63 protein-coding genes and 1 riboswitch (2 of these 64 cut by a window edge) are annotated in these 56869 nt (G+C 47.0%); of the genes, 7 read left to right on the top strand and 56 right to left on the bottom strand.

The genetic code is table 11. The features are described from left to right. The 15 genes from PIL01S_RS13775 to PIL01S_RS13705 form a co-directional block, all read right to left on the bottom strand. A protein-coding gene (locus PIL01S_RS13775) for a D-alanyl-D-alanine carboxypeptidase family protein (protein ID WP_127537966.1) crosses the window boundary here: on the bottom strand, positions 1 to 720 show its 5' portion. The gene continues 465 nt to the left of window position 1, outside the view; only the first 720 of its 1185 coding nucleotides appear in the window; its start codon is at positions 718 to 720; its stop codon lies off the left edge, out of view. A gap of 131 nt (positions 721 to 851) precedes the next feature. Continuing rightward, positions 852 to 1343, bottom strand: coding sequence for a GerW family sporulation protein (gene ytfJ / locus PIL01S_RS13770; protein WP_127537965.1), 492 nt, complete (start codon positions 1341 to 1343; stop codon positions 852 to 854). A gap of 185 nt (positions 1344 to 1528) precedes the next feature. Beyond that, the gene (locus PIL01S_RS13765; RefSeq protein WP_127537964.1) at positions 1529 to 2248 is read right to left on the bottom strand and encodes a DUF2953 domain-containing protein; all 720 of its coding nucleotides are present in this window, start codon (positions 2246 to 2248) and stop codon (positions 1529 to 1531) included. A 193-nt stretch (positions 2249 to 2441) separates the two neighbouring features. Then, positions 2442 to 3107 carry an SMC-Scp complex subunit ScpB gene (scpB, locus tag PIL01S_RS13760; protein WP_246058240.1) on the bottom strand — a complete coding sequence of 222 codons (666 nt, stop codon included), beginning with the start codon at positions 3105 to 3107 and terminating at the stop codon, positions 2442 to 2444. Then, positions 3076 to 3876 (bottom strand): segregation and condensation protein A, encoded by an 801-nt coding sequence (locus PIL01S_RS13755; protein ID WP_095290518.1) that lies wholly within the window; start codon positions 3874 to 3876, stop codon positions 3076 to 3078. Before PIL01S_RS13755 ends, scpB begins: the two co-directional genes overlap by 32 nt. 102 nt (positions 3877 to 3978) lie before the next feature. Next, on the bottom strand, positions 3979 to 4446 hold the full coding sequence (ribH, locus tag PIL01S_RS13750) for a 6,7-dimethyl-8-ribityllumazine synthase (protein ID WP_095290516.1): 468 nt from the start codon (positions 4444 to 4446) through the stop codon (positions 3979 to 3981). Between the two features lie 86 nt (positions 4447 to 4532). Then, positions 4533 to 5771: a bifunctional 3,4-dihydroxy-2-butanone-4-phosphate synthase/GTP cyclohydrolase II gene (locus PIL01S_RS13745; RefSeq protein WP_127537963.1), complete on the bottom strand. Its 1239-nt coding sequence runs from the start codon at positions 5769 to 5771 to the stop codon at positions 4533 to 4535. A 39-nt stretch (positions 5772 to 5810) separates the two neighbouring features. Next, positions 5811 to 6479, bottom strand: a complete 669-nt coding sequence (ribE, locus tag PIL01S_RS13740; RefSeq protein WP_095290513.1) for a riboflavin synthase — start codon at positions 6477 to 6479, stop codon at positions 5811 to 5813. A gap of 46 nt (positions 6480 to 6525) precedes the next feature. Next, complete coding sequence (gene ribD, locus PIL01S_RS13735; RefSeq protein WP_164764229.1) at positions 6526 to 7629, bottom strand: bifunctional diaminohydroxyphosphoribosylaminopyrimidine deaminase/5-amino-6-(5-phosphoribosylamino)uracil reductase RibD; 1104 nt, start codon at positions 7627 to 7629, stop codon at positions 6526 to 6528. A 361-nt stretch (positions 7630 to 7990) separates the two neighbouring features. Continuing rightward, a riboswitch (FMN riboswitch) is annotated at positions 7991 to 8155 on the bottom strand. 155 nt (positions 8156 to 8310) lie between these two features. Next, positions 8311 to 8742 (bottom strand): peptidylprolyl isomerase, encoded by a 432-nt coding sequence (locus PIL01S_RS13730; RefSeq protein ID WP_095290511.1) that lies wholly within the window; start codon positions 8740 to 8742, stop codon positions 8311 to 8313. Positions 8743 to 8956: 214 nt separating this feature from the next. Then, the gene (gene lysA, locus PIL01S_RS13725) at positions 8957 to 10288 is read right to left on the bottom strand and encodes a diaminopimelate decarboxylase (RefSeq protein WP_127537962.1); all 1332 of its coding nucleotides are present in this window, start codon (positions 10286 to 10288) and stop codon (positions 8957 to 8959) included. 107 nt (positions 10289 to 10395) lie between these two features. After that, positions 10396 to 12003 (bottom strand): spore germination protein, encoded by a 1608-nt coding sequence (locus tag PIL01S_RS13720; protein ID WP_127537994.1) that lies wholly within the window; start codon positions 12001 to 12003, stop codon positions 10396 to 10398. Between the two features lie 86 nt (positions 12004 to 12089). Further along, entirely contained in the window at positions 12090 to 12518 is a 429-nt protein-coding gene (locus PIL01S_RS13715) for a stage V sporulation protein AB (RefSeq protein WP_164764228.1), read from the bottom strand. Continuing rightward, positions 12499 to 13155 carry a stage V sporulation protein AA gene (locus PIL01S_RS13710; RefSeq protein ID WP_127537960.1) on the bottom strand — a complete coding sequence of 219 codons (657 nt, stop codon included), beginning with the start codon at positions 13153 to 13155 and terminating at the stop codon, positions 12499 to 12501. The genes PIL01S_RS13715 and PIL01S_RS13710 overlap by 20 nt, the downstream gene beginning before the upstream one ends. A gap of 355 nt (positions 13156 to 13510) precedes the next feature. Then, positions 13511 to 14422, bottom strand: coding sequence for a helix-turn-helix transcriptional regulator (locus PIL01S_RS13705; protein ID WP_127537959.1), 912 nt, complete (start codon positions 14420 to 14422; stop codon positions 13511 to 13513). Positions 14423 to 14530: 108 nt separating this feature from the next. Here PIL01S_RS13705 and PIL01S_RS13700 point away from each other — a divergent pair, with 108 nt between their 5' ends. Continuing rightward, the gene (locus PIL01S_RS13700; RefSeq protein WP_127537958.1) at positions 14531 to 15478 is read left to right on the top strand and encodes an EamA family transporter; all 948 of its coding nucleotides are present in this window, start codon (positions 14531 to 14533) and stop codon (positions 15476 to 15478) included. 73 nt (positions 15479 to 15551) lie between these two features. On the opposite strand, the gene sigF is transcribed toward PIL01S_RS13700, so the two are convergent. The 12 genes from sigF to PIL01S_RS13640 form a co-directional block, all read right to left on the bottom strand. Then, entirely contained in the window at positions 15552 to 16307 is a 756-nt protein-coding gene (gene sigF, locus PIL01S_RS13695; RefSeq protein WP_127537957.1) for an RNA polymerase sporulation sigma factor SigF, read from the bottom strand. Between the two features lie 11 nt (positions 16308 to 16318). Beyond that, positions 16319 to 16774 (bottom strand): anti-sigma F factor, encoded by a 456-nt coding sequence (spoIIAB, locus tag PIL01S_RS13690; RefSeq protein WP_095290499.1) that lies wholly within the window; start codon positions 16772 to 16774, stop codon positions 16319 to 16321. Further along, complete coding sequence (spoIIAA, locus tag PIL01S_RS13685; RefSeq protein WP_036663380.1) at positions 16771 to 17124, bottom strand: anti-sigma F factor antagonist; 354 nt, start codon at positions 17122 to 17124, stop codon at positions 16771 to 16773. The genes spoIIAB and spoIIAA overlap by 4 nt, the downstream gene beginning before the upstream one ends. A 142-nt stretch (positions 17125 to 17266) precedes the next feature. Beyond that, positions 17267 to 18388, bottom strand: coding sequence for a D-alanyl-D-alanine carboxypeptidase family protein (locus PIL01S_RS13680; protein WP_246058254.1), 1122 nt, complete (start codon positions 18386 to 18388; stop codon positions 17267 to 17269). A gap of 253 nt (positions 18389 to 18641) precedes the next feature. Beyond that, positions 18642 to 18863 carry a hypothetical protein gene (locus tag PIL01S_RS13675; protein ID WP_127537955.1) on the bottom strand — a complete coding sequence of 74 codons (222 nt, stop codon included), beginning with the start codon at positions 18861 to 18863 and terminating at the stop codon, positions 18642 to 18644. Positions 18864 to 19050: 187 nt separating this feature from the next. After that, positions 19051 to 19875 carry a purine-nucleoside phosphorylase gene (locus PIL01S_RS13670; protein ID WP_127537954.1) on the bottom strand — a complete coding sequence of 275 codons (825 nt, stop codon included), beginning with the start codon at positions 19873 to 19875 and terminating at the stop codon, positions 19051 to 19053. 182 nt (positions 19876 to 20057) lie between these two features. Next, positions 20058 to 20948, bottom strand: a complete 891-nt coding sequence (locus PIL01S_RS13665) for a tyrosine recombinase (protein ID WP_127537953.1) — start codon at positions 20946 to 20948, stop codon at positions 20058 to 20060. Positions 20949 to 21022: 74 nt separating this feature from the next. Next, entirely contained in the window at positions 21023 to 21265 is a 243-nt protein-coding gene (locus PIL01S_RS13660) for a DUF4227 family protein (protein ID WP_127537952.1), read from the bottom strand. A 167-nt stretch (positions 21266 to 21432) separates the two neighbouring features. Further along, on the bottom strand, positions 21433 to 21900 hold the full coding sequence (gene fur, locus PIL01S_RS13655; protein ID WP_024630961.1) for a ferric iron uptake transcriptional regulator: 468 nt from the start codon (positions 21898 to 21900) through the stop codon (positions 21433 to 21435). Positions 21901 to 22008: 108 nt separating this feature from the next. Further along, positions 22009 to 22638, bottom strand: a complete 630-nt coding sequence (gene spoIIM / locus PIL01S_RS13650; RefSeq protein WP_127537951.1) for a stage II sporulation protein M — start codon at positions 22636 to 22638, stop codon at positions 22009 to 22011. A 133-nt stretch (positions 22639 to 22771) separates the two neighbouring features. Continuing rightward, entirely contained in the window at positions 22772 to 23989 is a 1218-nt protein-coding gene (locus PIL01S_RS13645) for an endonuclease Q family protein (protein ID WP_371859955.1), read from the bottom strand. Further along, positions 23989 to 24573, bottom strand: a complete 585-nt coding sequence (locus PIL01S_RS13640) for an NUDIX hydrolase (protein WP_127537949.1) — start codon at positions 24571 to 24573, stop codon at positions 23989 to 23991. The genes PIL01S_RS13645 and PIL01S_RS13640 overlap by 1 nt, the downstream gene beginning before the upstream one ends. A 119-nt stretch (positions 24574 to 24692) precedes the next feature. On the opposite strand from PIL01S_RS13640, the gene mciZ reads away from it, so the two are divergent. Next, on the top strand, positions 24693 to 24827 hold the full coding sequence (gene mciZ / locus PIL01S_RS13635; protein ID WP_127537948.1) for a Z-ring formation inhibitor MciZ: 135 nt from the start codon (positions 24693 to 24695) through the stop codon (positions 24825 to 24827). 129 nt (positions 24828 to 24956) lie between these two features. On the opposite strand, the gene PIL01S_RS13630 is transcribed toward mciZ, so the two are convergent. Next, entirely contained in the window at positions 24957 to 26090 is a 1134-nt protein-coding gene (locus PIL01S_RS13630; RefSeq protein WP_127537947.1) for a M20/M25/M40 family metallo-hydrolase, read from the bottom strand. An 85-nt stretch (positions 26091 to 26175) separates the two neighbouring features. On the opposite strand from PIL01S_RS13630, the gene prli42 reads away from it, so the two are divergent. Then, positions 26176 to 26277: a stressosome-associated protein Prli42 gene (prli42, locus tag PIL01S_RS13625; protein ID WP_095290480.1), complete on the top strand. Its 102-nt coding sequence runs from the start codon at positions 26176 to 26178 to the stop codon at positions 26275 to 26277. A gap of 25 nt (positions 26278 to 26302) precedes the next feature. Here prli42 and lipB read toward each other — a convergent pair whose 3' ends face one another. The 5 genes from lipB to lpdA form a co-directional block, all read right to left on the bottom strand. After that, a complete protein-coding gene (lipB, locus tag PIL01S_RS13620) occupies positions 26303 to 27010 on the bottom strand; it encodes a lipoyl(octanoyl) transferase LipB (protein WP_127537946.1) in 708 nt (235 codons plus the stop codon). Positions 27011 to 27127: 117 nt separating this feature from the next. Further along, positions 27128 to 28531, bottom strand: coding sequence for a dihydrolipoamide acetyltransferase family protein (locus tag PIL01S_RS13615; RefSeq protein ID WP_127537945.1), 1404 nt, complete (start codon positions 28529 to 28531; stop codon positions 27128 to 27130). Positions 28532 to 28603: 72 nt separating this feature from the next. After that, entirely contained in the window at positions 28604 to 29590 is a 987-nt protein-coding gene (locus PIL01S_RS13610; protein WP_095290475.1) for an alpha-ketoacid dehydrogenase subunit beta, read from the bottom strand. A gap of 2 nt (positions 29591 to 29592) precedes the next feature. Next, entirely contained in the window at positions 29593 to 30621 is a 1029-nt protein-coding gene (locus tag PIL01S_RS13605; protein ID WP_095290473.1) for a thiamine pyrophosphate-dependent dehydrogenase E1 component subunit alpha, read from the bottom strand. A gap of 140 nt (positions 30622 to 30761) precedes the next feature. Then, a complete protein-coding gene (gene lpdA / locus PIL01S_RS13600) occupies positions 30762 to 32186 on the bottom strand; it encodes a dihydrolipoyl dehydrogenase (RefSeq protein ID WP_127537944.1) in 1425 nt (474 codons plus the stop codon). Positions 32187 to 32416: 230 nt separating this feature from the next. Between lpdA and PIL01S_RS13595 the strand changes: the two genes are divergently transcribed. Continuing rightward, positions 32417 to 32734, top strand: a complete 318-nt coding sequence (locus PIL01S_RS13595) for a DUF2627 domain-containing protein (protein WP_095290469.1) — start codon at positions 32417 to 32419, stop codon at positions 32732 to 32734. A 155-nt stretch (positions 32735 to 32889) separates the two neighbouring features. Continuing rightward, positions 32890 to 33237 (top strand): potassium channel family protein, encoded by a 348-nt coding sequence (locus PIL01S_RS13590; protein WP_095359262.1) that lies wholly within the window; start codon positions 32890 to 32892, stop codon positions 33235 to 33237. A gap of 8 nt (positions 33238 to 33245) precedes the next feature. On the opposite strand, the gene PIL01S_RS13585 is transcribed toward PIL01S_RS13590, so the two are convergent. Then, positions 33246 to 33458 carry a hypothetical protein gene (locus tag PIL01S_RS13585; protein WP_127537943.1) on the bottom strand — a complete coding sequence of 71 codons (213 nt, stop codon included), beginning with the start codon at positions 33456 to 33458 and terminating at the stop codon, positions 33246 to 33248. A 178-nt stretch (positions 33459 to 33636) separates the two neighbouring features. On the opposite strand from PIL01S_RS13585, the gene PIL01S_RS13580 reads away from it, so the two are divergent. Beyond that, positions 33637 to 34230: a thymidine kinase gene (locus PIL01S_RS13580; RefSeq protein ID WP_095290464.1), complete on the top strand. Its 594-nt coding sequence runs from the start codon at positions 33637 to 33639 to the stop codon at positions 34228 to 34230. Positions 34231 to 34409: 179 nt separating this feature from the next. On the opposite strand, the gene PIL01S_RS13575 is transcribed toward PIL01S_RS13580, so the two are convergent. After that, positions 34410 to 34886 carry a hypothetical protein gene (locus PIL01S_RS13575; RefSeq protein WP_095290460.1) on the bottom strand — a complete coding sequence of 159 codons (477 nt, stop codon included), beginning with the start codon at positions 34884 to 34886 and terminating at the stop codon, positions 34410 to 34412. Positions 34887 to 35422: 536 nt separating this feature from the next. After that, complete coding sequence (locus PIL01S_RS13570) at positions 35423 to 36061, bottom strand: hypothetical protein (RefSeq protein WP_246058238.1); 639 nt, start codon at positions 36059 to 36061, stop codon at positions 35423 to 35425. A gap of 200 nt (positions 36062 to 36261) precedes the next feature. Between PIL01S_RS13570 and PIL01S_RS13565 the strand changes: the two genes are divergently transcribed. Continuing rightward, positions 36262 to 37035, top strand: a complete 774-nt coding sequence (locus PIL01S_RS13565) for a FlxA-like family protein (protein ID WP_164764227.1) — start codon at positions 36262 to 36264, stop codon at positions 37033 to 37035. 88 nt (positions 37036 to 37123) lie between these two features. Here the strand turns inward: PIL01S_RS13565 and PIL01S_RS13560 are convergent, their stop codons facing one another. The 20 genes from PIL01S_RS13560 to PIL01S_RS13465 all read right to left on the bottom strand — a co-directional run. After that, positions 37124 to 38161, bottom strand: a complete 1038-nt coding sequence (locus tag PIL01S_RS13560; RefSeq protein ID WP_127537941.1) for an NAD(P)/FAD-dependent oxidoreductase — start codon at positions 38159 to 38161, stop codon at positions 37124 to 37126. 152 nt (positions 38162 to 38313) lie between these two features. Then, on the bottom strand, positions 38314 to 40290 hold the full coding sequence (locus PIL01S_RS13555; protein ID WP_127537940.1) for a helix-turn-helix domain-containing protein: 1977 nt from the start codon (positions 40288 to 40290) through the stop codon (positions 38314 to 38316). A 194-nt stretch (positions 40291 to 40484) separates the two neighbouring features. Next, positions 40485 to 41303 (bottom strand): sporulation transcription factor Spo0A, encoded by an 819-nt coding sequence (gene spo0A, locus PIL01S_RS13550; RefSeq protein WP_095290453.1) that lies wholly within the window; start codon positions 41301 to 41303, stop codon positions 40485 to 40487. Positions 41304 to 41495: 192 nt separating this feature from the next. Then, a complete protein-coding gene (gene spoIVB / locus PIL01S_RS13545; RefSeq protein ID WP_127537939.1) occupies positions 41496 to 42827 on the bottom strand; it encodes a SpoIVB peptidase in 1332 nt (443 codons plus the stop codon). 102 nt (positions 42828 to 42929) lie between these two features. Beyond that, positions 42930 to 44666 (bottom strand): DNA repair protein RecN, encoded by a 1737-nt coding sequence (gene recN, locus PIL01S_RS13540; RefSeq protein WP_127537938.1) that lies wholly within the window; start codon positions 44664 to 44666, stop codon positions 42930 to 42932. Between the two features lie 53 nt (positions 44667 to 44719). Continuing rightward, positions 44720 to 45169 (bottom strand): transcriptional regulator AhrC/ArgR, encoded by a 450-nt coding sequence (gene ahrC, locus PIL01S_RS13535; RefSeq protein WP_095290448.1) that lies wholly within the window; start codon positions 45167 to 45169, stop codon positions 44720 to 44722. A 35-nt stretch (positions 45170 to 45204) separates the two neighbouring features. Next, positions 45205 to 45690 carry a hypothetical protein gene (locus PIL01S_RS13530; protein ID WP_127537937.1) on the bottom strand — a complete coding sequence of 162 codons (486 nt, stop codon included), beginning with the start codon at positions 45688 to 45690 and terminating at the stop codon, positions 45205 to 45207. 85 nt (positions 45691 to 45775) lie between these two features. Next, positions 45776 to 46621 (bottom strand): TlyA family RNA methyltransferase, encoded by an 846-nt coding sequence (locus PIL01S_RS13525; protein WP_127537936.1) that lies wholly within the window; start codon positions 46619 to 46621, stop codon positions 45776 to 45778. Between the two features lie 54 nt (positions 46622 to 46675). Beyond that, positions 46676 to 48583: a 1-deoxy-D-xylulose-5-phosphate synthase gene (gene dxs, locus PIL01S_RS13520; RefSeq protein WP_127537935.1), complete on the bottom strand. Its 1908-nt coding sequence runs from the start codon at positions 48581 to 48583 to the stop codon at positions 46676 to 46678. 285 nt (positions 48584 to 48868) lie between these two features. Next, positions 48869 to 49774, bottom strand: coding sequence for a polyprenyl synthetase family protein (locus PIL01S_RS13515; protein ID WP_127537992.1), 906 nt, complete (start codon positions 49772 to 49774; stop codon positions 48869 to 48871). Beyond that, a complete protein-coding gene (gene xseB / locus PIL01S_RS13510; RefSeq protein WP_095290439.1) occupies positions 49767 to 50024 on the bottom strand; it encodes an exodeoxyribonuclease VII small subunit in 258 nt (85 codons plus the stop codon). Before xseB ends, PIL01S_RS13515 begins: the two co-directional genes overlap by 8 nt. Continuing rightward, positions 50014 to 51378 (bottom strand): exodeoxyribonuclease VII large subunit, encoded by a 1365-nt coding sequence (gene xseA / locus PIL01S_RS13505; protein ID WP_095290437.1) that lies wholly within the window; start codon positions 51376 to 51378, stop codon positions 50014 to 50016. Before xseA ends, xseB begins: the two co-directional genes overlap by 11 nt. 8 nt (positions 51379 to 51386) lie before the next feature. Beyond that, a complete protein-coding gene (gene folD / locus PIL01S_RS13500; protein WP_127537934.1) occupies positions 51387 to 52244 on the bottom strand; it encodes a bifunctional methylenetetrahydrofolate dehydrogenase/methenyltetrahydrofolate cyclohydrolase FolD in 858 nt (285 codons plus the stop codon). Between the two features lie 46 nt (positions 52245 to 52290). Further along, entirely contained in the window at positions 52291 to 52743 is a 453-nt protein-coding gene (gene nusB / locus PIL01S_RS13495; RefSeq protein WP_127537933.1) for a transcription antitermination factor NusB, read from the bottom strand. A 218-nt stretch (positions 52744 to 52961) separates the two neighbouring features. After that, positions 52962 to 53195 carry a DUF2273 domain-containing protein gene (locus tag PIL01S_RS13490; RefSeq protein WP_095290432.1) on the bottom strand — a complete coding sequence of 78 codons (234 nt, stop codon included), beginning with the start codon at positions 53193 to 53195 and terminating at the stop codon, positions 52962 to 52964. A 14-nt stretch (positions 53196 to 53209) separates the two neighbouring features. Then, positions 53210 to 53749, bottom strand: coding sequence for an alkaline shock response membrane anchor protein AmaP (gene amaP, locus PIL01S_RS13485; protein ID WP_095290430.1), 540 nt, complete (start codon positions 53747 to 53749; stop codon positions 53210 to 53212). A gap of 154 nt (positions 53750 to 53903) precedes the next feature. Beyond that, a complete protein-coding gene (locus PIL01S_RS13480) occupies positions 53904 to 54314 on the bottom strand; it encodes an Asp23/Gls24 family envelope stress response protein (protein WP_024630996.1) in 411 nt (136 codons plus the stop codon). A gap of 228 nt (positions 54315 to 54542) precedes the next feature. Beyond that, positions 54543 to 55886, bottom strand: a complete 1344-nt coding sequence (accC, locus tag PIL01S_RS13475; RefSeq protein ID WP_095359280.1) for an acetyl-CoA carboxylase biotin carboxylase subunit — start codon at positions 55884 to 55886, stop codon at positions 54543 to 54545. 56 nt (positions 55887 to 55942) lie between these two features. After that, the gene (gene accB / locus PIL01S_RS13470) at positions 55943 to 56410 is read right to left on the bottom strand and encodes an acetyl-CoA carboxylase biotin carboxyl carrier protein (protein WP_095359390.1); all 468 of its coding nucleotides are present in this window, start codon (positions 56408 to 56410) and stop codon (positions 55943 to 55945) included. Positions 56411 to 56548: 138 nt separating this feature from the next. Then, on the bottom strand, positions 56549 to 56869 hold the end of the coding sequence (locus PIL01S_RS13465) for a SpoIIIAH-like family protein (RefSeq protein ID WP_127537932.1). The gene runs 510 nt beyond the window's last position; only the last 321 of its 831 coding nucleotides appear in the window; its start codon lies off the right edge, out of view; it ends in the stop codon at positions 56549 to 56551.

The raw sequence follows: 56869 nt of genomic DNA, 5'->3' as shown, positions 1-56869 counted from the left end.
GGAGCTAACCAGGCACCTAAACGCCTTTTTGGTATATCCGGTTTTCACCCCATCAGCGCCTTCATACAATCGCAGCATTTTATTTTTGTTGTGCCAGGAGTACTCCCAACTCTCATTCGGATTAGGCGCTGACTTATCCTCGGTAGCTACGATTCGTTTAAAAACAGGATTGTGCAGTGCATAAGCGGTTAAACGTGCCAAGTCATTGGCTGTGGAATAATGTCCATCTGCATCAAGACCGTGTGGATTCATAAAATGGGAATGCTTAAGTCCAATCTCCTCTGCCTTTTGGTTCATTAACAGGACGAAGCCTTCTTCTGATCCACCAACATGCTCTGCGATAGCAGAAGCCGCGTCATTCCCTGACCTCAGCATTAAACCGTATAACATGTTTTCCAGTGTCATTTCTTCTCCCAATTTGAGATAAAGGGATGACCCTTCCTTGGCAAAAGCGGTTGAAGATACTTTTACTTTGTCATCAAGTTTCCCTTGTTCAATGGCGACAATGGCTGTCATGATTTTGGTCAAACTGGCAATGCGCAGTTCCTTATCCCCATCCTTGCTGTATAGGATTCTTCCGGAAGTCACATCAATGAGCGCTGCACTCTGCGCATGGGTTGATGGGCCAGGGATCGTTCCTTGAGCTTCAGCCACTTGTATGAAAGGTAGAAGCATCAACGGTACAAGCAAACCAATCATTACTTTCTTAAACATTCGCATCAATTCATTCCTCCGGGTCACTGGAATCTTGTACTAACTTATGTTCGGACAACCTAAAGTATGTCCCATCTTTCCAAACAGCAAAAATCCCTCTCACAAAAATCTGTGATAAGGGATCCAGATAAAACGGCTTAGCTGTAAGTGGTATGATCCGGTGTAACGCGTACGCCAGAGTCATCATTTTGCGAAGTATTACGCTGGAACATCCCCTGTATTCTGTCAAGAACATAAGGTGTAGAATCAATGAGTTTCTCAAACAGATGCGTGGAGTTGTCCAGTGGCACGATGTGTACGCCTTGTTTTCCAACAACAAGGAAGGCAATCGGGCGGATGGATACGCCACCACCACTACCTCCACCGAATGGTGAAGCAACGTTAGCTGAATGAGCACTTTCAGTCTTTGCACCAGGGACCGAGCCCGAGCCGCCTTCTTTGCTCTTTCCATCATTCACATGGAAATCGCTGCCCCCAGCCGCGAATCCAAAACCGACTTTACTGATCGGCAGAATAACCGTGCCGTCTGGTGTTTCTACCGCATCGCCAACAATGGTATTAACATCCACCATGGCCTTGATATTCTCCATTGCGGTTTCCATTAAGCCTTGAATTGGATGATCTGACATTTGAATTCCCTCCAGTTTCAATTTGAACTAGGTTTGATCTAACCATATCATCCCCAAACCTGAACAGACTATGTAAGTCTCAGTGCAGAACAAGCAAGGAAACAGCACCCAACATTCTCGGAGACACTTCACGATTTCAGAACCTATTGCAACCAAAATACAGTAACGAACTGCACTTATCCCAATTAGCCTTGTTGTTCCTTCAATTTTTTCTTGTGTCTGCGCCGTTGTTCCCGTAGTATTTTCAGCCACATCCGCCATCCGCCATCCACTTCTAGAACCCGTGTCATTAGCCTCACTCCAGCGAGCATAACCGCCGTAATACGAATTTTCATTTTGCAGTTCAGTTCCGTTTGAAACTCCATCTCATCTTCCCAAACAGGAACCACTTCAAGCATGGGCGGACGTTTAAATTGAATCTGATACGACAAAAAACCGATGATAATCGACTTGATGCTCCATACCCAGCCCGTAAGAATAGCGGTGTGCGCTGCATCTCCGATACCTATTCGGGTTGACCAGGACAGCTGGGTCATATGTACACGGCTTAGCGTTTGTTGAACCCAAATTTTAAGCGCATCCGTAGCCCTCATCATGATCTTTACTTCTTTTGCCCACTTTTGGACTTTACGTTTGTTGACACGCTCGTGACCCTCGGCTTCTCCGTGCTTATGGTTCACATGTTGTTCGGTCTTTACCAAAAAACCTTCTTTCATATTACGAAAGACGATGCTTGGTATTTCATAGTTAATTCGCACAATACCGTAAAGGAGACGAACATTAATCCGAGCGTAATCATCACTTTTATGTTTACGGAACGTAAAATGCACATGAACATTCGAGATGAGAACAGCGGCAAGCAGCAGTGCGGCGAACAAGCCGATTCCTCCAAGCCAAATCCACACAGGCCTTACCTCCAAGCCCTCAATTCTTTACACGTTTAGTATGACACTCTATATAGGAAATAATTCACGGCTGACCTGAAAATTCCATTCATAGTTGAAATCCCCCACGTTATGCTAAGGGTTCATGGCATGCAAAAAAACCGCCACCTTATCAGGCACCGGTTTATTACTGTTTCCTATGGACAATTCGATCTTACGAGTCCAGATCCTCGTCATGAACCTCATGATTGTTATCCATATTTTCATGATCAAAATCATTCTGATCCGTGCTTCCCAAGTCCACCTGTTGTCCATCCAGCTTGTTGAACAGCAGCTGTGTCTCTTCTTCCAGATTCTCGGAGTCTTCAAACAAGCCCGGTTCCGGGAGATCTTTAAGTGAAGCAAGTCCAAAATAGTCGAGAAACGATTTGGTTGTTCCGTACAATATAGGTCGTCCAATCGCCTCAGCTCGTCCTACTTCTTGAATCAAGTCCTTATTGACCAGTGTATGGATGGCCCGTTCGGATTTCACACCGCGAATCTCTTCGATCTCAACCCGTGTAATGGGCTGACGATAAGCCACAATGGCGAGTGTTTCAAGTGCAGCCTGAGATAACGAGGTCCGTGCAGGAGAATAAGCCAGCTTTTCAAAATATGCAGCATGCTCCGGCAGCGTTCCCAACTGGACCACTCCCGCAATTTTGAGAATTTGAACGCCTCGTCCCTGGTTCATGAAGTCAGCGATCATTTCCTCTACGGCATCTGATACCAGTTCTACCCGCTGATCCACGATCTCAGCAATTTGTTTGATGCTTAGACCTTCCTCTCCGGACAAAAAGAGCAGCCCCTCAATAATCGACTTCAATTTCGGAAAATCCATGATTCCTTGCTTCCCCTCTCCACTCCATAACGATATCCTCAAACATCCGTTCCTGATAACAGACAATCTGTTTCATCTTCATCAGTTCCAGTACGGCCAAAAATGTGACAACAATTTCATGCCGGTAAATCTGATCATCCAGCAGTTTGGAAAATAACAGCCTTCCTCCCGGTCCCATACTCTCCAGTGCTCCAACGACATCACGTATACGATCCTTCACCGAGATCTCATCGCGCTGAATTCGTGTAACCGTTGTACGCTTCTCTGCCTTGCGCAGTGCCTTCTGAAAAGCGGCAATCAGATCCGAAGTATGCAAACCCTCTACCGGATTTGATTGGGTCTCCACAGGCATATACGGCCTCAGGTCCTCAGGCTCTTTGGAGAAAATAAGGCTCCGTTCCCATTCCCGCTCATGCAGATGACGGGCTATTCCTTTGTATTTGCGATATTCTATCAGACGTGCAATCAGCTCCGCACGTGGATCATAATCTTCTTCTTCCATATAATCATAATCCTCAAAGTCCTCAATCACCGGTGGTTTGGGCAGTAAAAGTTTGCTCTTGATGGACAGAAGCGTTGCTGCCATTACCAAAAACTCACTCGTAATATCCAGCTCCAATTCCTGCATCGAATGCAGATACGCCATATATTGATCGGTAATATCGCTGATGGGAATATCCTGGATATGAATTTCTGCCTTATCGATCAGATGAAGCAGCAGATCCAAAGGCCCTTCAAAAGTTTCCAGTTTATATGTAACTACCGTCACTAGACGAATCCTCCCGCCAGAAAAATACAAAACCCCGCTAAGCCGCCGAATCCGGTCTCCCGAATTCGTCTGCGCAGAGCAGGGCACTACATTAAATAAGCACTATTTTAGCTGTTTCGTCAAGTTCGCCATTTCAATTGCAGCCGTGGCAGCATCCCAACCTTTGTTACCAGCCTTCGTACCAGCACGTTCAATCGCCTGTTCAATATTCTCCGTTGTAACCAGACCAAAGATCGTTGGCACGCCGGTTTTGAGGTTAATAGCCGCCACTCCTTTTGCCATTTCGTTGCACACATAATCATAATGTGTCGTTGAGCCACGAATAACCGTTCCCAGTGTAATGACAGCGTCATATTTGCCGCTCTCCGCCATTTTCTGTGCAATCAGCGGGATTTCGAATGCTCCTGGAACCCAGGCTACGTCGACTTCACTGTCCTGCACCCCGTGACGTTTGAACGCATCGAGTGCTCCGCTGAGCAATTTGCTTGTAATAAATTCATTAAAACGTCCTACAACCACTCCATATTTTAAACCTTCCGATACCAAATGTCCTTCAAAAAAGTTCGGCATTTAAGTCATCTCCTCTAATGTATAATGTAATGTAATTAACCGATTTGTGAGCATTTATTTTTCCATAAATTACATGAGCAAAAAAATTAGTTTTTCTCTTCGTTCTGTTCGATATCATCGAACTTCAACATATGCCCCAGCTTCGCCTGCTTGGTATGCAGGTAAAGCGTATTATCCTCGTTCTCTTCCATCTGGATGGGAACACGCTCCACCACTTCAAGCCCATAACCTTCAAGGCCTTTGATTTTGCGGGGATTATTCGTTAACAGACGAATTTGGCGAACGCCGAGATCCTTCAGAATCTGTGCACCAATACCATAATCACGCAGATCAGCGGCAAACCCCAGTTTCAGGTTGGCATCTACAGTGTCCAGACCTTCCTCCTGCAGCTTATAGGCTTTGAGTTTGTTAATCAGCCCGATGCCCCGGCCTTCCTGTCTCATATAGAGCAGAACGCCATTGCCTTCATCATGAATCTGTTTGAGTGCTGCATCGAATTGCGGTCCGCAGTCACAGCGATGGGAGTGGAATACGTCTCCTGTAAGACATTCGGAGTGAACACGAACCAATACGGGCTTGGAAGAGTCAATTTCACCTTTGACCAATGCTACATGCTCTTTGTTGTCCACTGCATTCGTATAGGCCACTGCTTGAAACTCGCCAAAATCCGTTGGCATGCGGACAGCCACTTCACGTTGAACCAGCTGTTCCTTTTCATTACGGTAACGGATCATGTCCTGAATACTAATCAGTTTCAGGTCATGCTTGCGGGCAATCTCCTGCAGATCAGGCAGTCTCGCCATCGTGCCATCTTCCTTGATGACCTCACAGATCACACCAGCCGGATAGGAACCGCACATGATCGCCAGATCAACAGCAGCTTCCGTGTGCCCGGCGCGGCGGAGCACTCCTCCGTCTTTGGCAATGAGCGGGAACATATGCCCCGGCTTGCGGAAATCACTGCTTTTGGCTTCCGGATCAATTAGACCCTTCACCGTAATGGATCGTTCATGTGCAGATATGCCTGTTGTTGTATCCTTGTGATCCACGGAAACTGTAAATGCCGTTCCATGGAAGTCCGTATTTTGCTGAACCATCGGTTTCAGATTGAGCTCATCCGCACGCTGCTGCGTAATGGGAACACAGACCAGGCCTCTGCCCTCGGTAATCATGAAGTTGATGACTTCAGGTGTAGCCTTCTCTGCCAGCGCGATAAAGTCCCCTTCATTCTCCCGATCCTCATCATCCACAACAATGACGGGTTTGCCGCGCATCAAATCGTATATCGCTTCCTCTATGGGATCTAGTATGGATTGATCTGACATAATTTCCCCTCCAGTCTCTCTTTATAATGGTTATGTTCCTTATGCAAAGCCATGGTTGGCCAAAAACTCTTCACTGATGCTTTTCGGTTTGCCAGCACCCGTTTCGGGATGCCCTTTGCCGTAATGGAGCAGATGGTCCACATATTTCCCCAAAATGTCACATTCAATGTTGATGGTATCCCCCGGCTTTTTCACCTGAAGCACCGTTTCTCCAATGGTATGGGGAATAATCGATACGGTAAACGAGGCTTCTGTTGTCTTCACCACGGTGAGACTAATGCCATCGAGGGTTACCGAGCCCTTTGGAATCAAATATTTGAACAGTTCGTGGTCGTCAGGTTTGATCTCAAAAACAACCGCATTCTGATCACGTGTGATCCCGCCAATGACTCCCGTACCATCCACGTGTCCTTGTACAATGTGGCCACCAAAACGCCCACCCGACTGCATCGCCCGTTCCAGGTTCACTTTACTGCCTGATTGCAGCTGACTCAGATTGGTATGACGGTAGGTTTCAGGCATGACATCTGCGGTAAATCCTCCGCTTTCCAGCGTCGTTGCCGTAAGACATACTCCGTTTACAGATACACTGTCACCAATCTTCAGATCGTCCATGATGGCGGAAGCTCCGATATTCAGGACCAATGCTTCGCCTTTTCGACCGATACGCCGAATCTGACCGACCTCTTCCACCAAACCGGTAAACATGCTGCCGCCTCCTTATGCTTATATCTTGCCTTGTTCATTCGATCCGTTATTCAGGCCAGACAGGGATTCCGCCAATACTGATATTATCTCCAACTTGCTCAATTTCCAGCTGATTCAATTGAATGGCCTGACTCATGCGCTCCACCCCTTCAAATCGGAAGCTTCCCGGTGTGTCGTATCCGCCCACAATCTTTGGAGCGATAAACATCAACAGCCGATCGACCAATTTGGCTTCCAGCATGGCGCCATTCAATGTGCCTCCGCCTTCAAGCAGGATGGAGCCGATTTCCCGTTCTCCCAGCTTGCTAAGCGCACTCAGCAAATCCACACGTGGTCCTGGACCACAGCGAATAATTTCTACACCGTAGGCTTCCAGACGTTCGGCCGCCTCAGGGCTCGCCTCATCGGTCGTAAGTACCCATGTCGGTGCTAGTCCATCCTTGACCATCTTGGCTCCAACCGGGAGACGCAGCTTCGAATCGACAACAATTCGCACAGGACTGATCCCTTCCACTTGGAGGCGAGTGGTCAGCTCCGGATTGTCTGCAATAACCGTATCTACACCAACCATGATGCCCTGATGACGATGGCGGAGTGCATGTACGATTTCCCGTGCGGGTTCGTTGGAGATCCATTTGCTGTCTCCGCTGCGGGTTGCAATTTTACCATCCAGCGTGGATGCCGTTTTTAAGGTGACAAACGGCAAACCGGTGGTAATGTACTTAATGAATTTTTCATTCAGACGTCTTCCGCGCTCACGCAGAACGCCAACTTCAACCTCAATGCCTTGTTGACGCAGCATACTGATTCCTCTGCCGGATACCTGCGGATTTGGATCCTCACAACACACCACGACACGCTTCACTTTCTCGTGAATCAAACGTTCGCTGCATGGCGGCGTCTTGCCATAGTGGCTGCACGGCTCCAACGTAACATAGACCGTACTGCCCTCAGCATCGCTGCCAGCCATATTCAATGCGTGTACCTCCGCATGGCCCGTACCCCGCTTAAGATGACTTCCAAGACCTACAACCCGGCCTTCTTTTACAACAACACATCCGACGACAGGGTTAATCCCCGTTTGCCCTTGTGCACGTTCTGCCATATCCAACGCAAGCCCCATATAAAATTCATCATTGATCATTTCCAAGTCCGGTCACCCCACGGTTAGAATCTTAGATTATAGGCCTCCCATCGAGCAAAGAGGCGGTTATACCATATCCAAATAAAAAATCCCCACTCGAACTATCGTTCGGGTAGGGATGATGAGAGACATGTGTCACCAGCAGGATGTCGTTGATACGATTGCCAACAGCACTCCGCCATAATTCCATTTCAGGCAAGTGAAAGCAAACACATACCTAAAGAACACAATTACAGGTAAAGAGCTTCTATGATGTGGCATATGTATGGAAACCGCCGGATAACCGACATTCCCTGCACAGAAATAAAACCTCGTCTCATGCTGTGCAGCAACGCATCTGCGGAATGCAGTCCAAATAGGGCTGCACCCTCTCCTTCTCCCATCCAGACTATACTGTCGGTTCTGGAATTGCACCAGATCAGCCATCTGCCACAGGCAGACAGGTCACGGACTTTGCAACAGTGCTGGATATATATCCTCACACAGGTGCATCACCGCCGGTAGGGAATTGCACCCTGCCCTGAAGGATCGCTTTCGTTATTAATTGGATGTTAGCACTTTAACACCGAAAAATCAATTGTTTTTTGTTCCTTTTTGTCACATACTAACTTTTAATAAGCAAAAGGATATAAAAAAACCGCTTCGTCTTATCAACGAAACGGCCATTTTTATCGATTAGGATAACGATTAAACTTCTACGACTTCAACAGTTTCCATTTTGTCGCGACCTTCGAAAGCATCTACGAACTCCATACCTTTGGTTACTTTACCAAATACGGTATGTTGTCCATCCAGATGCGGCTGTGGCTGGTAGCAGATGTAGAACTGGCTTCCACCTGTGTTACGGCCTGCATGTGCCATTGCAAGTGTTCCGCGCTCATGTTTGTTCGGGTTGATCTCACAGTTGATTGTGTATCCTGGGCCACCTGCACCCGTTCCGTTAGGGCATCCGCCTTGTGCGACGAAGCCTGGAATTACGCGGTGGAATACAAGACCGTTGTAGAAGCCGGAGTTAGCCAGTTTCTCAAAGTTTGCCACTGTGTTTGGAGCTTCTTGATCGAACAGGTCGATTAGAACTTCTCCGCCGTTTGCCATTTTGATTTTCGCTTGTTTCGCCATATGTAAATGACTCCTTTCGTATTGACCATCGTTAGTGGTGCCATCCTGCATGACCCTGGGCCAAGCTTTATAGCACTTTTCTTAGTGTACACCGAAATGAGTCCAACCGCAAAATAAACCGCAATTTTTTTCGAAAATGTTGGGTCTAAAGGCAAAAAAAAGACAAAAAGGAATGTTCCTTTTTGTCTTTTTTACTATTTCGTATTTCTTAACATTAACGGGTTACAGGCTGTTTAGCGATACGCTCAGGCACGAGGTCATTCTGAATGATGTCCTGGTACGTTTCGCGACGTACAACAACATCACCTTGGCCGTCTTTAACAAACACGACTGCCGGACGGCGAATTCGGTTATAGTTGCTTGCCATGGAGTAGTTGTACGCACCTGTGCAGGCAACGGCAAGCAGATCCCCGCTCTGAACTTTAGGCAGGTCCAGATCCCAGATCAACATATCGCCGCTCTCGCAGCATTTGCCGGCAATCGACACGGTCTCCTGAGCAGACTCATTAGCGCGGTTGGCGAGTACAGCTTCATATTTGGATTCATACAGTGCTGGACGCGGGTTGTCCGTCATCCCGCCATCAACTGCAACATATTTGCGCACACCAGGGATATCTTTGCTCGTACCAACGGTGTATAGTGTCGTACCTGCTTCACCAACAATACTGCGGCCTGGTTCTACCCAGATTTCAGGAACGTCATATCCAATTTGGGCAAAGTGATTTTTAACAGCATCCGTGATGGCTTTTACATACTGAGCCACTTCAAGCGGAGTATCCCCTTCTGTATAGCGGATACCGAATCCACCGCCCAGGTTAACCACTTTGAACGCTACGTTAATACGTTCATATACACTCGCAGCGAATTCAGCTACACGCTGAATCGCCATTTGGAAACCTTCCACCTCAAAAATCTGAGAACCGATGTGGGAGTGCACACCCAGCAATACCAGGTTGGACTGTTTGGAAGCGAGCTCAATCGCTTCAAATGCCGTTCCGTTACCGATATCGAATCCAAATTTCGAATCCGTTTGACCTGTGGAAATATATTCATGCGTATGCGCCTCAACACCAGGCGTCACACGAAGCAGAATGTTCACTTGACGATTTTTCTCGGCAGCTACAGCCTGCAGCAAGTGCAATTCATTGAAGTTATCCACAACGAAGCAGCCGATCTCGGCATCAAGTGCCATTTCGATCTCTTCCAATGTTTTGTTATTGCCGTGGAAATGAATGCGTTCAGCAGGGAATCCTGCTTGCAGTGCTGTAAACAGTTCACCGTCCGAAACCACATCCAGTGAGAGCCCTTCTTCCGCAGCAAGAGCACACATCGCCATAACGCAAAACGCTTTGCTTGCATATGCAACTTGGAAACCAAGTCCAGAAGCACGGAATGCATCCATGTATTCTCTGCAGCGATCGCGAACCAATTGCTCGTCCACAACATACAGTGGTGTTCCAAATTGTTCTTTCAAGTCCGTTGCATCTACTCCGCCAATTTCCAGATGGCCATGAGCATTTATTTTACTTGTACCATGTAAATACATAATCAGCATTCCTCACTTTTTTATATACTGGAACAGCTTCTTCTATTCCAATGATTTTACACCAGTATATCAAATTCGTCAGCGAGAAGAATGGATTTTTAGGCAGATCATTTGTGTTTTTTACTTTTTCGCTTTTCACCGTCCGGATCGTCGGACATTTTGGTGTTATCTCTTGTTTTGTTGAATGATGGACGTTTCTTACTTTCAAGCAGAGGCATACGGAACAGGAAGTTCCCCAGGGCCTTTGCATTAAAAGGTATAAACGGCCATAAGTAAGAGGAATTATAGGATCGGTGTATAGTCAGCGCTATAACAAGCAGTGTTGTACCTACCACAAACCCCGGCACCTTAAAAATGGCAACAGCGATCAGCAGAAACAGCCTTACCAGCCGATTCGCAAGCCCAAGCTCATAGCTTGGTGTCGCAAACATACCGATGGCAGCAATAGCCATGTACAGAACGACCTCATTGACAAAATATCCTGTTTTTACAGCGATATCCCCGACCAATATGGCTGCAATCAAGCCCATTGCCGATGCAAGAGGTGTAGGAGTATGAACTGCCGCCATACGTAACAAATCGACCCCAAGCTCAATTAACAGGAACTGCAAAATGATGGGCAGCTTCACATTCTCTTGTGGACCAATAAAATCCAGTCCCGCCGGTTTGAGCGCAGGATCAATCACCATCAGCATCCAGAGCGGCAGCAAAAACAATGAGATTAATATGCCAGCAAAGCGGACCCAACGCAAGTAAGTCCCCATAAACGCAGTCTGTCTGTTCTCTTCTGCATGTTCACACAGATCGAAGAAGGTTGTAGGCAAAATCATCACACTTGGCGATGTATCGACGAAAATGACGACCCTGCCCTCAAGCAGATGAGATGCCGTAACATCGGGCCGTTCCGAGTAGCGCACCAGAGGGAAAGGATTCCATCCCTTATTGATAATCGCTTCCTCCAGCTGTTTATCTGCTGCCGGTATACCATCGATATCTACCCGTTTGATTTTTTCGCGGACCGAATCCACCTGCACTTTATCGACGATATCATCGATGTACACCACGCAAACATCGGTTTGAGTTCTCCGGCCCACTTGCATGATCTCGAACTTCAATCCAGGGTCGCGAATCCTGCGTCTCACCAAAGTCACGTTGGTCAGAAGTGTTTCGGTAAAGCCGTCCCTTGACCCCCGGACAACTCGTTCGAGAGAAGGTTCTTCGGGTGAGCGAACCGGATAACTCCGGGTATCCATCACTAATACAGAGCGGTCCCCTTCAACAAACAAAGCACTCATACCCGTAAGAACCTTGTTGATGACAGCACTCATTTTATCGACTTTCTCTACCTGGATATGTGGAATGTAGCAATCGAAATACGACTTAAGCGCATGGCCTGATATTTGATCAGGAGTAAGGTATGTCAGCCTTTTCAAGACTTCCAGCAAAATTTCGTCTTTTGCAAATCCCGTCAGCATCAATAATCCAACATTTTTGCCTCCCAGGACCATCTCTCTCATATTGACATCAAAGGACTCCCCGAGACCCAAAACCTGCTTCAATGTATACTTGTTCTCACTCATGCGAGCGGAGATATCATCCCTATCCTGCCAGTACTGTACCGATTCTTCAACACTATCGGACATCTCATCCTGCTTCTTTTTTTCGTACGCCCTGCGCTCCTCTTCCTTTTGAATTTCATAAGGCGTCTTGTGCATCAGCTCTTCGGGTACTCCCTCACCTGAACCATGTCCAGCATTGTCAGATCTCACATCCATTTTCTTTCCTCCTTCGATTCCTTGACCTAACGCTGATATACAAAAAAGTCAAACAAGGAACCTGTCATTTTGCCCAAAATCATGGCCAGCAGCAGTCCAAACAAATACGATTTCATGCCCAGACGTTTAGCAAGTACTGGCAGCACATTTAATACCTCGGTCAGTGCCGCGGCAAGCAGGCCGATAAACACACCGCAAAAGCACCCAATTATTGGACTCAGGATCAATATTCCATGTACCTTCCAATGCCAGAAATCAGCAATGGTTCCAACGAGCGACCCTCCGATCAATGCTCCTTCATACCAATGCGTTTTGTCATAAGAACGGGTGAGCTGCGCCAATCTGGGGATCATATCAAGCACGAGAATGAGGGCGATCACGCCGCTTCCTACGGCAACTCCTCCCGCAATCCCAAGTACAATACTGATCGCTCCATTAAGAACGCTCATCGGCATTCATCTCCCCATGTTCCTGCTCATGCATTCGTTCGGTTTCCTCAATGACGACAAACTTGTCTACATTTTGCTGATATAAAAACATTTCCACTTCAAGCGGAGTAGGTTCCTCATTCCACTTTTTCTTAAATAAATGATTAAAGAATACAGCCATACCAAACCCGATTCCGATGGAGTATGCCACCTGAAACAAATAAGGATGCTCGTCCCGGCGACCCGTTATCATTTCCACGATTCGAATCTGAACTTCCTGCATGTTCACATCTGCATGGAAATTCATGATGGTCAGGGCCGATCCAAAGAACAACAGCAGCCAGACCAGGATGAACAGCGATTTTGAAGGTTTGCCCGTTCCCGCAATGACCTCAACCAGCGTATGCCCCGAACCAATGAGTTCGACGGTAACTTCCGGCAGCATGCGCCGTATCTGAGGGATGATCTGCAAAATGTCAATCAGGATCAGATTGCCGTCCTCCGGTCCCGGGCGCAGCAGTTCAAGCTCAAGCAGCCTTCGTTCCCCATCTTCCGGAGAGGTTAACACATGAGCGATATCACCAAGCTTGACGCCTCTGCCCCTCTGGATGCGAATACGGCTGCGCAGACGAATATAGACCGTTGGAGTGGGTGTCAGAGACATCCGAAACACTCCTTTACTGCGTAATTTAGGTTAGTATTTGAAGAATGTGCAAATTTATTACATTCGGGTTGGAAAAAGGTCGTGGGACAAGCAGATGCTCCGGAATGGATCGGTCACTGGCCGCTGTTATCCCCGGATTTCTTGATCACTCCTTTTCAAGGAGGAAATCCGGTGCTAAAGGCGAGCGCTTCGCTCCCTTGACCGATTCCATCCCTCCGCTGCACGTGTCCTCGCTTTCCAGAAGAATATAATAAATATGCTGGGAAGTGGCAGAAGGAAGGTGAACAAACAACCTATTTCTCAACAAAAAAAGCCGCCATGTGGCGACTGGACTGGAAAACTGGCAGAAAAACGCTCAATTGTTTCGTTCCTCTTGTTTCTTCTCAGCGAGCTCTCTTCTGAATCGTAGAGGCGTCTTTTTCATGCTTTTCCGAAACTGGTTAATGTAATAGCTCGTGCTGTTAAAACCGACCTCATACGCGATTTCGGTGATGCTGCGGTCGGAGAGCCGCAGAAGTTCAATGCTTTTCTGGATCCGGTAATCCATAACATATTGCATGGGTGTAGTTCGCAGGATTTGCTTAAAATACCGACATGTCTCCGATCGGCTTAACTGTCCCATCCTTGCAATATCCTCCAACCTGACCGGATCGGCATAGTTCAGATGAATCCACTGCAGCATATCCTTCAATCTTCTGCTCCTGGTCATCTCGGATGCATCATGCTCCAACGCATATCCGTTCTTAATGAGAAGCGTCCACATATCCAGCAGCGCTGAAGCAACCTTCAATTCGTAATAAGGCGCTTGACTCACAAGCTCCGTTCTAATTAACCTGATGGCCTCCAAAATCCGTGCTCCCCAGGCAATGCCCCCAGCTATATAGAGAAAAGGCAAATTGGTAGCCGTTATATAGGGGTGCACATACTTTACGTACAGATCTGAAGGCGCTGCAAGTTGGGGCGTCAAATTCAGACATAGATAGATGCAGTTATTGTTCCCTCCATGATCTTCGGCCATATGCAGAACTCCACTGTTAATAAAAATGCCATCACCTTTGGATACACGAATTATTTGGTCGTTAATATGTAACAACACTGTCCCCTGGAGAACCGCAACAAACTGCAATTCATCATGCCAGTGCAGGGGGATGTGTCCGTGTATATTATTCATAATGGTTGTTTCATAACAGGCAACAGGTAAATTTTCGGTCCGATGCTTCGTCATTTCCTTCAAATTTTGATCAATGATAAATTCAGTCTTTTGCATAAGCCTCATCTCAATATATTTATAATTTTACGTGTAATATTGATATTAATATATCGCATTTCTCCTTAATATAGCACTATTCTTATATTTAAGGTGAGGCGATCAAGAGTGACAACATCTGCAAGTTCCAAGCTATCGGGTATCCTGCTCGTTCTAACAGGGGCCATCTGCTGGGGGATCGGAGGAACCGTATCCCAAAAACTGTTTCAACTGGATGGTATTGAAGTCAATTGGTATGTAACTGTTCGATTGCTGAGCGCGGGTACCCTGCTTCTGGTTATTCAATCTTTTACACACAGTAGATCTCAGATTATTGATGTATGGAGAAATAAAAAGACAGCTGTACAACTGATCCTATTTGGATTAGCAGGTATGCTAGCCGTACAGTATACGTATATGGCTTCTATTAAACACGGCAACTCCGCGGTTGCCACTCTCCTACAGTACCTTTCCCCCATCATGATCATGACTTACATCGCACTGCGGAAGCAGTCGGCGCTCACGCGCAAGGACCTTGCATGCGGAATCCTCGCACTCCTGGGCTGTTTTCTACTGCTGACGAATGGCTCGGTTACGCAGTTATCTGTCTCCTGGCTTGCGGTGATCTGGGGGTTATTGTCCGGGGTAGCCGCTGCATTCTATACACTTTATGCTGTACAGCTGATTAAGAAATTTGACTCACTTGTTATCGTTGGCTGGGCCATGATTATTGGTGGTCTGGGCCTTAGTTTGATTCACCCGCCATGGAAAGCGAACTTTGCCAGCATCTCTACTGAAACATACGGGTATCTGGTATTTACGATTATCTTCGGGACGATGATTGCTTTTTGGTTCTACATTGCGAGTTTAAAAAGCCTTACACCCAAGGAGACCAGCCTGCTTGGAAGTGCTGAACCTCTGGCTGCCGTTGCTACAACCGTCGTATGGCTCCATGAACCCTTTGGTTTCTATCAATGGCTGGGTACAGCCTGTATTATCGGGTTGATTCTGGTCATGCAATACAATCGCTCAGGATCATCTAAACGGTCGAACGACAAACAACCTCACTCGCGTTAGGTGCGCGATGAAAGGTTGTTAGTTGTCGTATATTGGCGATTCGGTAACCGTGTTGGAGTCCGCACTCCACCATCTACTGCGCGATCTGATCGCGAATCGATTGTAGTATCTTTTTCTCCAGCCGGGAAACCTGAACTTGAGAAATCCCCAGCCTAGTAGCGACCTCCGACTGCGTCTGATCCCTGTAATACCGTAGATAAACGATCAGTCGTTCCCGCTCACTAAGGCCGCCGATCGCTTCATTGAGCGCCAGCTTATCAAACCAGCGTTCCTGAGATTCGTCGGCAATCTGGTCCATCAATGTAATCGGATCCCCGTCGTTCTCAAACACGGTCTCATGAATAGACGTCGGCGGTTTGTTCGCTTCCTGGGCAAAAACAACCTCCTCCGGGGTCACCCCCAGCTGTTCAGCCACTTCCTTGATCGTTGGCAGACGGTCAAGGTGTTTGGACAGTTCGTCCCTTTTTTTGCGGACTTTATTCGCCATTTCCTTCAGGGAACGACTAACCTTGAGGGTTCCGTCATCCCGCAGGAAACGTTGAATCTCTCCGATGATCATCGGTACCGCATAGGTAGAGAACTTCACATCATAACTAAGGTCGAATTTGTCCACCGATTTGAGCAGGCCGATACAACCAATCTGGAACAGATCCTCCGGTTCATATCCCCTGTTCATAAAACGCTGGACGACAGACCAGACGAGTCTGATGTTGCAGTTCACCAGCGTATCCCGTGCGACATGGTCACCCGACTGACTGAGCGCAATCAGCCGTTTGACCTCGGCATCGTCCAAATAGGTCTGTGAAGATGGTTTCACTTCAGCATCCATTAGACCAACCCCTAATTATACATTGCTTTCTTGGATTCAATCCTCTTCTTCATCTTGATGGAGGTGCCTCTGCCGGGCTCGCTGCTGACTTCGAATTCATCCATGAAGTTTTCCATAATGGTGAAGCCCATGCCCGACCGCTCAAGTTCGGGTTTGGACGTATATAGCGGCTGTTTGGCCAGTTCCAGGTCTTCAATTCCTTCTCCGCGATCTTCCACAATAATTGTAATCATGTCTTCGCGAATTTGCGCCTGAATGGACACGACACCCTCGGGATTGTTGTTATACCCGTGGATGATACTGTTCGTCACGGCTTCCGAGACAACCGTCTTCAAATCGCTGAGCTCGTCCATTGTGGGATCAAGCTGGGAGATAAATGCCGCGACAGTCACCCTTGCGAACGATTCGTTCTCCGACTTGGCCGCAAATTGCAAATTCATGAAATTTGTTCCCGTACCTTCACTCATGAGACGACCTCCAGACCCGAGAGAGCTGTTCCCTCATTTTCGTAAATCGGCATGATCTTGAACAAACCCGACATTTCCAGCAAACGATAGACCGGCGGATTAACATCACATACAACCATCTTGCCGCCTTTATTTTTAATGAGTTTGTATCTGCCCAATATGACACCCAGACCCGAACTGTCCATGAATTGAAGATCTTTCAGGCTAAGCACCAGATGTTCACACTGTCTGCGTTGGATGGCCTCATCCATTTGCATTCGAACCATATCGGCTGTATGGTGATCCAGCTCCCCGGATAATCGCACAATCAGAATCCCGCGGTGATGTTCCATTTCCACATGCAAGTTCACGTTTGCTCACTCTCCTCCCAGTCTTGAACAAGGATTTCTACGTTTCCGAAGGCTTTTCCTGCCCCCCGACAAAACTAGAAGAAAACCCCTATTTAACTACAAAATACGTTCAAGGAATGTATGCAGAACGCGCAAATCGCGTTTAATCAAACAGGTTCGATGTTGTTCGTTTAAACAGCTTCCACCATCCAGCTTTATTCACATCCTGAGGGGCCTGGATATCGAACTCCTTGATGACCTCGTTTCCTTGGTACACGACAAGCTTGCCTACGCTCTGACCAGCCTTGACGGGTGCTTTCACTTCTTTTGCCATTAACAGCTCATGGCGGAACTCATCGGATTTGGCGCCTTTGCGCATCAGCACACTATAATTTTGCGTAGCCGTCAGCGGCAGCTCAGCGACTTCCCCTTTTTCAATTTTCAGACTGCCGAGCTGATCCCCTGCTTTGTACAAAGGTTTCATTGTGTATTGTCCGAACGCATAGTCGAACATCGAAGACACTTCAGCATTTCGAGTTTTCGTATTCGGTTCACCCAGCACTACTGCAACCGTACGCAGTCCGTCCTTCATAGCGGTAGCCGACAAGCAGAATTTGGCTTCTGATGTATAACCCGTTTTCAGACCGTCTGCGCCTGAGTAGAAACGGACCAGTTTATTGGTATTCACCAGCCAGAAGGGCTTTTCCGTATCTTTACGAAGGTAGTCCTGGTATGCTCCTGTGTATTTCGTAATGCCTGAATGTTTCAGCAGTTCACGGCTCATCAGCGCAATGTCATGTGCGGAAGAATAATGATTCTCCACTGGCAGTCCGTTACAATTGGCAAAGTGAGTATCTTTCATGCCGAGCTCTTTCGCCCGTTCATTCATCAGCTGTACAAAAGCTTCTTCTGATCCGGCAATTTTCTCTGCCATCGCAACAGATGCATCATTACCGGAAGCCATGGCGATTCCTTTCAACATGTCATCGACAGTCATCTCTTCGCCAGGTTCGAGGAAAATCTGTGAACCACCCATGGATGCAGCATATTCACTCGCTCTCACCTTATCCGTCAGCTTCAGCTTGCCGGAATCAATGGCTTCGATCGTCAGCAGCATGGTCATAATCTTTGTAATACTCGCCGGAGGCAGCTGATCATGACTGTTTTTCTCAAAAATAACTGTCCCCGTATCGGCATCCATCAAAATGGCAGAACGAGCTGACGGGGCAAGATCTGTCCCCCCTGCCGTTTTGGGTGCTTCTTCAGCCAGCACTGTTGATGCCATAAGGGGTAGCAAAATACATAGGGTCATGAACGATGCCATTATTCGTTTCTTCACTAGGGTTAACCTCCTCAAATGACTTGCTTACTGCATGCTCCATGCATGTACTGCTAATCATTGTCGGCGCGTTTACAGTAAATTATTCCATCCCATGAATGATTTCCCGAACTTTTTCTATTCTCAAACAAATGCACAAAAAAACGTGCCCCTACTGAAGAGAGAACACGTAAGTTACCCACGATACTTTAAGAGGGAATCATCCCCCTAAATCCCATGAATAGATATTCCAGAAGATAAGAAACGAAGTTAATACGACAGATATACGGATGTTCCACTTTGTCGGAGAGGTATAGGTTTGATAGATCATGATTAAAACGATAATGATGCTGGCAGCCAAAAACGCAATATTCGTTTTAACAAAGAAAAGCAGCAGCAGCACTCCAATATGTATGACTCCGATAAGACGGTCAATATTCATATCAAACCTCCTTACATCACATATAGATCGTTATAACTCCACTGAATGATTTTTCCTTAGGCAGAACATTTTCATGTTACTCTTTCTATATTTTCTGAATTTCACTTTTTTGTAAAAAAAATAAAAAAAGACAACCTCTTGAATGATCCCAAGGACCACCATAGGTTGTCTTAATGAAGCTTACGTTTTACATTTGCGGAATGACGGCTAGAACAAGCGCAAGGAATGATTCACGAACACGCTCAGTCGTTTCCATGACCTCATCATGGGACAACGGCTGATCAAGAATTCCGGCTGCCATGTTACTGATGCAGGAAATGCCGAGCACTTCCAGACCCGCATGACGTGCCACAATAACCTCGGATACCGTAGACATCCCCACCGCGTCTGCACCCAGCGTACGCAGCATCACGATCTCAGCAGGTGTCTCATAGTTAGGACCCAGCAAGCCTGCGTATACACCTTCACGCACATTAAAACCTTGCGAAGCCGCTGTATCTTTCGCCAGCCCGCGCAGACGGCGGCTGTAGGCTTCAGATAGGTCAGGGAAGCGCACGCCCATAGCCGGGTCATTAGGCCCGATCAACGGATTTTTGCCTGTCATATTCAAGTGATCCGAGATCAGCATCAGATCGCCTGGCTCGTACGAAGTGTTCACACCGCCGGCCGCGTTGGTTACGAGCAGTGAAGATACACCCAGTTCTTTCATGACACGTACAGGAAACGCTGTAAGCTCGGGGCCATATCCTTCGTACATATGGAACCGGCCTTTCATCATAACAACCGGACGGCCTTTAATGGTGCCGACCAGCAATTCCCCTTCATGCCCTTCTACCGTGGAGACCGGGAAGTGAGGAATATCCTGATAGGCAATACTTACGCCATCTTCGATCAGATCGGCCAGAATGCCAAGACCCGAACCCAAAATCAAACCGACTTCCGGCTTGATGGAGCTTTTGCTTTGAATGTAAGAAGCAGCTTCCTGAATCATTTGTTGATTTAATGCTGTCATTTCAAATGTTCCCCCTTGAGTTGAAACTTCCGTCTATGTCAGCTAGATGCATCGTTCAGGTATATTCCTCCTGACCGATGCACTCGCTTATGTATAACGGCGTTTAGATGTGTACAGTTTATTTTATCCTAAATCAGCTATATGTTCCGCATCTATTATTGAACTTTTAGCGTTAAAGCCAATTATTTTGCTCGCGGATGATGAGTTTCATAGATCTCCTTCATCGTTTTGCGGCCATGATTCCCATATTGTTGTCCTGCCTGCTCCACATGGCCCAGCATGTCCTGTACTGCACGAGTATCCGCCCCGCTAGCAATCAGGTGGGCCGCAAAGGAATGGCGCAGCGTGTGCGGCGTAATCTCTTCTGAAATCCCTGCATCCATCGCCGCTTTTTTGAGCAGCTTCCAGAAGCCCTGGCGGGTTAAACGTCTTCCGGACACGTTGACGAACAGGGCTTGCTCGTCCGAGTCTGTTTTGAGCAGGTGGTTACGAAAATCGTTAACATACACACTTGCCCAATGTGCTGCCGGTGCGCCAATCGGCAGAATCCGTTCTTTGCCTGCACCTCCGCAGCGAATAAACCGCATGCCCGGTTGAACATCCCGTATATCCAGTGCGATCAATTCCGAGACCCGAATACCGGTAGCATACAAAAGCTCAAGCATGGCACGATCACGCACCCCTTGGGCAGAGCGAGTATCGGGCGAGGCCAGAAGGAGTTCAATTTCATCCACCGTTAATACCTGTGGCGGCGTTTTGTCCGCTTTCGGAGCCTCGACATCAAACGTTGGGTCCTGCAGAATCTCGCCACGGCGCATTAAAAAATGAAAATAGGAACGCAAGGATACCACGCTGCGAGCAATGGTCGCATTGGCACGCCCCGCCTGCTTCAGCTTGCCGATAAACAAGATAACATGAGTACGACGCACCTGCCCTGCCTCACGAATACCGTATTCCTTATCTGCAAATTCGATGAACTTGTCCACGTCCCGAAGATACGACTCCAGCGTACTGCTTGACATCCCTTTATCTTCTTCCAAGTATAAGGCATAGGGGTGTATCGTCTGTCTCATGTACAACGCTCCTCATCTGACAGCATTGCCAAACTGGCAACCTGCTTCCGTATTTGCATCCCTGGCTGTCCGGACTACTCCCCATACCAATAAAACAAACGGAGTCTCTCCGCCAGCGTAAGACGTGCTTCTCCATTGCCTGGCCAAACCGTCTCCTGAAAGACTTTGACTGCATTTCCTGTGGGCATCTGATACTGATCCACAGGTGAGATCCAGCCGTTGAACAAATCCAGAACATGATAGAACAGATAAACCAATCCTGCAAAAACTATAATAAATCGTATAAAACGAAGCCCTTGGCGCAGTGAAATAATCATGGGTTGTCCCCCTCCTGGTTTGAATCCAATTCATCTAGAATCAGGGTATGACGACAAACGCAGGAATATGACATTTGAGATGACATCAGAGATAACCTCACATCATGTACTGGACCAAAAAAGCTCTCCCGTCAAAACCGCCGGTGAGAGCTTGAAGATATGCTATGTTATTCTTCATCTTTGGGCTTCTGGTCATTTTTAGCTTTGCAACGATAACAAATCCCATGAAAATCCAGTCGGTGATCTACTACCGAAAAGTTAAATTCCCGCTCCAGACGCTCTTCAAGCGGTCCAAGCCAGTCTTCACGTATTTCATCCATACTTCCGCATTGAACGCAAATTAAGTGATGATGGTGATGCTTGGATGTATCTCCGCGCAGATCATAACGCGCTACACCGTCGCCGAAGTTGATTTTCTCTACAACATGCAGCTCACTCAGCAGTTCGAGGGTACGGTACACGGTTGCCAGACCGATTTCGGGAGCTTTTTCTTTAACGAGCATGAATACGTCTTCCGCACTCAGATGATCTTCTTCATTCTCAAGAAGTACTCTTACGGTGGCTTCCCGCTGGGGCGTTAATTTATAACCTTGGGACTGTAGTTGCTGCTTAATTTTATCGATCCGTGCTTCCATTTTCTCCCTCCCCCTAGGAAATCACTGCACACTGCAACTTAACCCACTTCTTTCATTATAGGGGGAGTGCGTAATTAAAGTCAACATTTTACACTGTCCGTTACGGCGCTACGCCGGGAGCAGCATTGGCGTTACCCAGCGCATCATCGCAGGTGTTACCCAAGTTTCAAAAGACGCGACGCCTAACAGCAGTCCAGCCATAACCAGTGTCAGCAGCACATAAGAGGCAAACGGCCTTTGTCCACCCGGCGCCCGCTGCATGAGTACACGATTCCGAATGATATATAAGGAAAAGGTCATGGCCGACACACTGCAGATCAGCAATACCGGAATGACGAACAAATTATGCGGCGCGACGGATACCAGGGCAAACAGTAGCCCTTTCCAGGAATACTGTCCGACGAGATATCCAACGGTAAATCCGATCAGCACTCCTTTTAGAAAATCCAAAACCAATATACCCGGCAATCCGATGACGGACAGGCCCAGTATCCAGATAAGTCCAACCCATTTCAGATGTAGTATCGCTATATCCCAATAGGTTCCGGATTCGACGATCTGCCCGCTGTGCTGGACTGTCATGAAAAAATTGCCCAGATAGCCCTCCAGATCCTGACGCTGTTCAAGAGACAGGGCATTAACCATCAAGGCGCCAAAAATGACACCGACCAGAAACAAGACAGCTACAAATACATATAACGAGGTTTGACCTTTGAACGTGAAGTAGGAAGAACGCATACAGGAACGGGTCCCCTTTCCGGTTATCATGCTGCAGGATCTCTAAGAAATCCACACAGTCATTCTATGAACCGAAGTACGTGGGTATGACTCCTTGTCCCGATACGCGCCCTATACTTCCCTTCTACCTGTCTTAGTCCGTTTCCTTACCAGAGACCTTACCATAGGTTCCCCCGCCTCCGGATGACAACTCCAGTCGACCATTTCGAGCAGCAACGATAAGACTGGCCAGAACGGGTCCTACAACACTCGCAAGCTCCTCTTCACTTGTCCGATGAAGGACATTCATTTCGGTGCCGAAGTGTTCCAGAAGCTGACGCAGCTTTGCCTTGCCCAGTCCCGGGATAAACTCAAGCGGTACCTGATAGTGGTAAGGTGGCCTGAATTCTGGAACCTGAGGACTCTCCCGATCTGCTATGGCAAGTATACGATCCAGAACGCCCTGCACCAGCTTCGTACTGCCGCAATAGGGGCAGCGTTCCGCTGACATCGCCTGTTCATCCATGATGCTGCCACAGGCTGAGCAATACGTGCGGTGGTATTTGCCAAGCCTCGGGTTCAAGCCGTAATTGGCCTTGATACTTCTTCCAGCCTGCCCCTTCAATGCCATGCTGAATTCTTCAAATGAAGGATGGGCAATCTGCAGCTCATTATACTCGCGTCCGATTTTACCAAGGGAGTGTGCATCCGAATTGGTTAGAAAAGGGAACTGGTCAAGCTCCTGAATGTAGCTGGCCATAGATGAGTCTGAGCTTAATCCCAGCTCCACCGCATCAATCAGGCTTGTATCCAGCACATCTGCCATACGCGGAGACGTGCTGCCATAGATGCCTTTGTGAGGTGTAAAGGCATGTGCGGGCACGATGAGCCCGCCACGGGCTTTTATCTCGGCCTGCATTTCGAGGGATGAGACATATACCCGTTGTGAACTGAGATTCACATTTTTCATATAACGCTGCATCCACTCCGTAAATGACTTCATCGTTGTCAAATCACGAAAGTAGGCCAGCATGTGATATTCTCTCATCTCCGGTTCGCGCAGCTCGATTTCGGTACCGAGCAGAATCGTGGTGTCCTGGTAGGCAATGCCCCCATCCTTCAGCTCGGACATCGTACCAGTCTCAAGCAGCTGCTCGATATCCATCTGTACCACTGGTGAATGGCAGTCTATGACGCCGAGCAGATGAATTCCCTTGCGCTCTGACGCTTCACGAGCAATATTCTCGAAGGTCAGATCCCGGCTGCCACTGATTTTAACAGCTTCACCGCGGGACGTACGCCCAATGTGGATATGCAGGTCTGCGTAACAGGAATCCCACGTGTTAGACGTTGTCTGCTGATCTGCCATCATTAAAACCGCCCTGTTGTTCTGTACAGATCCCACGCATACACAGCCATCATCGTTTTGGCATCACTGATCCGGTTCTGATCCATGAGCTGATACGCTTCCTCAATCGTGATTTCAGATACTTCGAGAAATTCATCTTCATCCAGTGCCATGTCTCCGGCTTCGAGCTCCTCGGCAATATACAAGTGAATGATCTCGTCTGCGAAACCAGGTGATGTATAGAAAGAACGCAGATGACGCAGCGACTTGGCTGCATAGCCGGTTTCTTCCCGTAATTCACGAGCGGCCGCAACCTCCGGCTCTTCTCCCGGATCAAGTTTGCCTGCAGGTATTTCCACCTCGGTACGCCCCATCGCCTGACGATACTGATCAACCACCAGCATGCGATCCCCGTTCAAGGCAAGTACTGCTACCGCACCGGGGTGACGGATAATCTCACGTGAAGCTGTCTGTCCATTAGGCAGCTTGACCGTATCGACCTGAAGAGAAATGACTTTTCCTTCAAAGATTGGCTTCGTCGAGACTGTTACTTCATCGAGCTTGGGATTAGACGGGTGGTTAGAGCCCGTTTGGTTGGTAGGATTCATATGAGATCAACTCCACTTTTTAAGATTTTATATTCCCAATACGTATAATCCCCCGTTTTTTGGCATATCGTGAGCCTATAGCCTTTCGAGAAATATAAAACAAATCAGGGGGATATCCAATGAACAGTTATGTGACATCTCAATCGGTACATGTGGTCGGACAAGCAAGGCAAATCCAGCTTATACTCAAGCAATGGCTGCGTGAATGGGGCCCTGATGCCAAACTAAGTGAACTGATTGCGGGACGAAAGTAATCCTTGTTTACTTTCATTTCTCCCATGAAATATAACATGAATTCGCAAAAAGTCCGAATCCGATGCTAACCGGTTTCGGACTTTTACGTAGAAAGGTGCTTCCTTCCAAGTAAACACCTCCATATATGCTTACTTGCTGCCAGAAGCCGTCTCCTGAATGATGGCTACGACAACCTGGGACAGTTTAACGATATCTTCCGCACGAATGCGCTCTTTTGTCGTATGAATATCCTCATAACCTACAGCCAGATTGACGGTCGGAATGTTGAAGCCATTGAAGATGTTTGCATCACTGCCACCACCCGAAGCAAACGTACTTGTTTCCAGACCCAGGCCGCGAATCGCACGCTGCGCAAGCTGCACAATCTCATGCTCATCGTGGAACCCGAAGGCAGGATACAAAATCTCGCTGCGGAATTCGGCTGTGGCACCGTATTTACGGCAGGTTGTTTCAAGAGCTTCACGCATCTGAGCAATTTGCTTTTCCACTTTTTCCTGCACGATACTGCGTGCTTCCGCTTCAATCTGTACAAAATCACACACAACGTTCAGTGCAGATCCGCCCTGAAACTTGCCAATATTCGCTGTGGTCTCATCATCAATCCGTCCCAGTGTCATTGCTGCAATGGCCTTCGCCGCCACTTGGATGGCACTGATGCCGTCTTCGGGGTTCACACCTGCATGTGCAGATTTCCCATAAATGTTCATCTGAATCTCGGCTCTCGCCGGGGCAGCCACACAAATTGTTCCCACTGCACCATTGGAATCAAGTGCATAACCGAATTCAGCCTCAATATTTTTTGGATTCATTGCACGGGCACCGACCAGACCGGATTCTTCGCCAACGGTAATGACGAACTGAATTTTCCCGTGTGGAACCTTGTTCTCCTGGATCGCCCGAATCGCTTCAAGCAGAGCAGCAATACCTGCCTTGTCGTCTGCTCCGAGGATCGTTGTTCCATCGCTGCGAATCCAACCATCTTCCCCAAGCTCGGGTTTAATTCCCTGTCCAGGAGTTACAGTATCCATGTGGCAGGTAAAAAAGATCGGCGCTGCCTCCGGTGCACCATCCGCTTCCCAGGTAACAATCAGGTTACCTGCTCCATGCCCGGTTTTCTCCATGGTGTCGTCCTCATATATGCTGAGACCCAGCTGGGTAAACTGTTCCTTCAATACGTTGGAGATGTTATGTTCATTCTTCGTTTCACTGTCGATCTGCACCAGTTCCATAAACTGATGTACAACACGTTCCTGTTTAATCATAGGACTTTCCTCCCTCTCATGGATACGGTACAATACAATTAATATGCTTGTTTATTTTTCATTTGTTGAAAGGAGTTCTCTCTTCATGCAAAAAAAGAAATGGTTCAAAATCGTGATCTATCTCATGCTGATTGCCATGATCGGGTCTACCCTTTTCATCGCTCTTGAACCTCTACTATTTGGATAGAATTTGAAGCCCTTGACTGTCTGAACTAGAGACGGACAATGGCTTCTTTTTCGGTTCTCCAAGTCATCTCATATGGAAAAACACGTCCGAAATAGGGGACAATCTGCTGGGCAACTTGCTCCACGGTGTAGGTTCTGCCGGTGATGTCCTCGAGAGAGGTTACGCCGTACTGCTCTATGCCACAAGGGATAATCCCCTGAAATCCTTCATCCTGAATACCTGAAGTAATATTAAAAGCAAAACCATGACTCGTCACGAATCCTCGCCGATGTTTACAACGGTTGAACTTTACCCCGATGGCAGCGATCTTCATATCTCCGATCCATACTCCGGTGTATGCCTCTTTCCGGCCTGCCTCAATTCCCTCATCTGCCAGGTAATCAATGATGACCTGCTCCAGGTTGCGCAAATACCCATGTAAATCAAGAGCTTCATCACGGCCGAGAACGAGCAGCGGATAACCAACAAGCTGGCCTGGACCATGATATGTAATATCACCGCCACGATCAATTTGAAACAAGGTAATCCCCTTTGCCTCGAGCTCCTCCTTGCTGAGAAGCAGATGCTCCGGATGATTCTGAGATCCGATTGTATACGTGGGAGGATGCTGCAGCAGAAGCATCTGCTCGATTCCCTCACCTTCGTCCAGCTGCTGTACAATTGCTTTTTGGCGGTTCCAAGCCTGTTCATAATCAAGCATCGGTATGTATGTCACATCCAGCGGCTTGTTCATGATTTCCCCACACCCTTCCGCTTCATTGTCCAAACCATATTTGATCGTTTAACCGCAGACAGTGGGAAAAGTGCACGGCCTTTGGCACATACACTTTCCCTTGACAACTCTATTTCATTAATACACCTTTGTTTCCATATTATAACCCTCAAGGTTTTCCTTGACCCGCTGCAAGAACCTGCCGCAGATGACACCATCCAGTATCCGATGATCCAGAGACAGACACAGGTTGGCCATCGAACGAACGGCAATCATGTCATTAATGACTACAGGCTTCTTCACGATCGACTCAAACGTGAGAATTGCCGCTTGTGGATAGTTAATAATCGGTTGCGAAAGAATTGAACCAAACGAACCGGTATTATTGACCGTAAACGTACCACCTTGCATATGATCCAGCTTCAGGGTACCTTCACGGGTTTTGCGTGCCAAATCATCGATTTCCCGGGCCAAACCTGCGATATTACGCTGATCCGCATGCTTGATCACAGGTGTCAGTACAGAGTCTTCCGTACCTACCGCCATGGACAAGTTAATATCCCGTTTAACGATAATTTTGTCGACAGCCCAAACCGAGTTCATGATCGGGTAATCCTTAATCGCATTTACAACACCCTTCATCATGAAGGAGAGGTACGTCAGATTAATGCCTTCTTTACGCTTGAACTCATCCTTGAGCTTATTGCGCAGCATGACCAGGTTGGTAACATCCACTTCAATCATGGTCCATGCGTGAGGGATCTCCGATACGCTCTGACGCATGTTCCGGGCAATGGCATTACGCACAGGAGTAACATCGATAAAATATTCCGATCTTCCCTGGCCGCCACCTTCTACTTCAATCTGCGGGATTTTCGGAGATTCCGTCAAATGAATCCCTGAATGTCTCACGGGAACGCCAGCATCCGGCGCAGAAACCGCTTCTCTTGCGGAGATTCCCGTTTCTGCACCGCTTTTGTTCAAACCGCTAAACGGTGAAGCAGATGGACTAGCTGCAGAGGAAGGTTGTGCTGACGGTATACTTGTTTGGCCACCTTGAGCGATAACAGCAAGCACATCCTTGCGTGTGATGCGTCCGCCTGCTCCTGTTCCTTGAATGGCCTGCAAGTTGAGACCATGTTCTGCTGCAAGTGACTGTACCGCAGGAGAGTAGCGATTACGCATAGGCTGATTGGGATCATGACCTGCTGGAGTCACTGATCCTTGCTGTGCATTGTTCTGCTGGGATACTTGAGTCACTTGCTCTGCAACTTGCTCATCATCTGCAGCTGCTACCTGCATCCGGCAGATGGCTTCGCCAACAGCAATCGTCGTACCTTCTTCCACCAGAAGGTCGCCCATGATTCCATCAACTGTCGATGGAATCTCTGCATTGACCTTATCGGTGATTACTTCACAGATTGGCTCGTATTGTTCAACCCGGTCGCCCGGTTTTTTTAACCATTTTCCAATGGTAGCCGAGACCAGCGATTCTGCCAGCTGCGGCATAATGACCTCGATCCATTTCATACGTTCAGCCATTTGTTATATCACTCCAAACTTTGCTTTTAACCTTTTTTTCGAATAGATTGTCGAAACTTATGACCAACCGAATTAATACTCCGCAAGGGTGCGCATGGCTTCCTTCGCTTTATCCTTGCTAAGCATGTAGAATTTCTCCAGCGTCGGGCTAATTGGCATTGCCGGTACGTCCGGTCCGCAAAGACGCTGAATAGGTGCATCCAGATCGAACAGGCACTCTTCGCTGATAATAGCCGCAACTTCGGCACCAACACCACCTGTTTTGTTGTCCTCATGAACAATGAGCACCTTGCCTGTCTGACGAGCGGAAGCAATGATCGCTTCACGGTCAAGCGGCTGCAGTGTACGCAGATCCAGAACGTGGGAAGTAATCCCTTCTTCTCGTTCCAGTTCTTCCGCAGCCTGCATTACAAAATGCAGCGGCTGGCTGTACCCGATAACCGTGATATCCGCACCTTCGCGAAGCACATTTGCTTTGCCGATCGGAACGATGTAATCATCCTCTGGTACGTCTTCTTTAATCAGCTTGTAACACTTCTTATTTTCGAAGAACAGTACCGGATCCGGGTCGCGGACGGCAGCTTTGAGCAAACCTTTGGCGTCGTATGCCGAGTAAGGAGCGATGATTTTCAAACCAGGTGTACCAAAGAAAATGGATTCCGGACATTGTGAATGATACAATCCTCCGAAGATCCCTCCGCCAATCGGCGCACGGATAACAATCGGACAGCTCCAGTCATTGTTGGAACGATAGCGGATTTTGGCCGCTTCACTAATGATCTGATTGGTTGCCGGCAGCATAAAGTCTGAATATTGCATCTCCGCAATTGGCTTCATGCCATACATAGCCGCCCCAATGGCTACCCCTGCAATGGCCGATTCGGACAAAGGTGTATCCATCACACGCATCTCGCCGAATTGCTCTTGCAAGCCTTTGGTTGTGGTAAACACGCCGCCTTTGACACCGACGTCTTCACCCAGTACAAAGACATTCTCGTCTCGCTCCATCTCTTCTTTCATCGCAAGACGGATCGCATCGATATATTCCATAACCGCCATGATTACCGTCCCCCTTCTTCGCTGTCCGCGTAAACGTGCGTCAGAGTATCCTCAGGTTTCGGATATGGCGCGTTGTCTGCATATTCAGTCGCTTCTTTCATTTCCAGCGCGAGCTGGGAAGCCAGATCCGCATCCCGGGCTTCGTCCCAGATGCCACAATCAATCAAATAATTTTTCATCCGAAGAACGCCGTCCTTCTTCCAATTCTCGTCAACCTCTTCCTTGGTCCGGTAAGCCAGATCATTGTCGGAAGTGGAGTGAGGAGATAAACGGTACATCATGGCTTCAATCAGGGTAGGGCCTTCACCGGCAATGGCACGGCGGCGCGCTTCTTTGACGGCAGCATATACTTCAAGCGCATCATTGCCGTCAACCCGTAATCCAGGGAAGCCGTACCCCAGTGCGCGATCCGATATCTTGCCGCTAAGCTGCTTATGGACCGGAACCGAGATGGCGTACTGGTTGTTCTCACACATAATAATGACAGGCAGCTTGTGAACTCCAGCGAAGTTAGCTCCTTCGTGGAAGTCTCCCTGGTTACTTGAGCCTTCACCAAACGTAACAAATGAAACAAATTCTTTTTTCTGCATTTTTGCTGCCAGTGCAAAACCTACGGCATGAGGTACTTGAGTAGTAACCGGGCTTGAGCCCGTAACAATTCGCAGCTTTTTATGACCAAAATGCCCTGGCATCTGACGGCCGCCGCTATTCGGATCTTCCGCCTTGGCAAATGCAGAGAGCATCAGCTCGCGAGGCGTCATGCCTACCGCCAATACGAAGCCGTAATCGCGGTAATAAGGTAAGTAATAATCGTGATCCCGGTCCAGTCCAAAAGCAGCACCCACTTGCGCAGCTTCCTGACCTACACCGGATACGTGAAAGTTAATTTTGCCGGCCCGCTGCAAGAGCAAGCAACGTTCATCAAACTTGCGTGCAAGCAGCATGTATTTGTACATGTCCAATACTTCTCCATCGCTAAGTCCCAGCTGTTCATGGCGGTGGACCGCATCTGCAGTACCTTGTGAACTCATATGAGGTACCTCCTTTTAATCAGAGCCTGTGCCCGTCTTACAACCCGATCTTATAACCTGGTACTAAGACTTGGCTTAACCTTATTATAATCCCTTTTGCCCAAAAAAGGAAAGGACCTTTCTTATAAGCCTGTTCAGACTTACATTCCAATGGCCTTTCCGTCTACGGCCAACATCGCTTCACCCATAATTTCGGACAGGGAAGGATGGGGATGGATCGTCTGGCCTACTTCCCAAGGCGTCGCGTCCAGCATTTGTGCCAGTGAAGCCTCTGCAATCAGTTCCGTCACATGGGTACCAATCATATGTACACCCAATATATCATTCGTCTTGGCATCGGCGATTACCTTCACAAAACCATCCCGGTTTCCATGAACGAGCGATTTACCATTCGCCTGAAATGGAAACTTGCCGGTCTTGACATCGAAGCCGCGCTCTTTTGCTTCACGTTCCGTAAACCCTATGCTTGCAGCTTCAGGACGAGTGTACACACACCGCGGAATACGATGGGATTCGACGGCATGAACGGTTTCACCTGCCAGATGATTCACGGCCAGAATGCCTTCATGACTCGCTGCATGCGCAAGCTGTAATCCGCCAATAACATCTCCAATGGCGTAAATATGCCCTTCACCGGTCTGCAGATGTTTATTTACCGCGATGAATCCACGATCCAGTTTGATATCCGTGTTTTCGAGTCCGATATTTTCAACATTAGCCTGCCGCCCGACGGATATCAGCATTTTGTCCGCACTGAGCGTCTCCTGCTGATCGTCATTAATCTGAACATCAATTCGAACGCCCTCTTGACCAGCCTCATAAGATTCTGGCATGATTTTAGCCTTTGTCAGGAAGCGTACTCCGCGTTTGCCGAGCAACCGCTGCATCTCCCTTGCCACGTCCTCGTCTTCTGCGGGTAATACATGATCGGCAGCCTCAACAACCGTAATGTCCACCCCGAAGTCATTCAGCATGGATGCCCATTCCAGCCCAATCACGCCACCACCCACGATGATGATTGATGTTGGCAGTTCATCCATTCGCAGAGCTTCGTCACTGCTCATGATATACCGGCCATCCGGTTCAAGTCCCGGAAGTACACGCGGACGTGACCCGGTTGCGATAATGAGATTGGTCGGCACAACCGTATCCATCTCTCCATCTTCAAACTCTACAGCTACGGCTCCGCTCTGCGGCGAGAAAATGGATGGTCCGATGACACGGCCTTTGGCCTGTACGACCTGAATCTTATTTTTTTTCATCAAATATTGGACGCCCTGATGAAGCTGTTCTACAATGGCATCCTTACGGGCCTGTACTTTGGGAAAAACAAGGGTTGCTCCAGCTGTCTCAATTCCATACGATTCGCTCTCTTGAATCTCTGCGTATACTTCTGCACTTCTCAGCAGCGCCTTGCTGGGAATACATCCGCGATGCAGGCAGGTGCCCCCAAGCTTGTCCTTCTCGATAATGACGACCTGTTTGCCCAACTGGGCAGCACGAATCGCGGCAACGTAACCTCCGGTTCCTCCTCCGAGAATGGCAACATCACATGTAATTGGCATCTTTTATGTTCTCCTCTATCAATATGATTTCGTTATGAATGGAACGATGTTGATGATGATGAAAAGCCTTTTGCAGAACTTTACTATATTCCATTGTACTCCCCTTGGGCAGTCAACTCAAAGTTTGTCCTAACACATGGACAGCGTGCACAAACCAAGCTATGATGGAATCAGGCATGACCTGTAAGCGCAACCTTTATTTTACGTCGACATTTGGCAGAAGGGGTTAAATGGTGATGAATACTAGACTGGTCTTTGCACGGTTTTTGGCGATTTTGGTCTTGGTTATTCCTGGACTAATGGCCATGAAAGGTTTTTTGATGATGAAAGACGCCCTTTTCCTATATTATGCTGAGCACGGGAATGATCAGATCTCACCAGGATTCCAGTGGCTTTCCTTTGGAGGCGGGCTTCTCCTGTTTGCTGCAGGCATGAGTTTCTTGGGGGGCTGGATTTTGTTCCGTGACCGTAAACGCAATTATGTGGGTCCCCGTTTCCGTTCCAAAAACACAACCGAACAGGCAGAGACACCCGGCAAGCTTTCATAAGTCCGGGCTTTTTGCTGTTCTCCCCAGCTTTATCATTCAATCAGGATCAGGTATAATGCTTATTTATTCACATGGATATCTCAGCATCATCCCGCACGTAACTAGAAGAAAATGATGCGAATGATCGACATCAAAAAAAGACAGGATGGTTTAACATGATATCGTTTCTCATGACGCTGCAAAGGTTGCTCAAGGGCATTTTCCACGCGTTCAAGGACCCCAAGTTTCTCGCACTCTTTATCTTGACTGCAGCAACACTGCTGTCAGGAACGTTGTTCTATACTCGTGTGGAAGGGCTGCACTGGATCGATGCGCTTTATTTCTGTGCCGTGACTCTGACGACGGTGGGGCATCCTGAATTTGTGCCTACCACCGGTTTCAGCAAAGCATTTACCGTGATCTACATGTATGCCGGCATTGGCCTTACCTTTGCCATGATTGCCAGAATTACAGCAGGTATTCTATTTCCTCGCAAATTGCAGACAGAAGAGAACCCGGAGTGATCTCCGGGTTATTCGTATAATGCATCCCTCAGCTTTGTTGACATCCGGGACTCTTTGGAAGAAGACTTCAGAATGGTTCTGCGCAGGGTTAAATTGCTGGCCTGCAGCCGCTCTATTTCCGCAAACAGATCGGCAATCAGTGCCTGCGCGCCTTCATGAAGGACAGCCTGTCCCTTTAATTCCTCATACCGCTGCTGCATTTCATTTATCGCTTCATTCACTTGTAAAACACCTCTTTTCCAATACTACAGCTTCACAACTGCCGTTACCAACAGTGTAATAATCCATATAGTAACACAAAGCAGCTTGGATTAGTTCTAGCTCTGAACGGAGATTTTGTGGTACTCTGTAATGGTCGCTTTTTTTGTTGAATCCGTATGTGAGAGGAGTAGCAGCACCGTGCAAACAGGACGTATTACCGTAATTACTGGACCCATGTTCAGTGAAAAATCCGGTGAACTCATTCGCCGTTGTCAGAAATTGATTCAATTTGGCCGTAAAAAGGTCGTTGCTTACAAACCAGCCGAAGATGATCGGTTTGCTCAGGACGAGATTGTCAGCCGAATCGGATATCGCCTTCCCGCCCATTCCATCCCCCGGCAATTAACTCCGGAATCCGTGGAGATGATTCTTGCCCAGACCAAAGATGCTGATGTGGTTGCTTTTGATGAAGTGCAATTTTTCAGCAGTGCCATTATGGACCTCGTCTCCGAGCTTGCCTATTGCGGCAAACACGTGATTGTAGATGGTCTTAATATGGATTATCGAGGCAAGGAATTCGGATATATTGGGGGCCTGCTCGCCATGGCAGATGACATTGAGAAACTCTCCGCATTCTGTGCGGTTTGCGGAAGCCCTGATGCTGCCTTCACTCAACGTATTGTGAATGGAGAGCCAGTCACTCTTGGTCCGGTTGTCATGATTGGCGATTCGGAAGCCTACGAACCACGCTGCCGCTGCTGTTTCATTCCTCCTCACAAAGTAGAATGCTAGTTCAGCTTTTATTATATATTCGGCAGGTTCTCTGAGACAGAACTCTGAGTCAGACCTGCCTGTTCTTAAAAAGCCCTGAAGGGCTTTTTTTGCTCAACCACTGCATTCGCTCTACCCGGTTCAACATTCATTACAAAAAAGCACCGCTTCAAAGCGGTGCTCTAATTCGTAGTCTCCCACTAGTCGCGGGAAACAAAATATTTGTTGGTCATGTAGTATGCGTCACCGCGGGACGTTTCCACCATTCCTTTTTTGGCGTCCAGAAATACAATCTCTTTACACTTCGTACAATACCATTTGGTTCGCTTATACGGAGATTCCGTTACATATGCCGTACCGCATTTGCAATCAATTTTCATCAATAGCTCGGTTGATTTATATGCACTGGACAAGCGTTCCAGATTATCCTGCTGCTGTGTGGGCATGATGGTCTGTTGATAATCGGATAAATGATTTTGAACTTTGAAATCTGCCACGAGGCCTGCATTCAATCCAAAGAACTCTTTCCCAATCTCGGTCACGAAGCGCTTCTCATTTCTGTAGCAATCCAGCCACTCAACAATCTGCTTATTAGACAGTGGAACCGTACCCTTGATACCGCTGTTTAAGGTGTAGGTCATGATGTATAAAGTATCGTCTTGTCTACCTGAGTACATTAGAATCCTCCTTCGAATACATTTGCTAATGTACTACAAAAATGCTCATAAATCAAAGCAATGTTATTTCCTGAGCATGATTCTTCCTATTAAATGGGGTACATTCCACGTTCATCCGCCAACAGCTTACAGGAACTGCATACACCTGCAACATTTCCCTGAGGCGCTGCATAATAAACTACTGATTCAACTTTTTTGTTGCAAATGGAGCAGTAGTGCCTCCTTTCTTTTTTAGGTGTGTAGTCCGATAGCTTCACTACGTTTTGTTTGCGTCTGAATCCGTGTAAGAAGCCCAGCCATTTCATCTCACTCTCACTCTTTCTCTAGACTAAATTGCAGCCATTCTTCATCGTTCTCCGGTCAAATTGAACTTGCCGGTATTATGTATACAATTCCCAGTTGTGCACGTCTATCTCATAATCTATTCGACGTTTTAGAGCCTTTTCCTGTCTTTATTCAGTATACATATCAAAAAAAACCGACAAAAGCTATCCTCCCTATGGAGGGCCAAGGACAGCCATGTCAGTATTGAATCTTTATTTATAAAAGGTACCCAATACTTCCAAAGCAGGTGAACGCTCAATTCGGAACGGATAGATGTACCCTTGATTAAACCGGGTAAACTTTCTGCTCCACAGATCCAGCCCCGAGGTAAATTGATAGGCCTGATATACAAATTTGGAGCAATAATTTCGTTCAATGCTTCGCAAATTGGTCTGCAATCGATAAAACTTAACCTGCTTGTAGTGATCGTGCACCCACTCGGCCGCACGCTGCCCAGCCTGGTTTAAACGTGAACGAAATACAATGAAACGATCTCCTTCATAGAACCTGGTAAGATACCACTCCAGGGAATCGGCGAACACGGGTCCATAAGGATGAACATGATACACTTTGCCGTCCAGCCCAATAATCCCCATATGTCCTGCATAATAGGTCGATTCCGAACTTGGCGTGTAAACGATATCTCCCGGTTCCAGCTTCATTTGCCTCAGTTCTGCGACAGGAAGATCCTGCTGCAGCCGTTTGGCTGCGGATCGCTCACGCCTACTCTCAACCAGTAATCGATGCAAAGCACCGGCAACAGCAAGATAAATGGCTGCGTATTTGATTCGTTTCTTTCCTTTGGTAACCCTGAGGACAGAGGAAATGAAACTCCGAAACATTTTAGACATACCCCACCCCGTATTCTCCACTCTGTCAGATTTATTCGTCTATTTTCATATTATAGTTTTCACTTCGGAACTGATCAAACTGCCATACATCTTAGCTGCTGCAGGTTTCAGTGTCTCTTAACAGAATAACCCAAAATTCCGATATTATAATAAGTATGATAAAAAAATCATGCGACTATCACACCCAGGAGGAATATCCTATGTTATCCGTTTCATCATCGAACAGAAGCACCGGAACCAATCAGAGCAGCAGTAATACAGCTACCAAAACGGACAAGATCATCCAGGACTTAATGAAACAAAAAGCAAGACTAAGCGAAGAAATGCAAACGGTGAGATCCAATGAAAAGCTGGATACAAAAACGAAAATGCAGCGCATTCAAACCCTGAACTCCAGTATCCAGGAAATTGACGCTCAAATTGCTCAAATTAAAGCAGAAGAGATTCAGGAAAAGACACGTCAAAAAGAGAATGAAAAGCCCAAGAGTTCTGAATCTCAACCTGAAGATACGGTCTCACTCGGTTCTGTAATCAAGAATAGCAATACATACGATCAATTGGGAAAGCTGGTTGGATCCCGTGAGAAAATGCAAGGTTCAATCAACACGCTTGAGGGCGGCGTTCGATTTGATCGTACCTTATTAGATAGTAATCCTCATGCAGATAACGGCAAATCGGTAATGCTTGAAAATGCAGAGCATACCGTTTTTCAGATGAAACGAGAAATGGTTCAGGAAGTTAAATCCCACATTAGAAGTACGGATAAGAAAATTGGGGAATTACTCAAAGATATAAACGAAACAGCTCCACGCAATGAACCGACTGCTGAGAAAACTTCTACAGAAGAGGTGAAAGCGGAAAAGGAAAATAAAGACGATATACTTTCGGATAACAACGATGTTATGGACAACAAACAACATTCCAATTCTTCGACAATGTTAAACCCCAATACATCGATTGACATTTTAGCTTAATAAATTTAGACACACAAAAAATAAACCACAACCCTAATACCTGGTATTCAGTCAAGGTAATTAAGGTTATGGTTTTTTGATTTGGTATTTATTCTTCTACAACACCGAGAGCTTTGTTTTTCTCTTTGAATCGGCTGTTATGAGAAGATACATAGGCTACTTTTTCTGCCTCAGGATCCATGTATAGTTTGGCACTGTTGACTGCTAGGGCAGCATCCGTGAATGTTCCTGCAATAAGATATAGCTTGCTGCCATAATCCACAAAGTCGCCTGCCGCGAATACACCCGGAATATTGGTTTGAAGCTTCTCTGTTGTGGTTACATGCCACTCTCCAAGATCCAATCCCCAGTCCCGAATGGGGCCAAAGTCACTCTTCATGCCGTGATTAACGATAATTGCATCGACTTCCAGCAGTTCACTTTCACCTGTTTCCACGTGGGATATCGTGACTTGTTCAATTACTTCGCCACTAACACTGTGTAGCGTATTCACTGCATAGGGTGTACGAACATCCACCGAGGATTCTCTCATACGAATTACATTTCGCTCCAGTCCTCCGAAGTGATCGCGTCGATGTACAACCGTGACTTGTTCTGCCAGAGCTTCAAGCTCGTTGGCCCAGTCGACTGCAGAATCGCCTCCCCCAGAGATAAGGACACGTTTGCCCCGGAAAGGTTCCAATTCCTGCACCGTGTAGTGCAGATTCGTTACCTCGTAACGGTCAGCTCCCTCAAGTTCCAGCTTCGCCATTTTGTATATTCCATAACCAATGGCCATAATCACTGTTCGTGTCCAATGTTTCTCACCTGTAGCAGAAGTCAAAATAATGGTACCGTCAGGTTGACGTTCAAAACCTTCAATTTGCTGTTCAAACACAATCGTAGGTTCAAATGTTCTCGCCTGTTCTTCCAACTGCTTAATCAGATTTGCGCATAAAATCGGTGTTACACCACCCACGTCCCAGATCATCTTCTCCGGATAAAAGAGCATGCGTCCGCCGAGTCTGTCCCGTGCTTCAATCAATTTGGTTTTCATATCCCGCATACCGCTATAAAAGGCAGAGTACATCCCCGCGGGACCTCCGCCGATAATGGTTACATCATATAGTTCCAACTGCTGATCCATATTAAGGTTACCTCCGTTAATTCGATCCATAACATCGAGTATTTGATATCGATTCTCATTATCACTTAATCCCTAGTTTAATGGGAATCTTATCAAAATACAATGGATAAAAACAAAACAATTTTCTCAAAACAAAGATGATCCAATAAGGGTCATTTTGTTTTTACTGTATCCAATAAATGTTCCACAACATAATCGAGCTGTTTGTTGATGGAATATACATCCGAATAATAGAAGAAATCAAAGTCAATTTCAATTAAACGTCCTTCTTTTACCGCGGGTACACTGCTCCAAACCGGATTATCAGACAGATCGTCTGCTCCTTCATATACAGATCGGAACACGTACTCCCCCAAATACTCGGGGAGAACTTCCATGGATACAGTTGAACCTGCAGCTGCGGTTACTGTATCTATTTTTTGCTGAACAGCTTTTGGCGCTTTCATGCCCAAGTACTCATAAATCACCTGAGAACCCCGTCCATATTGCTTGCTTTCCGCAACGGACATCTCTTTCAGACCACCTTCGACGATGGAAACCGTTTTGTCCAGTATGCCTGCATCAGCAAGTTTTTTCTTGCCTGCTTCAACTTTACTATTTAGTTCCGCAATTAGCTTCTCGGCTTCCTGCTCTTTCCCAAAAATATTTGCGATATCCCGAAGTCTTTCTTCTGTGGTCATTTTCTCGTATGGAATGTAAATCGTAGGTGCAATATCTTTTAATAACGTATATGTTGCTTCCGATGGTACAATAATCAGATCAGGATCCAGATCAATGACAGCCTCCGCATTTGGTTCAAACCAGCTCCCCAGTGAATTTACCCCGTCAAGCTCACTTTTGTACGCCGCTCCATCGAATACTTCCGAAGTGCCGATCGGTTTCACCCCAAGAGCAACAACATCTCCCTGAAGATAAAGCACCACGACACGTTTGGGATTTGCAGGTACAACCACATCTCCCTTCACCGTTGAGATCGTACGCGTTTCGTTATCCTGATTCGTCTGTGCACTTGCATCCGTGGTGGTTGAGGCTGCAGTGTTGGTGTTCGAACTGCTACCCGTTGCTTCGCTAGCAGTCGGCGCTGCTGTTGATCCTGCCCCGCAGGCGGATAACATCATGGTCAAACTTAATATGGCAATGAATATCATGCTGGAGCTAGCTTTTCTTTTTTTCATTGGTGTAGACCCTCCGTTAATATATTGATAATGATTATCATAATCAATATATCTTTGGTTCCGTCTACTGCCAATGGACAATTCAGAGACATCTAATGGACGATCCTCTATTATCCTTTGTTCTCTAACTTTTTGCTGATAACGGATAGGCGGCATCCCTACATGTTTTTTAAATAGGCGGCTAAAATAATATACATCGGAGTAACCGACCTCTGCTGCAATGTCCCTCAAGGTAGTGTCCGAATAACCCAGCAATTTTTTCGCTTCTGTCAGCCGTAACTGGATCAAATAATCGATCGGGCTAGAACCTGTCTTCCGTTTAAACTGCATGGACAGATGACGTGAGCTGTAATTGAAATGATGTGCCAACGTATCAAGGGTCATGTGCTCCCTATAATGGGTTTGTATGTACTGAAGCACCTGTTTCACTGGATCTGGACGTGCTGTACGTATTTCCTGCTCTGCCAGTTGAGACATAAGTTCGTGGACAAATTGATAAAATAGGCTTTTGAGCTGAAGCTGATCCAGATGGCTTGCGTGAATCCATGCCTTTTCCATTTCATTTAGATAACGCAGCAATAAAAGAGGTTTGTCCGGCATAAATGTATATTGAAGCGCAAATGGTGTAACCGAAGCCTGTTCTAAGCGCCATACGTACCTCGGTTTCGGAAAGGCAAGAAATGCTCTGTAAAACAGCATAATATATTCGAACTCATCCTCGGCTTCGATATCAAGTCTTGACCCCTTAGTTACATGTAGCAAGTTAAATTCCGTCGTCACCTGCTTTTGTCCATCCATTTCAACGAGAGCATTTCCCCTCAAACTGTACATAAAACTGTTCGCAGGGAGATAATAGGCTTGAATTCGCTCTCCTGCTTCCAGAACAACCCGGCGAACATCCAGAATTTTGACCGCAGCCTGATTCCAAAGTTGTATCTGATCATTTGATTGCATGAATCTCTCCCCAATCTTACCTTCCAAATCAAGCTTCTAATTATCCCCTATTATAAATGATAATAATTTTCATTATCAATAATAAATTAGGAAACAAAAAATAATGCCGCAATCTATAGGGCGCTAATCGACCCGTAAATCGCGGCATTTAGTATACTGTTGCTTTCATAATTACCTAACTACTCCCGGTCCTTTCAAGACACCTTATGCTCGATTCTCAGCTTGTCGGCAACCATCGCGATGAACTCGGAGTTCGTCGGTTTCGACTTGCTGATGTTGATCGTGTAACCAAACAGGTGGCTGATGCTGTCGATGTTTCCGCGTGTCCATGCCACTTCAATCGCATGGCGGATAGCACGTTCAACGCGGGACGGCGTTGTTTTGAATTTCTCGGCAATCGCAGGGTACAGCGTTTTGGTAATTGCACCCAAAATTTCGATATTGTTATATACCATGGTGATGGCTTCACGTAAATACTGATATCCTTTAATATGCGCAGGAACGCCGATTTCATGTATGATGGACGTGATGCTGGCATCCAAATTTTTGTGTTTGCCCATTGGCACTACATTAGATTTGTTGGTCATAAACATGGATGAACCACTGTTCGTGCTTGAAGAGACGGTTGTCTGGGATCCTACAAGCTGGCGAACTCGGTTAGCGAGCACTTCCATGTCAAAAGGTTTGAGGATGTAATAAGAAGCACCGAGCTGCACGGCACGCTGTGTGATGTTCTCTTGACCGAATGCCGTAAGCATGATCACTTTCGGTTGTGGATTCAGGTTCAGGTTGCGCAGACGCTCCAATACACCCAGCCCATCCAGATGAGGCATAATAATATCCAGAATCAATACATCCGGCACATCACGGCTTTGCTCCAACAACTGCAGTACTTCTTCCCCGTTGTAGGCAATTCCGGTAACTTCCATATCTTCCTGTTCGGATATATATTCGGCAAGCAAATTCGTAAATTCACGATTATCATCAGCCAGCAATACCTCAATTTTTTGCAAAACGGTATCCTCCTTTGGTTTAACCACTGTTTCGTACATTTCCTTACAGGTTAAATTTTCGACACAGGCGAGGAAATTCCTTCTGTCGAAAATTATTTTTCTTTATTTTTTTTTCGCATTGCTATATAATAAATAATTTATTTCATTATGTGATAATTATCTTTTCCATTCGACAAAAAATCTTAAGGCGGTTTACCCAGCCTTAAGATTTTTTGCTTTTTCCTTTTTGATCATCACGCCGGCATCCTGTAACATCCACTCGATGAAACACCCGTAACCTGATTTAGGGTCATTAACAAACACATGTGTCACAGCGCCAATGAGCTTGCCATTCTGAATGATTGGGCTGCCGCTCATTCCCTGAACGATCCCACCCGTTTTATCAAGCAGCTTAGGATCTGTAATGCGAAGCACAAGACCTTTGGTTGCAGGCTCCGATTGATCAGCCACATGGACAATATCGATGGCGAAACGTTCAACCTGCTGACCATCGACAACAGTCAAAATTTCTGCCGGTCCTTCCTTCACTTCATGTGAGAAAGCGACAGGAATTCCCTTGGTGTATAAACTGTGATCAGGATTGTCAGACATCTTACCAAATATGCCAAAAGCCGTATTACGCTCAATATTGCCTAATATTTTGCTTTCTTTAAGAAAATGTGCACGTTTTTCACCCGGATCTCCGGATTCACTTTTGGATATAGATGTTACATTCGACTGGACAATCTGTCCACTGCCTACAACAATGGATGTTTGAGTATTCATATCCGTAATCACATGCCCCAAAGCTCCATACACGCCTTGGTCTGGTGCATAGAACGTTAGCGTTCCTACGCCAGCGGCTGAATCACGAATGTACAACCCAAGCCTCCAGGCCTGATCTTCGGCATCATATGCTGGTGTGAGTCGTGTTTTAACGGTTTCCTTCCCACGTTGCAATACCACATCGATCCCTTTTTTACTTTTTCCCGCTTGCTCTACAGCTTCAGCAACGCCTGCAACGCCATCCAGACGTTTGCCATTCATATGGGTTATCAAATCCCCAAGTTTAATGCCTGCTGTTTCTCCTGGAGAGACTCTTTGGTCTCCTTCAGCACGGACCAAGTGATGACCTACAACCAAAATCCCAGCGGACTTTACTTTTACGCCAATGGTTTGCCCCCCGGGTACAACTCGCAAATCCGGAATCACGTTCACATTAACCGTTTTGACCGGAATTTTGCCCCACAGCTTCAAGGTTAATTTCGCTTGCCCTGTCTGCTGAGGATGAAGATGCAATGGTTGCTGCTTCGTGACATGCACTGCTTGCTCCTGTCCATCTAAACCAACAATATCCGGTCGGTCTACAACGGCGCTGGAAGAAGCCGGTACAGCGAGTCGTACATCTGCTTGCCTGCCTGCAAATACCTGTAATTCGTCAGGTAAGGAGGCATAACTCTGCACAGGCTGAATGGCCTGGCTGATTACACATAGAAAGAAGGCAAATAAAAGACCTAGCAATTTCTTCCTGAGGGGGGAATTCAATGGCTGTCACACTCCCTTTGCTTCTTTCGCTTGACGAAAGGTGGTCGCCAATTGCGTACCTATAAGATAACCTTGCCCCCAGGCTTTTATTACTGTCAATCATTACGCCGGTCGCTCGTTTCCTCCTTTTTTGGCTTCCGCCAAATTCAGCATTTCCTGTGCATGATGCAATGTTTTTTCTGTAATTTCAACACCGCCGAGCATACGTGCCAATTCCTTCACTCTGCCCTCGTTTGACAGCGATTCCACCTGCGTCATTGTACGGCCATCAACGACATGTTTTTCAATGAGGTACTGGTGATCTGCCATACAGGCGACTTGTGGCAAGTGTGTAATCGAAAATACTTGACAGGTAGAGGATAAACGGAACAGTTTCTCTGCAATGGATTGTGCCGCCCGTCCGCTAACCCCTGTGTCAACCTCGTCAAATATGAGGACTGGAATTCGATCGTGACGCGCAAAAATACTCTTCATGGCAAGCATCATTCGGGATAACTCACCACCTGATGCAATTTTCCCTAGTGGACGCAGCGGTTCGCCCGGATTCGGCGAGATGAGAAATTCCGCATTGTCCGCTCCATGACGACTCAGCCGGAGCCTGCGCCCGTTCCATTCAATCCCCTTCGGATCTTCTGATGGTGTTATTTGTACACGAAGCGTTGTACGCTCCATTTGAAGATCCTTCAGTTCACTCTCCACCTGAGCGGCGAGTTCATCGGCACACTGCTTGCGTACCCGGCTCAGATCCTCTGCAGAATCCATCACCAGAACCAGGAGCTTGTCACGCTCAGCACGCAGTTTCTCCAGGCGCTCGTCCTTGTTTTCCAGCTGGTCTGTTTCATGGCTAATCTGTTCATAGTAATTCAAAATAAGGTCAACACTGTCCCCGTATTTCCGTCTTAGACCAGAAATCAAGTTTAAGCGCTGCTCAACCTCCTCCAGTCGACCGGGGTTAAACTCGATCTTCTCACGGTAATCCCTTAACTGGAATGTCGCATCCTCTAATTGATAAAAGGCCGACTGCAGCTGTTCTACGATAGGCTGCAGTCCTTTGCTATCGTAACCAGAGATATCTTCTATCCGGGAGAGGGCAATGCTTACTGCCTCGAGTCCGCGCTGACCACTAAGCAGATCATATGCACCGGCAACGCTGTCCATCATTTTCTCACTATGGGATAGCTTGACCCGTTCCTCACCAAGTAATTCATCTTCACCACTTGTTAACCCGGCAGCAGCAATCTCCTCCAGTTGAAAACGATACATGTCCAGCAGCTGATATGCACGCTGACTTGACTCCTGAAGGGCACGCAGTTCTTTCTCAGCAGTAATGAACCGGCTGTACCTTTCCTGATATTCCGACTTTACTGGACCGATGACAGCTGCTCCGTAGGTATCCAATAAGCCCAGATGGCTTTCAGCACGCAGCAAACTTTGGTGCTCATGCTGACCATGAATATTAATCAATTTCTCTCCCACTTCTCGCAGCATCGTCAGATTCACCAACTGCCCATTGATGCGGGAAGTGCTCTTACCCTGTGTATTAAGCTCCCGTCTAATAACGAGGTGTTCTTCAGGTTCACAATGAATCCCAAGCTTCTCCAGTGTTTCCCACACCGGATGACCCTGTTCCATCTCGAACAGAGCTTCCATCTCCGCTTTGTCACAACCGTAACGGATCAGATCGGCCGAACTCCGACCACCTGCGATCAAACCGAGCGCATCAATAATGATTGATTTACCTGCACCTGTTTCCCCTGATAACACATGAAATCCTGCGTGAAATACTACATCCACTTCTTCTACAACAGCCAGATTACGAATCGATAATGTAACTAGCATCGGCCAAAGCACCTCCGGATGACAAACTCAGCAATTATGTTTAAAATCGGATTTTAAGAAATGTAACCCATAATTCGATCGATAACCGTCACGCTATTATCTTCAGTACGGCAAATAATGAGAATCGTATCGTCACCACAGATTGTACCCATAACTTCAGTCCATTCAATATTGTCCAGCAAGGCCGCAATGGAGTTTGCCGTTCCTGGCAGACATTTCATTACAACCAGATTATTGGTATGGTCGATATGGAGAAAGTTATCCACTAATGCCCGTTTCAACTTCTGGATTGGATTATAACGTTGGTCTGTTGGCAGTGAGTACTTGTAACGACCATCATCCATTGGAATTTTGATCAATAGCAATTCTTTAATATCACGGGATACCGTGGCCTGTGTCACCTGAAAACCGGCTTGACGCAGCGCTTCAACCAGATCATCCTGGGTTTCTATTTCATTCTGACTAATAATTTCACGTATCTTAATGTGTCGTTGTCCTTTCATACATGCCTCCAGTTTAAATAGTTACCATTGATTCCCTAGCTCAGATCATCCCCATCGTATACATCTTCCTCATAATCCATCAAACGGATGATCTTAACACTGGATTCTTCCGTATCCACGTACAATATACCTTCACAACCTGGATACAACAATAAATAGTACAAAAAGCGATCCCGTATTGCAGGACCTGTGAATTCCACCGGCTGTCTACGCCTTGACGTCTTGACCAAATATCTGATCTCATCACGCTCGGCAACATAATCAACAAACAGCCGACTATAAAAAACGGATTCATTGACCTCAAAGGCGAGCGGTATCTTCATTTTGCCTCCGATGACTTCATACCCCTCTGCTTCAAGCAGATCAACAACCGGGGAATGCGGTATGTCGGAATTCAGCTGCATGCCTGACAAACTTACCGGTACCGGTCGATTCAGCCAATTACGCAAACCGTAAAAGAGCCATATGATTAAAATGACAGCAAGTACACCAATAACGATTGTGTCGGATTGCCCATTCATCATCGTTCACCTCGAAGACTTATTCGAGGTCCGGCAGTCGATCTCCTGTTAATAGGATCACCTTTCCAGCGAAAAGAAACCCATCCTATGATGAGTTTCCCGTAAAAGTATGAGCGGCTTCCATAGCGACTTGCTGGGCAAGTGCATCGAGTGAAGCCAGATCCTTCTCTTGTTGTGATGCATCCGGTTCTTCCAGACGCCAATGAGCGAGAAATTCGATATTGCCCTCTCCACCGGTAATAGGCGAGAAGGTTAAGCCACGAAGATTTAAACCAAGTTCATTCGCGAAGTGAAGCATGGTTTCCAGTACTTCCTTGTGTACTTTTGGATCCCGAACAACACCAGACTTACCTACCTTCTCACGTCCTGCCTCAAATTGAGGCTTGATCAATGCTACAATATCTGCCGGCTGCTTCAGAAGAGCAAGCAAGGGCGGCAGTATAATACGAAGCGATATGAAGGATACATCAATGCTGGCAAAGTTCGGCTCAGGTCCAATTAAATCCTCAGGCGTCACATAACGAAAATTGGTTCTTTCCATCACGGTAACCCGGTCATCATTGCGTAACGACCAGTCCAGCTGGTTGTAACCTACATCAATGGCATATACATGCGATGCACCATGTTGTAAAGCACAATCCGTAAATCCACCTGTTGAGGAACCAATATCAAGCATGACCAGACCGTTCATGTCAAGACCGAAGTGTTTAATCGCTTTTTCAAGCTTCAATCCACCCCGCCCCACATAGGGATGCACCGAGCCTTTAACCTTTAGTTCAGCTTCCCGTGGTATTTTCATGCCTGCCTTTTCAATTCGTTCATTGTTGGCATACACCAGTCCAGCCATGATTGCCGCTTTTGCCTTCTCACGACTTTCATAATAACCCTGCTCGACCAGCAGAACATCAATTCGTTCTTTCGGGAGTGACATGTCTTTCTCCTATCATATAGTTAATTCATTTATTTAGGTATAGCATTCCATTTATCAAGAAGGAAAGCGAGTTCTGGACATGCCATAAGAGGTTTGAGCTGCCAAACTACGCAGCTGCACACATACGTTATCTACCGTAAGCCCAACTTCAGCCCGTTGTTCATTGATGCTGCCATGTTCAATGAAGCGATCCGGAATCCCCATAAGGTCAACATGTACATCATGCAGACCCTGTTCAGCATAGAACTCAAGCACTGCGCTGCCCATACTGCCTGCTCGAGAAGCTTCTTCAAGCACAATCAGTTTGGTACCACGAATCGCGAGATCACGAAGCATTTGCTCATCCAGTGGCTTGAGGAAACGTGCATTGATCACTCCGGCTGTAATGCCTTCCTTTTTCACGGTTTCAGCTGCTTCTTCAGCAACTTGAACCATGGAACCCGAAGCGATGATGGCATAACCTTCAGATGGTCGCAGCTGTTCCCAAGTACCGATTGGAATCGGTACGAGCTGCTCATCCATTGGAACGCCTACCACATTGTTTCGAGGATACCGGTAAGCAATAGGTCCTTCATTATAATCAAGTGCCGTTTTCATCATGTGACGCAGTTCATTCTCATCCTTTGGCATCATAAGTACAATGTTAGGAATGTGTCTCATAAACGCCACATCATACACGCCTTGATGCGTCTCTCCATCAGGCCCAACAAATCCGGCACGGTCAATGGCAAAGATCACATTGGCATTATGACGGCAGATATCATGCACGATCTGATCATAAGCCCGCTGCATAAACGTAGAATATACGGCAAAGACAGGCTTCAGGCCTTCCATGGCCAGTGCAGCACACATGGTTGCCGCATGCTGCTCAGCAATCCCTACATCAATCATGCGGTCCGGAAATTCCTTGCTAAATGGAATAAGCCCCGATCCTGTCGGCATAGCAGGCGTTACAGCAACAATACGATGGTCTTCTTTCGCAAGTTCAACGAGTGTCTGACCGAATATTTCGGTGTACATTGGTTTGCCAACTGCCTTGAGCACCTGACCGGATTCTATTTTATAAGGAGAGATACCATGCCATTTGTGTGAATCTGCCTCAGCTGGCTGGTATCCCTTGCCCTTGGTTGTGAGAACATGAACGAGAACCGGTCCCTCCACGTTATCCGCTTGTTTGAACGTCTCAATTAATTTGGGAATGTCATGTCCATCGATGGGTCCCAAATAAGTGAAGCCGAGTTCTTCAAACAAAACACCCGGAACCATCATATATTTGACGCTATCCTTAATCCAGCTTGCCGATTTGGCCAAACGGTCTCCAATGGCAGGAATCTTTTTGAGCATTCCTTCCACATCATCCTTGGCTTTTAGATAATGGCGATCGGAACGGATTTTGCTTAAATATTTATGCATCGCCCCAACATTGGGTGCAATGGACATTTCATTATCATTCAGAATGACCATCAGTTTTTTCTGCTCATGACCAATATGATTAAGTGCCTCAAAGGCCATACCACCTGTAAGAGCTCCATCACCAATCATGGCAATAACCTGATTATCTTCACCCTTCAAATCACGTGCAAGTGCCATACCCATGGCCGCAGACAAGGATGTACTGCTGTGTCCAGCCTCCCATACATCATGCTCGCTCTCATTTCGCTTGACAAACCCGCACAATCCATTGTGCTGACGCAATGTATCAAAACGGTCCATGCGTCCAGTAAGAATTTTATGCACATACGCTTGATGCCCTACATCGTAAATCATTTTGTCTACCGGACTGTTATAACAGTAGTGCAGGGCTACCGTGAGCTCAACCACGCCTAAATTCGGTGCCAGATGCCCCCCCGTTACGGACAATTTCTCAATCAGAAATTGCCGAATCTCTGCGGATAATAAAACAAGATCATCCGGAGACATCGATTTTAGATCACTGGGTTGTTTAATTTGTGGAAGCAGCACGAGAATCTCCCCGCTTTCCTAGATTGTTTGATTAATTGGATAACACTTTTCAAACTGAATTTTATTAAATAACATTAAATCATTATAACATAAAAGAACAGGAATCATAATTTACGGCTTCATACTCCAGATTGCGAGCTTTTTCGCCAGCAAGATAAGTGAATTGAACCATTATTATGTATCCGTTATGTCAAATGTAATCACCGTGCAAAAAGCACATTAACATTATTACACCGATCTAAATCTTACGAAACAGCCGCAGGGCAGTTTCATTTACTTTTTAGACTAATGATCTCTGCGCATTAAATAATCTGCAATCTCCATCAATCGCGATGAATCTGACAAGTCAGCTCTGCCAAGAGCCTCTTTTGCTGATTGGGTCAAGGACTTCACCTGTTCTTGAGACGCTTCCATACCTATGAAAAATGGATAAGTCACCTTTTGCTGATTTACATCACTTTGGGTTTTCTTGCCCATTTTTTGCTCATCTCCAGTCAGATCAAGGATATCGTCCTGAATCTGAAAAGCAAGACCAAGATCACGTCCGAATACACGCAGTGCATCAAGCTGTCCTTCTGTTGCACCACCAATACGGGCTCCAGCCAGCAATGAGAACACGATCAAATCACCGGTTTTATGCAAATGAATATACTGCAGTTGTTTCAGATCCGTCATCCCTTGCTCACCTTCCATATCGGCCACTTGCCCACCAACCATGCCACGGGCACCAGCCAGTTCGGAAAGATCCTCCACAATAGAAAGCAAAGCTTCTGCCGGCACACCGTTCTTGCGGCCTGCTTGCACCACACTATAGAACGCATGAGTCAACAAAGCATCCCCTGCAAGAATAGCGGTGGCTTCACCGTAAACCTTGTGATTCGTTAATTTTCCCCGACGATAGTCATCATTATCCATTGCAGGCAGGTCATCGTGGATAAGAGAATAGGTGTGTACCATTTCCACGGCGCAGGCTACCGGTAGCGCAGCTGCAGGCTGTGCTCCGAGGGCTTCCGCCGCAGCGACGACCAGAAGAGGACGGAGGCGCTTGCCTCCAGCCATAAGTGAATACTGCATCGCATCACGCAGGGATTGAGGCACATCCCAGTGAACTGGGAGAATCTCTTTTAAAGCTTCCGTAACCTCATCTGTTGTCTGTTGGAGATACTGTTCAAAGGAAGGACGACTACTCATTGCCTTCACCGCTCTCAACTTCCGAAGCTCCGAACGGCTTCTTCCGAAGTTCCCCATCTTCTTCTACGATCATTTCAATCTTGCGTTCCACTTGTTCCAGCTTGATTCCACATAACTGGGAGAGTTTCATTCCTCGCTGAAACAGATCAATGGCCTGTTCTAATGGAACATCCCCATGTTCCAGCTGAGCTACGATATCTTCAAGTGCCGCCATTGCCTCTTCAAAATTCAGTTCCGGTTCATTCGCCATGGATGTTGTCATCCTCCTTCATTCCCCAAACCTGACAGTCCAGCTGTCCGTCTGTTAATTTAATCTTAATTGAATCTCCAGGCTGCACTTCCTTCAACGATTTGATCAGTCTTTGCTCCTGCTCGTCATACACCAGACTATATCCCCGAGACATGACTTTTAGCGGGCTTAGAGCATCGAGGTGGCGCACGGAAGATTTCCATTGCTGCTGCTTCGATCTGACGATAGACCTCATCGCAAGTTCAAGCTGACGCCGCGCTGCGGCATTTTCCCGTTGAGCCGTATTCACCTGTTCGCGCGGATTAAACCGCTGCAGGGCAGCACGAAGACGCTCCTGTTTCTCCGCGGTCCATTTCATTCGTGTATCTACTGTCCTCAAAAGCCGCTGATGCAGCATGTCCAATCGTTCTGTATGCTGCATCAATGTCCGTCTTGGGTGAACAAGTACCGGCGAACGCTGTAATCTTGCAAGTCGTTCACGGTTATGTGCAGCCCGTTGACGCAGACTATGCTGTAGCTGACGCTGTCTTAGCGCAATCTGGTCAAGCAGCTCTGCACGGTTTGGCACAGCCAGTTCAGCAGCCGCTGTTGGCGTCGCAGCCCGCAGGTCTGCAGCAAAGTCTGCAATGGTAAAATCGGTTTCGTGTCCGACTGCAGAGATCACAGGGATATCTGAATCAACAATGGCTCTGGCGACCATCTCTTCATTAAAAGCCCACAGTTCCTCCAGTGATCCCCCTCCCCGGCCTACAATCAGCACGTCCGCTTCACCAAGGAGATTCAGGTTGCGAATGGCTTTTACGATTGAAGGTGCTGCGCCTTTCCCCTGAACCAGAACAGGATATAGAAGAACTTTCGCAGAAGGGTATCTGCGCTGCAATGTAATCATGATATCCCGTACCGCTGCTCCTGTAGGAGACGTAACTACACCGATCGTTTTGGGATACCGCGGAATAGCACGTTTCCTGGACGAAGAGAAAAGCCCCTCATCCTCGAGCTTCTTTTTCAATTGCTCATAAGCCAGATAGAGGCTTCCGATTCCGTCAGGCTGCATCTGAGTAGCGTAAAATTGATATTGACCGTCCCGCTCATAAACCGATACATTACCACGAGCAATAACCCTTGCACCCTCCTTTGGCACAAAGGGCAATCGCTGATTATGGGACGCGAACATAATAGCCTTAATCCGGCTGTCCTTATCCTTCAATGTAAAATACATATGGCCGCTAGAGTGATGTGTGAAGTTGGATATCTCCCCGCGCAGCCAGACGTCCGACAGGACCTGATCGGATTCCAATTTCATTCGGATATACCGATTCAGGTCTTTGATGGAGTAGATCTGCCGATCTGCCACAGATGTACCTAGGCCAATCCGTGAGCGCGTTTGGCAGCGATCAGTGTATTTTGCATCAGCATGGTGATCGTCATTGGTCCAACGCCACCCGGAACTGGAGTAATAGGACCGGAAACTTCCTTCACACTTTCAAAATCCACGTCTCCAGCCAATTTACCATTGTCCAAACGGTTCATACCCACATCGATGACTACAGCACCCGGTTTCACATAATCGGCATCCACGAAGTTTGCACGACCGATTGCTACGACCAATATGTCGGCTTGACGTGTAATTTCTTTCATGTTTGCCGTGCGTGAATGACACATTGTTACGGTTGCATTCTCACGTTGAAGCAGCAAAGATACCGGCTTGCCCACAATATTGCTGCGTCCGATCACAACAGCATGCTTACCCGACATTTCCAATCCTGTCCGCTTGATCAGTTCAATCACTCCAGCAGGTGTACATGGCAGCAAACTGTCATCACCGATCACAAGGTTACCCACATTGACCGGATGGAAACCATCCACATCTTTTTCAACCGCTATTGCATCAATAACAGCTTTCTCCTCAATATGCTTCGGTAATGGGAGCTGAACGAGAATCCCGTTGATCGAGCTCTGATTGTTCAGCTTGTCCACCAGAGCCAGCAAGTCCTCTTGGGACGTATCTGCATCCAGACGATGTACTTCGGAGTAAAAACCGAGATCGTGACAAGCTTTTTCCTTATTTCGCACATAGACCTGGGATGCCGGATCTTCCCCGACGAGCACAACAGCCAGACCAGGCACAACCCCCTGTTCGCTAAGCTGCTTCACTTCTTCAGTTATGCCTGCGCGGATCTCCTGGGACACTTCTTTACCGTTAATAATAGATGCTGTCATTGTACTCTCTCTCCCTTATGTGAACATTTAATAAGTAACTCGCTATTTAGGACAATTTCGCTTTGATCGTGTCAACTTCCTGGATCATTCGTCCAAGTACACCGTTAACGAACTTCCCGGATTCTTCTGTACCAAAATGCTTGGACAATTCAATCGCTTCGTTGACCGATACTTTCGCCGGAACGTCATCCCGAAACACCATTTCATATGCGGCCAGCCGCAAGATCTGACGGTCTACCCGAGATAGACGGCTAATTTGCCAGCCCTTGAGATAATCCACCAGCAATCCGTCGATGGCTTCCTTGTGATTCCATGTTCCTTGAACAATTTCCGTTACATAACTGCGCATTACATCTGCATCGTGAATAACGACTTCCGTTTCATTTTCCTCAGCCGCTTCGTTAATCAGCATATTTACAGCTTCAGCTGCACCCACTTCATTCATTTCCATCTGATACAGACTTTGTACCGCAATTTCCCTTGCCAAACGTCTTTTCATGTCCTGCCTCCTGCAGCGCTCATCCGAGCGTCATCATGCTTATTTTAAAATAAAAGAACCATCCACGCATCATGTTTGTGATGCTAATCGAAGTGGCTTTTACGATATGGTTATTGTTATCCCTTTTCACAAAAAAACCTGCAGTACGTTTCCTCCAAAAAACGGGCATATTAAACTAAGCTCTTTTCGGAAGAAACATATTGCAGGGTTCAGGTGGCTCACTTAAACGGACGCCAGCGCTCTCCGAGCCATTGTCCCCATTCCCTCCAGGGAATGAACAAGCCCAGCTTCGAATCGCTTCGTCTGCCTAATGTATAACCGATGAACACCAAAAGTGCAAAGAACAACATATCCCAAAACCCGGTAAACAAATAAAGAAATCCAAAAAAGATGCCGCCCACAATCCCGGTTATCCGGCCTCTGTGACTATCCCAAATCTCTCTCCACAGCATCAGTGAAACTCACCTCATTCCACTCGACTCTTGTAGTTAGGCGACTGGGTAACATTGGCAACATACACGGTTACATTCGAAACAGGGATCCCCGTAATCTCGTGTACATGATCATGTATGGCCTTTTGCAAATCCGAACTCAGCGTTGGAATTGGCGTCTCGCCATCGACCACTGCACGGATCATTATTTCCAATCCCGACTCAACCACACGAATACGTGCCTTAACATCGCGTACTCCCCGGAAGCGGGAAGTTGCTTTCAGGCAGAGATTTTCAATGGTCTCCATTGAGATCTGCACATCACCGTATTCCGTACGCTGATCTACAGATGGCAACGAAGCCCGCCCACGCCGTACCGAGATGTAAAAAAAACGCAAACTCAGGATAAACAAAATCGCAGCTGCAACAACGGCTGCAACAATGACGTTCTGTTCCTGCTGGTAATTCAATTCGTAAGGCAGTACTCCACTAATGAGTAGAATGACAACTGCCGATATTGCTCCAACGCTTATGCTGTATATAAACAACAGAAGCCGATCCAGTATTTTCGCCACGAACTGCACAGCCTCCCTTGCTCACTAACGTTGCTGTAACCTGAACATATACATATCATGTCAACACGTTCTATCCATATGTCCCAATGGAAGATGAAGACATGTCCAAGACGGGATAACCCCCGGCAGTCATGCCGGGGGAATCTGTCTTCTTTTATTTTACACGCTGACTGTTCAGGTCAATCTCTTCCACTTTTTCAGTGCTTTTGAACTGAACGTCATGAATGTGCACATTTACTTCGTTCACATTCAATCCAGTCATATTCTCAATGGAGCGTTTAACATTTTGTTGGATTTCAGTAGCCACTTGGGGAAGACGATAACCATACTCGATGATAACCGATACATCCACTGCAGCCTCGCGTTGGCCCACTTCCACTTTAACGCCCTTGGAGAGGTTTTTGCGACCAAGCAATTCAGCAAATCCGCCAGCGAAACCACCGCTCATGCCTGCTACTCCTTTAACTTCAACCGTAGCCAGCCCAGCGATTACTTCAATGACTTCAGGTGCGATCTGGATTTCACCGATATCCGTTCGTTCAAATTCTGTCGGTAGTGTACTCATAACTGTTCAACACACCTTTCGCGTAATAAGTTTGCGGCCATCCGTCAGGGCGCTGTCCTACAGGCTTGATGGCTTTGGACACCCTGCCGGCCCGGGATATTCCGGAACCCCTGCAAGCAAACTTCACCACGAAAAGTGTGGGCTTATCCCTTGCAGGAGACATGCGCTCTTATTATTACATACTATATCATTTGGGCTAGATTATGACAAACAAGCCCATTATGCTTGTTAAATCTCGTTTTCCTCGAGGAATTTAATATCAAAATCGCCCCGAATGAACGTTGGATGTTCCAGCAATTTCTGATGGAAAGGAATCGTGGTAGAGATGCCTTCAATCGCAAACTCAGCGAGTGCACGTTTCATTTTGGCAATCGCCTCTTCCCTGTTCGCACCCCACACAATCAATTTAGCGATCATGGAGTCGTAAAACGGAGAAATCGTATAGCCCGGATAAGCTGCGCTATCCACGCGGACACCTGGACCACCTGGTGCAAGATAAAAACCAATTTTACCTGGTGAAGGCATAAAATTGCGATCCGGATCTTCAGCATTGATACGGCATTCGATCGACCATCCGTTGATGACAACATCTTCCTGACGGAATGACAGCGGGTTGCCTTCAGCTACCGAGATCATTTCGCGTATCAGATCCACGCCTGTCACCATTTCGGTAACAGGATGTTCCACTTGAATACGCGTATTCATTTCCATGAAATAGAATTCTCCGTTAGGGCTGAGCAAAAACTCAAGTGTTCCTGCACCGGAATAATCCACAGCCAGTGCTGCACGAACCGCAGCCTCGCCCATCCGTGTACGTACTTCCTCATTCAGCACTGGACAAGGTGCTTCTTCCACCAGCTTCTGACGACGGCGTTGAACAGAACAATCACGCTCGCCAAGGTGTACTGCGTTCCCATGCTTGTCGGCAATGATCTGAATCTCGACGTGTTTCATGCCTGTCAGGAATTTCTCCAGGTACACCCCGCCGTTGCCAAAAGCCTTTTGCGCTTCCTGCTGAGCAGCCGTAATCTGTTTGATCAGGGCTTCTTCATCTTCCGCGATACGAATCCCCTTACCTCCGCCACCTGCAGTAGCTTTGATAATAACAGGGTAGCCGATATCCCGGCCAAGCATGATCGCTTCTTCCATGCTTTCGACAAGACCGTCGGATCCCGGAATAACAGGAACGCCCGCGTCCTTCATCGTTTGCTTCGCGACAGCTTTGTCACCCATCTTGGTTATGGCTTCAGGGGAAGGACCGATAAAGGTGATGTTGCAGGAATCACAAATTTCAGCAAAATCGGCATTCTCCGCAAGGAATCCATAACCAGGGTGTATTGCGTCACATTCCGTCAATGTCGCCACACTCATCAGGTTGGTGAAATTGAGATAGCTGTCTTTGGACAACGTAGGCCCAATACAATAGGCTTCGTCTGCAAGACGTACATGCAGAGAATCCTTGTCCGCTTCCGAATAAACCGCAACTGTCGAAATACCGAGCTCACGACAGGCACGAATAATGCGTACCGCGATCTCTCCACGGTTCGCAATCAGTATTTTTTGAAATTTCATTTCGTTATTGTCCTCCTTCGAAGCTAAAGCGGTTGCCGCTCCCCGGCGATTTACCGTTATTCCGGTTTAACCAGGAACAGGGGCTGTCCATACTCGACCAGCTGTCCGTTCTCAACCAGCACTTCAACGATTTCTCCCTTGATGTCGGCATCAAGCTCGTTCATCAGCTTCATCGCTTCAATGATACATACCGTTGTTTTATCAACAACCTTATCACCAACGCTTACAAAAGGACCCGCTTCCGGTGAGGAAGCTCTGTAAAAAGTACCCACCATCGGGGATACAATTTTATGTAAATGGCTTGTAGTATCCACTTGCGGAGCAGCTTCTGTTACGACTGCAGCAGGTTGTTGTGCCTGCGGAGCAGCAATGACTTGCGGTTGAACCGCAGCTGCCTGAACGTATTCGGTTTTACCCGGTTTGCGGATCGACAGACGTGATCCTTCATTTTCAATTTCCAACTCCTGAACGGAACTTTCATCTACCAGTTTGATCAGTTCTTTGATCTCACTCAATTTAAACATTTCCATTATTCACTCCTTCGGCATCATGCCAGTCTCACTAGGACGGTCATATGGCTTTATGTATTATATCATAATCGTTAAAAATGGAAAGAGCCCGAGACTTTAACAAGCTCCCGGGGCACTTCTCCATGGATCAGATTACTGTTCTGTCACGTATTGCACGCTGATTCTGTTTTGTGTAACGGCGAGCTCTTTCATGACTAAGTCCACGATAGAAACTGCCTGCTTAACGTCCAGTTTATCACTAAGCACGACTACTTTATACTTGTCAGCATCTTCTTGTACGATCGCATTGGCGAACTGTTGGGACAGCGTTTCTTCAATGCCGTTAATTTTGGCTTCTTTTTCCTCCAATGCACGGAGCTCTTCAGTCGCTTTCGCATTTTCCTCTGGGGTTTTGCTCAGATCGCCGGCAATGGTCATAAGTTCCTCATACTTGCGATTGTTGCTCTCTTCACG

Origin of the sequence: Paenibacillus illinoisensis NBRC 15959, assembly GCF_004000925.1 — a bacterium.
Taxonomy (GTDB): domain Bacteria; phylum Bacillota; class Bacilli; order Paenibacillales; family Paenibacillaceae; genus Paenibacillus; species Paenibacillus illinoisensis.
This window is presented reverse-complemented; position numbering and strand designations above follow the sequence as displayed.

Excerpts from the sequence above, each read along its gene's own strand:
- ytfJ (WP_127537965.1), bottom strand. The coding sequence starts at position 1,343 with ATGTCAGATCATCCAATTCAAGGCTTAATGGAAACCGCAATGGAGAAT.
- scpB (WP_246058240.1), bottom strand. The coding sequence starts at position 3,107 with ATGGATTTTCCGAAATTGAAGTCGATTATTGAGGGGCTGCTCTTTTTG.
- ribH (WP_095290516.1), bottom strand. The coding sequence starts at position 4,446 with ATGCCGAACTTTTTTGAAGGACATTTGGTATCGGAAGGTTTAAAATAT.
- PIL01S_RS13745 (WP_127537963.1), bottom strand. The coding sequence starts at position 5,771 with ATGTCAGATCAATCCATACTAGATCCCATAGAGGAAGCGATATACGAT.
- ribE (WP_095290513.1), bottom strand. The coding sequence starts at position 6,479 with ATGTTTACCGGTTTGGTGGAAGAGGTCGGTCAGATTCGGCGTATCGGT.
- PIL01S_RS13730 (WP_095290511.1), bottom strand. The coding sequence starts at position 8,742 with ATGGCGAAACAAGCGAAAATCAAAATGGCAAACGGCGGAGAAGTTCTA.
- lysA (WP_127537962.1), bottom strand. The coding sequence starts at position 10,288 with ATGTATTTACATGGTACAAGTAAAATAAATGCTCATGGCCATCTGGAA.
- PIL01S_RS13720 (WP_127537994.1), bottom strand. The coding sequence starts at position 12,003 with ATGCACAAGACGCCTTATGAAATTCAAAAGGAAGAGGAGCGCAGGGCG.
- PIL01S_RS13715 (WP_164764228.1), bottom strand. The coding sequence starts at position 12,518 with ATGCCGATGAGCGTTCTTAATGGAGCGATCAGTATTGTACTTGGGATT.
- PIL01S_RS13710 (WP_127537960.1), bottom strand. The coding sequence starts at position 13,155 with ATGTCTCTGACACCCACTCCAACGGTCTATATTCGTCTGCGCAGCCGT.
- PIL01S_RS13705 (WP_127537959.1), bottom strand. The coding sequence starts at position 14,422 with ATGCAAAAGACTGAATTTATCATTGATCAAAATTTGAAGGAAATGACG.
- sigF (WP_127537957.1), bottom strand. The coding sequence starts at position 16,307 with ATGGATGCTGAAGTGAAACCATCTTCACAGACCTATTTGGACGATGCC.
- spoIIAB (WP_095290499.1), bottom strand. The coding sequence starts at position 16,774 with ATGAGTGAAGGTACGGGAACAAATTTCATGAATTTGCAATTTGCGGCC.
- PIL01S_RS13680 (WP_246058254.1), bottom strand. The coding sequence starts at position 18,388 with ATGGCATCAACAGTGCTGGCTGAAGAAGCACCCAAAACGGCAGGGGGG.
- PIL01S_RS13675 (WP_127537955.1), bottom strand. The coding sequence starts at position 18,863 with ATGAATATTGACCGTCTTATCGGAGTCATACATATTGGAGTGCTGCTG.
- PIL01S_RS13670 (WP_127537954.1), bottom strand. The coding sequence starts at position 19,875 with ATGACAGCATTAAATCAACAAATGATTCAGGAAGCTGCTTCTTACATT.
- PIL01S_RS13665 (WP_127537953.1), bottom strand. The coding sequence starts at position 20,948 with ATGAGACAGACGATACACCCCTATGCCTTATACTTGGAAGAAGATAAA.
- PIL01S_RS13660 (WP_127537952.1), bottom strand. The coding sequence starts at position 21,265 with ATGATTATTTCACTGCGCCAAGGGCTTCGTTTTATACGATTTATTATA.
- fur (WP_024630961.1), bottom strand. The coding sequence starts at position 21,900 with ATGGAAGCACGGATCGATAAAATTAAGCAGCAACTACAGTCCCAAGGT.
- spoIIM (WP_127537951.1), bottom strand. The coding sequence starts at position 22,638 with ATGCGTTCTTCCTACTTCACGTTCAAAGGTCAAACCTCGTTATATGTA.
- PIL01S_RS13645 (WP_371859955.1), bottom strand. The coding sequence starts at position 23,989 with ATGATGGCAGATCAGCAGACAACGTCTAACACGTGGGATTCCTGTTAC.
- PIL01S_RS13640 (WP_127537949.1), bottom strand. The coding sequence starts at position 24,573 with ATGAATCCTACCAACCAAACGGGCTCTAACCACCCGTCTAATCCCAAG.
- mciZ (WP_127537948.1), top strand. The coding sequence starts at position 24,693 with ATGAACAGTTATGTGACATCTCAATCGGTACATGTGGTCGGACAAGCA.
- PIL01S_RS13630 (WP_127537947.1), bottom strand. The coding sequence starts at position 26,090 with ATGATTAAACAGGAACGTGTTGTACATCAGTTTATGGAACTGGTGCAG.
- prli42 (WP_095290480.1), top strand. The coding sequence starts at position 26,176 with ATGCAAAAAAAGAAATGGTTCAAAATCGTGATCTATCTCATGCTGATT.
- lipB (WP_127537946.1), bottom strand. The coding sequence starts at position 27,010 with ATGAACAAGCCGCTGGATGTGACATACATACCGATGCTTGATTATGAA.
- PIL01S_RS13615 (WP_127537945.1), bottom strand. The coding sequence starts at position 28,531 with ATGGCTGAACGTATGAAATGGATCGAGGTCATTATGCCGCAGCTGGCA.
- PIL01S_RS13610 (WP_095290475.1), bottom strand. The coding sequence starts at position 29,590 with ATGGCGGTTATGGAATATATCGATGCGATCCGTCTTGCGATGAAAGAA.
- PIL01S_RS13605 (WP_095290473.1), bottom strand. The coding sequence starts at position 30,621 with ATGAGTTCACAAGGTACTGCAGATGCGGTCCACCGCCATGAACAGCTG.
- lpdA (WP_127537944.1), bottom strand. The coding sequence starts at position 32,186 with ATGCCAATTACATGTGATGTTGCCATTCTCGGAGGAGGAACCGGAGGT.
- PIL01S_RS13595 (WP_095290469.1), top strand. The coding sequence starts at position 32,417 with ATGGTGATGAATACTAGACTGGTCTTTGCACGGTTTTTGGCGATTTTG.
- PIL01S_RS13590 (WP_095359262.1), top strand. The coding sequence starts at position 32,890 with ATGATATCGTTTCTCATGACGCTGCAAAGGTTGCTCAAGGGCATTTTC.
- PIL01S_RS13575 (WP_095290460.1), bottom strand. The coding sequence starts at position 34,886 with ATGTACTCAGGTAGACAAGACGATACTTTATACATCATGACCTACACC.
- PIL01S_RS13570 (WP_246058238.1), bottom strand. The coding sequence starts at position 36,061 with ATGTCTAAAATGTTTCGGAGTTTCATTTCCTCTGTCCTCAGGGTTACC.
- PIL01S_RS13565 (WP_164764227.1), top strand. The coding sequence starts at position 36,262 with ATGTTATCCGTTTCATCATCGAACAGAAGCACCGGAACCAATCAGAGC.
- PIL01S_RS13560 (WP_127537941.1), bottom strand. The coding sequence starts at position 38,161 with ATGGATCAGCAGTTGGAACTATATGATGTAACCATTATCGGCGGAGGT.
- PIL01S_RS13555 (WP_127537940.1), bottom strand. The coding sequence starts at position 40,290 with ATGCAATCAAATGATCAGATACAACTTTGGAATCAGGCTGCGGTCAAA.
- recN (WP_127537938.1), bottom strand. The coding sequence starts at position 44,666 with ATGCTAGTTACATTATCGATTCGTAATCTGGCTGTTGTAGAAGAAGTG.
- ahrC (WP_095290448.1), bottom strand. The coding sequence starts at position 45,169 with ATGAAAGGACAACGACACATTAAGATACGTGAAATTATTAGTCAGAAT.
- PIL01S_RS13530 (WP_127537937.1), bottom strand. The coding sequence starts at position 45,690 with ATGAATGGGCAATCCGACACAATCGTTATTGGTGTACTTGCTGTCATT.
- PIL01S_RS13525 (WP_127537936.1), bottom strand. The coding sequence starts at position 46,621 with ATGTCACTCCCGAAAGAACGAATTGATGTTCTGCTGGTCGAGCAGGGT.
- PIL01S_RS13515 (WP_127537992.1), bottom strand. The coding sequence starts at position 49,774 with ATGAGTAGTCGTCCTTCCTTTGAACAGTATCTCCAACAGACAACAGAT.
- xseB (WP_095290439.1), bottom strand. The coding sequence starts at position 50,024 with ATGGCGAATGAACCGGAACTGAATTTTGAAGAGGCAATGGCGGCACTT.
- folD (WP_127537934.1), bottom strand. The coding sequence starts at position 52,244 with ATGACAGCATCTATTATTAACGGTAAAGAAGTGTCCCAGGAGATCCGC.
- nusB (WP_127537933.1), bottom strand. The coding sequence starts at position 52,743 with ATGAAAAGACGTTTGGCAAGGGAAATTGCGGTACAAAGTCTGTATCAG.
- PIL01S_RS13490 (WP_095290432.1), bottom strand. The coding sequence starts at position 53,195 with ATGCTGTGGAGAGAGATTTGGGATAGTCACAGAGGCCGGATAACCGGG.
- PIL01S_RS13480 (WP_024630996.1), bottom strand. The coding sequence starts at position 54,314 with ATGAGTACACTACCGACAGAATTTGAACGAACGGATATCGGTGAAATC.
- accC (WP_095359280.1), bottom strand. The coding sequence starts at position 55,886 with ATGAAATTTCAAAAAATACTGATTGCGAACCGTGGAGAGATCGCGGTA.
- accB (WP_095359390.1), bottom strand. The coding sequence starts at position 56,410 with ATGTTTAAATTGAGTGAGATCAAAGAACTGATCAAACTGGTAGATGAA.